The organism is Microcystis sp. M015S2, from assembly GCF_020245945.1.
Classification (GTDB): Bacteria; Cyanobacteriota; Cyanobacteriia; order Cyanobacteriales; family Microcystaceae; genus Microcystis.
The window spans coordinates 1-57,671 of record NZ_JADBTX010000099.1; the positions used below are offsets into that span (position 1 = coordinate 1).

Below are 57,671 nucleotides of genomic sequence, written 5' to 3' on the forward strand. Positions count from 1 at the left end.
AAGCGATCGTTCAAGCCTTTAGTCAGATTACATTGCGAGACATCCATCACTGGTTTACCCATTGTTGCTATTGCGATACCCCTTTTAAAGAGCCTACCTAGTCATCCATGCTGTACCTCATTCAACTGAAACCCGCTATATCAATATTTGGCAAAGTTTCTAAATTGCCATCCTCGCGATAATAAGCATTTTTTAAAAGCTCAATCCATAAACGCAAGCGACAAATCGTCACGGAATTAGGGTTAATATCCACCCCAAATAAACACCCTTCAATAATCGTCTGTTTCTCATGAAATAAGGCTTGCTGTACCCGTTGCTTTTCTTTATTATTCGGATGATAAGCAAATAAAGTCCCCTCATCATCGTAAACCAATAACTTATCGTTTCGCACCTCTACCCGATAATCTTTTAGCGACTTACCCGAAGTATCTAATAAAACCCGTAACTCACTCTTAATCGCGATTATCTCATTCAAAGCTGAAACTAAAAAATGTCCTGAACCCACCGCCGGATCGCAAATCTTCAGGCTATTAATAATAGTATTCGCCTCTCTTTTATCCTCAATTCGTTCATACAAATCATCTAAAGTTTGACAATTCCAGCCTTTTACTTCATTAAACTTCTGCACGATCGCTCTTCGTATCGTTTCCCGACACATATACATGGTAATAAAACTCGGCGTATAAAAAGAACCATCCTTATAACCATTAATCTTTTCAAAAATTAACCCCAACACCGAAGCATTAATTAACTTTTCGCTATCTTCTTGAGGATTTTCTAACTCATCTCGATCGAATTTATAAGCATCCAAAAACTCAAACAAATAAGCCAACGTATTTAACTCACCTACTCGCTTATTACCCTGATTATCTTTTAGCACCGTACCTGCAAAAATGGGTAAAGTTCGCTCCCGCAAATTGCCAATAAAAATCGTTTGCTGTTCCGTCTCCGTTGGCTCAAATAACGAACTATTTAAATAAGGTACATGAGCAAAAGTCGTTTTAACCTTAGCCTCGCGCTTATTTGTCTCCCTAGCTAACACATCAAAAAACAAACTATCGAGATCATCATAACTGGGAACTTTCGCCAAATTGAGAAAAGCAAAATCTCGATCGCCTTGATGATATTTAATTAACTGCGCTTCCAATAGTTTGAGAAACAAAACCCGATTAATCCAATTAATTGATAACCGCAACGCCACATTAAAAAGCCGTTCCTCATCCGTAGTTCCAAACTCTTCAGTTAATTTTGAAGTCTTATCTAAACTATCCAACCGACTAATCGCATTTTCAATCAGCGAACCATCACAGCGATCGCCTTCTTTCATTTGTCCGATTAACTTCTTCCCTTTTTCCTTAATTTCCGTCAAACCGATAATATACAAAAGCTCATTATAAAAAGGCTTATTTAAAGTATTGCTATCATTAACAAAAGGTAACTTAAGTAAATGTTCTGGCGAAAGAATCTTGTAAATATCAAGCAAATCTAAATTTTCCAAATCTCGCAGATCAAAATGAGTAAACTTAATTTGCTCAATAACTTTAGTGATCGCTGGTTCGGCAATTTGTTGATAGAAAAAATCCGTTTTCGTACTACTCAGTCTCCCGGCTTCAAAATCGCAGAACTGGTTAACTAGAGCCTTATTAGCAAAAAATAACTCCTCAAAAATCTTCGCATCGAAAATAAACCACTCATAAATATTTGTCACGATCAAGTGTTTAATCTCAAGATTTTTATCCGTCACCCTTTCGCGGAGAAAATATAAAACTAACTGCTGAAAAGCCTTAGTATTGAGATGATCCAGTCTTGGCATTTCTGCATTTATTGTCCGAGTAGGTTTCTTAGTCTCAAAAATGACCCCCACTGGACTTTTAACATCCTGATTATTATGAATCACCAGATCAATGCGCTCTTTTGTATTGATAAAATAGCGATCGGTATAATAGGTATTTTTTAAAAAATCTATCAGCAAATTTTTATTAAACTCTTCGGACTTTTTGCTGTCACATTGCTCCAACAAGCGCGTTAAATTAGCTTGAAAAACCTGAATTGTTTCAGCCTCAGGCTTAATTTTCAAGTACACCCGATTTAAGGCTTGCTTGAGTTCTCGCTTATTGACGATCATAAAAGTTTACCTCTAGGGAAACTACCGATTAATTTTATTATAGCATTGCCAAATGATCGGTTAAAATAGAAGGATAAAAGTTGCAATCGAGGTCAATCTGTAGAAGCAAGGAATTTCTAACAGCAATGGGGAAATAATCCCCCGTCACAGCCTAGCTTGACGGGGGGAGTATGTCACTGTTGCAATGCTTTTAAAAAGCGTCCCATAGTGGCAAATAAACCGGACTTTTTGGCTTTGTTAGCAGGATTAGAACTATCATTAGGAGTATTACTAGAAGCTTTCAGAATCAGATTTTCTAAAGCTTCGCCCATGGGTTTAGTGGATTGTTCGGAAATTAACTCGTAACCGTCTTCTTTTTCCAGCCAAACTTGCCACATGGAAGGATAGGAACGATACACGATCGCTGATTCCAAGGGACGAAAATAATAACAACTTTCTAGGATACTTAAAAATCTTTCTCGCAATTGTCGGGCTGCGTAACCGATACCCACTACCGATACATCTTCCAATTGGGGAATCAGAAGAACCACGGGGCGATCTTCGGCCAAGTTACAGAGTTTTTCTACGGAATTAATCTCGACCGAGGAGGGACAAACAACTAAAAAAGCTTCATCTTCGGGCTTAATTTTGTTTTCGATGGGAATAAAACGACTACCTAAATCTCCCAGTTGAAAAACTGTTTCTCCCCAATCCCGTCGAGCTAACATGGCGGCCCCGGTATCGGGAAAAATTACCCTTAAACCAGAACCATAACTGTCAAAAATAGATGTAAAATCAAGGGCTAAAGCTTGTGCTTGTAGAGCAATTTCTGGGATAACTAATTCCACTTGTATGCGTCTAGCTCCCGATTCTAGAGCCAGTTGAGTGGCGGCTTTCGCTTGCAGGATCGTTTCTTCTAGGGAATTGGGTAGGGTCATTTCAGTTATCAGTTATCAGTTATCAGTGAGCAGTTATCAGTGACTACCTCTGGTCGTCGGTGGCTTAAAATCAGAAAGATTTTAATTTTTATAAAAGGTAGGGTTGATTCATGAATGAACCCTACGTCCTGTAGGGGCGAAGCATTCGGGCAATAACCTATCGGTGAAACCGTAGATTTTCTATCCGAATGCTTCGCCCGTACTTTTTGCCGCAAACCCTACTTAAGTTTAGATGAAGTATGACGATATCTGGCATCATCCCCAGCATTAAGATAAATCCTATAAAATACCTTTAGTTTTTAAGAAGAAAGTCGGTAATCAGCAGAAAAGGTGAGGAGAGAAAGCTTAGGAAAGTTGATAAGAGCCGTGACGTTGGGCATAATAATCGAGAATTGCTGTCACCAGAGCGCGATCGCTTTCCTGAAAAGTCTCGGTATAGTTAATTTCTAGACTACCGATCTGACTTTGATGATAATCGAATTGTTGGAACTGCTGGGGAGTGAGATGGGTTTCCACACCTTGAACCTGTTGTAAATGGCTGGCTAACTCTCGATAGATAGCCAAGGGCATTTGGGGATAAATAATGGTTTGTTTTTGTTGAATAGCAATCGATCGCACGGGTTTTATTCTCCTGATTCGGAAACATTATAGCTGATCGAGGCTTGCGGTGCGGCGGCGGGTTCAGGGACACCATCCCCTAAGCGACGGGTAATAGTTCGACCGCTTTGTTGTAGAACAATATAGGGGTTATCGGGATCGGTGTTGATCGCTTTAACTAAAATTAAACCATTAGAGAGGGTAGAACCGGGGATAACTCGACGTTCCGTGGCTTCTCCGGGGGCTTTCACGATCGCCATAGGGGTGGTAGGCAACCGGAGAATGCCCGATACTTGCACTTCTTCCGCTTCCGTCGGTTGCGGTGGTGGTGGCGGCGTTTTCACTATCGGTTGTCCGGGGGTGGGAGGATTGCCCATTGCTGCGGGTCCGGCTGTGGTAGCCCCCGGAGTCCCACCCGGGGGTTCTTCCGCCACTGTGATTGTAATATTTGGTTGTAGGTCTAAGGGGGCAAAGGGATCCCTGCGACCGCGATTAATTTCTGCCCGTTTTTGGTCGGGATCGGTGGCGGGAATCAATCCAGGTACTTTTGGCGTAGTTGGTTCGGTAGCCGGTTGCCCAGGATTGCTAAAGGCGGGTGGTTGGGCAGCCGGGGGACTGGGGGTGGGGGTTTCTTGGCTGGGTGGTGGGGATTGATTAGCTTGGTCAGAAGCTGGACATCCCACCAACAATAAAGCGACACTCCCCACCGATAGGACTAGCGGCAATTTTTTCATGGGGAAACTAAAGACAAAATGGCCCAGTCGGACAGCCTTAGATAATAACATAACCTATGTTTCCCAGAAATCTAGGCTGATGATAGGGGGAAAGTCAGGAATTTTGCGCCGCTAGTCCAGTTTTAGTACTGACTACCGGATTTACGATGACCGATGGCGGTGACACCGTTACTATCCAAAACTTGACCCCGCTCGACGGTGGCATAGACTAGCCAGCGATCGATGCAGAGTTGTCGCTCTTTGACCGTACACTCTAGATAGGCGAGACTTTCGCTTAAAATCAGACAGCCATTTTCCCCGACTTGGGTTTCTAATCCTGTAAAGACATCGCCGCCAGATTTGATGCGATTGGAAAAATGACGGCGTAAATTGCGCCCTTCCTTGAGAATATTCAAGATAAAGGCGGTTCCTGAGTTAATTAGGCGGTCGGCGGCTTGTTCGTCAGCAACGGCGATAATTAGCCCCGGGGGGTTAAAACTGGCTTGGGATACCCAAGAGGTCAAGAAACCAGCATGATCCTCCCCCTGACGAGTGGTGAGAACAGAAAGGGAACCGACGATCCGACCAACGGCCTGGGCAGTGCGATCGATTTGTGTTTCGGTCATTCCCTGTTGGGGAACCCGCAATTTTTTGGTTTTTTTCAAGGTCTGGGCGAAGGTTTCTCCGGCTAAATAACCTGCTTGTAAACAGCTTTCTGTGGGGCTAAAACGCACGCGCAAGGATTCAAAACCGAGGCGATAATTGGCATCTTTGAGTTTAGTTTCAATTAAATCTACAGCTTCTCCACTCCAACCGTAGGAACCAAAAACCCCGGCTAATTTAGTTTTTGCTGCCGTGGAAAGAACGATTCCTAAAGCGGTTTGGATCTGGGTAGGAGCGTGACCAGCTAAGGTGGGAGAACCGATAATAAATCCGTCACAATTTTCGATCGCTTGACTAATTTCGGCAGGAGTGGCAAACTCACAATTTATTGATTCTACGGCCAGATCATTTTCTAATAATCCTCGTTCGATCGAGCGGGCGAGGGTGGCAGTATTTCCGTAGGCAGAAGCATATAATAAAGCCACTTGTAGGGGTCGAGTTTTTTGTTCTTGACACCAATAGCGATAATCGTGGGCAAGACGACTAAGACTATAACGAATTATCGGACCGTGGGCGGGTGCATAATATTGGGCGGGAAATTCTTTAATTTTGTCGAGGGCTGTTTCTACCGCTTTGGATTGCACAGCATGGAGACAATCAAAATAATAACGACGATCTGCGTCTAATTCTTTCCAATTTTTATCCCAAATATCGTCACTGCACAGATGCACACTAAAGAATTTATCGCTGTATAAAATTTGAGTTTTTTTGTCAAAAGTGCAGATAGCATCAGGCCAGCGGGGGGTAGGGACATTAATAAAACTGAGTTGATGACCTTGCCCTAAATCAAGGCTTTCATCGGTTCGTATGCCCAAAATTTGGGCATCGGGAAAGGCATTTTTCAGGGTATTGACGGCAGATTTAGAACAGAGGATGGTGATTTGATGGGTTTCGGCTAATAATGCCTTTAAAGTGACGATACGATTGGGATTAACGTGACTGAGAATCAGATAATCGAGACGATGTAAGGAGATATATTGACGAATTTCTTCTAAATAAATTTCGGTGAAGGATTCTCCAGGAGGATCGATTAAGGCGGTTTTATCGCCACAGATAAGATAGGAATTAGCGGTGGTTCCCCGTTGACGAGCATATTCTATTTCAAATTTTAATCTGTCCCAAGTACGCGAGCGAAAAACCCACGTTTGATCAGCAATTTCTGCGGTTTGAACATCGCGGGAGCGATTATTAATAGCAGGATTGGGAATTAAGGTAGTATTGGTCATAGTTGTTAATTTGGTTGTTAGTTGTACTGATAACTGATAACTGATAACTGATTAAATTTTGCTGTTTATTTCAGTTAATTCTTTAACTAAATGTTGACGATAACGTTCAGAAACTTTTTGTTCAGGATCGATACCTTCAAAGGTGGGAGGAAGCCAAACTCTTAACACCATTAATGTCCCGAGAACTATTAGAAAAGCACAGGCGGCTAATACTTGTGTCCAATGAGTTTCTAGGACTCCTCTGACAATTAATTCTCGCAAAACCGAGACGATAGAAACTTCCACGGCAACACCGATAGAAACTCGTTTTTCTTGCAAATAAATAATCAACAATCGGAACAATTCTACTAGAATTAAGAGGAATAAAATATCGGCGGTAATAATCCGAAATTGAATCGGTGGCAGCAGCGACATAAACATTTCTCTGACTTCTAACACCATGAAGCTAAATAAACCGATACAGAGAGAAATGACGATTAAATCTTGAATCATTTCTAAGACTTGCACTACTCGTACCATCATTGGGGAAGGGTTTTTAATTGGTTCGTACATTTTATTTCTCCTAAGATTGATAGAATTGGATGTTAGGGAATTATGAATTATGAATTATCAATTATGAATTGGGGAGCTTTTTTCAGTTATCAGTGAGCAGTCAACAGTAATCAGTGAACTGATAACTGATAACTGATAACTGTTAATAATGATTGCCAACTTTGCGATGATGGACAGCAGTTAAGACATCTAAACGAGCAACTCGTCCGCTATTAACAGTACAATAAACTACCCAATGATCACCGCAATCTAAACGACTGGTGACTTCACATTCTATGTAAGCTAAGGCATCGGCTAAAATTGGTGATCCATTATTGGCAGTATAGGTTTTAATTCCTTCAAAACGATTAGCACCGGGAGAGAAACGCTTGAGGAAATGTTTCATTAATTTCTGATAATTATCCTCAGCTAAAACATTTAAAACAAAGGTATCGCTAGGCTGTAAAAAGGATACCATTGCCCGATCTTTGGCCACTGCAATCGCCACACCTAAAGGATTTAAACTTGCTTGTGTCACCCAAGAGGCAATCATGGCACTGGATAAATCGGCTTTTTGGGAAGTAATTAGATACAATCCGGTACTAATACGGCCTAAAGCCTTTTCTAAGTCGTTGTTAATCGACTTAATTTGTTTAATCGTTTTTTCTCGGCTTAACCATTTACCGAGGTCGGTTCCTGCTTCATCGGCAATAAAATCGAGGGATTGATTGGTATTATCTTTAACTAAAAGAGGAGGAAAAGCTTCGATCGCCCCGATTTCCTGTAATTTATTTCTTAAGGGAAAAATTGGTTCATCTTCCCCACCTCCTGACTCAAATAATCCTACCGCTTGTTTGCCATTAATTGAAGCAATAATCGTGCTTAAAATCGTCTGGTTAATCGGGGAAGATTGGGGAGGCATTCCGATGATAACTCCCTTAGATTGATTGATCAATTCTCTGACTTCGTGGGGATCAGCATTATTCATATCGACTAATTCTGTCACCACATCATTTTTATTCAAACCCTGACTAATCATAGTAGCTAAATGTTCGCTTTGTCCGTAATCTTGGGTAAAGAATATAGCCACTAAAGTATCGGCAGAAGTTTGTTCTTGACTCCACGCTTGATAGCGTCCCACCCAATCAGAAATATGGTGTTTTAATAGCGGACCGTGACCAGTGGCAATGAGATTAATCTCGAATTTCTCGATTCTTTTAATTGCCCCTAAAACTGAACGAGCATTCGGTCGCATCAGACAGTCATAATAGGTTTGAAAATCGGCTTCTAGCAGGTCTTTTTCTTGATCGTAGGTTTGATCATCGCAAAAGTGCATTCCGAAGGCATCACAGGTAAAAAGGGTGGCAGTTTTAGCATCAAAAGTGAAGATAGTATCAGGCCAATGAAGATTAGGGGCCGCAACAAATTCTAAGACATGACCATTACCTAAATCTAAAGTATCACCACTTTTAACGATTAACTGTTTAAAGGGTTTGTGTATCATGTTTTCGAGGAATTGCATGGCAACCTTTGCCCCAACCACGGTAACTTCTGGGACTAATTCCAAAACTTCTTTGACTAAACCACTGTGGTCGGGTTCGGTGTGACTGATAATTAAATAATCAAGATGATTGATGTTGATTAGTTTAGTTAATTCATCCAGATAAAGGCGATCGAATTTGCGGTGAGATGTATCAATTAGGGCGGTTTTTTCCCCTTGAATAACAAAAGAGTTATAAGTCGTACCGTTTTCTAAACCAAACTCGATATCAAAGCGATCGCGGTCCCAATCCAAACAGCGCAAGGTAAAAGTATTTTCGGCGATTTCTTGGATTTGTGTGGTTAAACGGCTGGTTTTAGCGGGTTTTGGGGTGATTAAAGCAACCATAATTTCTATCTCCCACAGGATTTGATTCGGAACTGCATTTGCTTAATTCCTATGGTGACTTGCTTTCAGCGATTTGTAAAATACCAATTACTCAAGTAAATGATTAGTTGAAGTTATATAACCTTTTGTCTATGGTTGCGGAGATTAAACCCCGACCAGCTAGAGAACTGGAATTTTTTGGCAAGAGCAGATAGACTAAATCTAGAGACTGGGAACGAAAAAGAGACCTAAAATGCCGCAAGTGGATTGGAAACCTTGCCATCAAAGCCTGGAAACCTGAAGAGAAGAGGCACTAACAGCGGGGCATCCACGAACAAGAGAAAGATTAATGGCCTTGCAGGAAATCTCTGAGAGCCATTATTGCGATTAGAAGAAAAGCTCACTGATTACTTGCCATTTTACAGAATATCAATCTGTTTCCTATACGATCCGTCGTTCCTTTACCGGTGATTTTGATTTTTAAGTACCCTCTCCCCACTTCCCACTTCCCAATTCATCATTCATCATTCCCACGCGAGCATTTTTGGGGATTAATCCCCTTCCTCTAGCCATTTTTGCCAGAGATCTGGACGACGTTCCTGAGTGCGATCGAGTTGTTGTTGATAGCGCCAATCAGCGATATCCTGATGATTACCCGAGCGCAAAACCGGCGGCACTTGCCAACCGCGAAAGACCGGCGGCCGGGTATATTGGGGATAATCCAATAAACCTGCCTCAAAACTCTCCAATTTCAACGATTCCGCCTTACCTACTGTACCGGGTAACAACCGCGTCACCCCGTTAATAATCGCTAAAGCAGGAATTTCCCCACAAGTTAGGACAAAATCCCCTAAAGATACCTCTCTAGTCACCAAATGCTCACAAACCCGCTCATCTACTCCTTCATAATGCCCGCAGATGAGAATTAACTGCTGATAACTACCGGCCCAAGTTTTCAGTAAAGCTTGATTGAGAGGTTCCCCCTGGGGAGTCATCAGCACGATCTCCCGGGGTGGTAAAATTTCTAAAGACTCGATCGCCTCAAAAATTGGCTCTGGTTTTAATAACATTCCCACACCACCACCGTAGGGTTCATCATCGACGCGACGGTGTTTATCGTGGGCAAAATCCCGGAGATTGACCAAATTTACCCTAGCGATGTCGCGTTCGAGAGCTTTTGCCAACAACCCCGACTGCAGCGGTGAAGTAAAAAAATCGGGAAAGAGAGTGATAATGTCAAACTGCACGGGGAAAATTAAGGTCTAGACTGGGATAGTGTTTAATGTATCATTTTGTCACGGTTCGATCGGTTAAAATCTTGCTAATTTTGCGCTAGTCTATCTCGATAACATGATAGACTATGCTGTACTGTCTAGGGGTTTTGCTGGCTCTAGCTTGAGTGATCGAAGTCTAGCCTAGACTTAAAGTTAACTAACAGTCCGTCATTGCCAGTGGATCGAAGAAAATTGCTAAAATCGCCTCTACTATTGCTTGATGTCCCGAAAAATATTCCTAAACCGCATTTTTTTCCGTCAACCGTTCAGGGAAAATAACATCAAGATACCTGTACATCTTCCCGAAAAACCTTCCATCCCTAAAAATGTCTATTCGTTCAGTGACATGATCATCGAGCTAGAAACCCAACACCACCAAAATCCTACCCCCGTATCTCTCAAAACGGCGATTTTAGTCATTGGAGGTGCCGAGGATAAAGTCCACGGTAAAGAGATACTGCACACCTTTTGGAATCGCGCTGGGGGTAGCGAAGCAGTGATCGCTATTGTTCCCTCCGCTTCCAGAGAACCGGTTTTAATCGGCGATCGCTATCAGAAGATTTTTGAGGAAATGGGGGCAAAATACGTCAAAGTTATCGATATTCGCGATCGCGTGCAGGGAGAAGACCCCCAATTCCAGGCCTACATCGAAGAGTGTACAGGTGTATTTATGACCGGAGGCGACCAGCTGCGTTTATGCGGTTTGCTCTCCGATACTCCCCTGATGGAAAGAATCAGACAAAGAGTGCAACAGGGAGAACTAACCCTGGCCGGAACTAGCGCCGGGGCCGCCGTTATGGGTCATCACATGATTGCTGGGGGCAGCAGTGGGGAAGCACCTAATCGGGCCCTAGTGGATATGGCCATGGGATTAGGTCTCATTCCTGAAGTTATTGTCGATCAACACTTCCACAATCGCAACCGCATGGCTCGGTTAATGAGCGCTATCTCCGGTTATCCCGAACGTTTAGGAATTGGCATCGATGAGGATACCTGCGCTATGTTTGAACGGGATGGCACGATGACGGTAATCGGCTGCGGTACAGTAACGGTAATTGATGCCAGGGAAATGTCCCACACCAACCACCATCACGTCACCGCCAACGAACCCCTGAGTCTGCATAATCTGCGGGTACATATTCTTTCCTACGGTGATGGCTATCATCTCAAAAAACAGCAAGTGATCGCTAAATTGGGGTAAAAAAACTCCTGAAAAACTGTTCATAGTGAACAGTTTACCGATCTCGGAAAACCAGACAATAAACAACGGCTTCTTTGTGCTTCTCAACAGCAAACATCAGCTATATCATGAAAATTCTCAGAACCCAAACCCTGCGCGGTCCCAACTACTGGAGTATTCGTCGCGACAAGCTCATTGTTATGCGTCTAGATCTCGAAGATCTCGCAGAGAAGCCATCGAATGAAATCCCTGGCTTTTACGAGGGATTAATCGATGTTCTCCCCAGTTTAGTCGAACATTACTGCTCCCCCGGTTATCGCGGCGGTTTCTTTGAACGAGTCCGCACTGGCACTTATATGGGCCACATCATCGAACATATCGCCCTAGAATTGCAGGAATTGGCGGGAACTCCCGTCGGGTTTGGTCGCACTAGAGCCACCTCCACCCCCGGAGTCTATAACGTGGTATTTGAGTACGTTGACGAGCAAGCGGGACGTTATGCGGGTCGGGCTGCCGTGCGTTTGTGTCAATCGATTGTCGATACGGGAACCTATCCTCAGCAAGAATTGTCCCAAGATTTAGCCGATTTACGCGATTTATGCAATAATGCCGCCCTCGGTCCGAGTACAGAAACCATCGTCAAAGAAGCACAAGCTAGAAATATCCCCTGGTTACTCCTGAGCGCTCGTGCCATGGTGCAATTGGGCTATGGCGTTCACCAAAAGCGCATTCAAGCCACTTTAAGCAGTTTTTCGGGGATTTTAGCCGTTGAGTTGGCCTGTGACAAGGAAGGCACAAAAACTATCCTCAAGGATGGTGGCATTCCCGTCCCCCGGGGTACGGTGATTCAATACTTGGATGAGTTGTCAGCGGCAATCGAGGAAGTGGGAGGGTTTCCCATCGTGATTAAACCCCTCGATGGCAACCACGGCCGGGGCATCAGCATCGATGTTAAAACTCAACAGGAAGCAGAGGAAGCTTATGATCTAGCCAGTGCCGCCTCGAAAACCCGCAGCGTGATCGTAGAAAGGTATTATAAAGGCAGTGATCACCGAATTTTAGTCATAAATGGTAAAGTCGCCGCCGTGGCCGAACGGATTCCCGCTCACGTCGTCGGTGATGGGCGCTCAACTGTAGAAGAATTAATCGAAATTACTAATCAAGATCCCAACCGGGGTGACGGTCATGCCAACGTTTTAACTAAAATAACTATTGACAAAACCGCCCTTAATGTGCTAGAGAAACAGGGCTATGAATTAACCAGCATTTTAGCCCACGGAGAGATCGCCTATCTGCGGGCCACGGCTAATTTAAGCACCGGCGGCATCGCTGTGGATCGTACCGACGAAATTCACCCCGAAAACGTCTGGATCGCCCAAAGAGTGGCAAAATTAATCGGTTTAGACATTGCCGGGATCGATGTGGTGACAGAGGATATCCGCAAACCCCTGAAAGAAGTGGACGGGGTAATCGTAGAAGTCAACGCCGCTCCCGGTTTTCGGATGCACGTCGCCCCCAGTCGCGGTTTACCCCGCAATATCGCCGCCCCAGTTATCGATATGTTATTCCCCCCCGGGACTCCCAGTCGCGTGCCAATTCTGGCAATTACGGGAACTAACGGCAAAACCACCACTAGCCGCTTAATTTCTCATATTTGCCGACAAACGGGGAAAGTAGTCGGATTTACCACGACGGACGGCGTGTATATCGATGATTATCTGGTAGAAAAGGGCGATAACACCGGTCCCTACAGTGCCAGTATGATTTTGAAGGATCCCACGGTGGAGATTGCCGTATTAGAAACGGCCCGGGGTGGTATCCTGCGATCGGGTTTAGCTTTTAATCAGTGCGATGTGGGGGTGGTGTTGAATGTGGCCGCCGACCATTTGGGTATCGGTGATATCGACACCATCGAACAAATGGCAAAAGTAAAAAGCGTTGTGGCCGAGGTGGTTAGCTCCGAGGGTTACGCGGTTTTAAATGCCGATGACCCCTTGACCGCTAGTATGGCCGAAAAAGTCAAGGGAAGAGTCGCTTATTTTTCCATGAGTCCCGATAACCCGATTATTCACGACCATATCCGTCGCGGTGGCATGGCCGCCATCTATGAGAATGGCTATCTGTCGATTCTAGAGGGAGAATGGACGCTGAGAATCGAGGAAGCGGTCAATATTCCCGTGACTATGCAGGGAATGGCTCCTTTTATGATTGCTAACGCCTTGGCCGCCTGTTTGGCCACTTTTGTGCATGGTATCGATATCGAGTTAATTCGCCAAGGGGTGCGGACTTTTAAACCTTCCGTGGCCCAGACCCCCGGTAGGATGAACCTGTTTGACTTGGGACACCATCACGCTTTAATCGATTATGCTCATAATCCCGCCGGATACGAAGCCGTCGGCGGTTTTGTCGGCAATTGGTCCGGGGAAAAAGTCGGCGTGGTCGGCGGACCTGGCGATCGACGGGATGATGATTTAATTTTATTAGGGAAATTATCAGCCCAAATGTTCGATCGGATTATTGTTAAGGAAGATAACGATACTCGCGGTCGCCGCCGGGGGGAAGTGGCCGATTTAATTCTCCGGGGAATTAGCGAAGAAAATGCCAGTTTGCGACCGGAAGTTATTCTCGATGAAACGGAAGCTTTAGAGAAGGCTTTAAGCACGGTTTCTGAGGGTGGTTTAGTGGTAATTTTCCCGGAAAGTGTCACCCAGGCGATCGATTTGATCGAGAAACATCGACCCCTGACCGATAATCAGGGTTAGAAGTTGGGAAAAAGGTGGTGATTCGGTAGTAGTGATGGAGGCTTAATCCTTTGCTTTGCTGTGCATTGTAGTCATGGATAAAATGCCAAACAGCTTTCAATAGGATTAGTTTGACCAGTTTCTTTCCCGACTGGTCGATGACGTTTACTCGGAATTACTGTCTTATATGACTCCCAAAAGTCTGTGTAAGCAACAGCAAATTGTCGGTAAACACCAGATAAACTAACCCCAAAGTTTTTTGGCTGATTGACGATTCCTAGATTGTCGGCTCTCTCAGGTTTGGTGGGTAAAATGTATTCTAAGATACATTCTTCCCAGCGAGGGGGTGGAACGAACCACAAAGACACAAAGGACACAAAGATCGATCAATCATATAGTGAGTTAAACTTATCACACAGAACCTAAAAGAGCCGATTGTCGCCGTCTAACGCTCCCTAAATTCTGCCAAATGCAGATAGGAAAAACTCAGGCGATGACTTTAACTTCAACGTTCAATTTCTCTAGCAGTGGCGGGACTTAATTCGCTCATTTTTTTTGATACTAAGCAAGACAATTTAAGGAATTCTTTAACTATAGCGTTTCTCACACCTGTGTGGCACATTTAAACCTTTGCTGATTGAACTTTTCAACATCGATAATGTACCTCTTGCGAACAGGAAACGCTATATAGCAGTTCTAGGTGTTGGGGGTGGGGGTGGGGGTTTTGGGGTATTAGTTGAAATTTCTCCATTTCCCTATCCTTGTCAATTGTGTATCAAAGCAGCTTGACATCCATATCTTGATGAAGTTATCAAAGTTACTCTGGTTTGAGACTATCTAAAATTAATTGTATATCTAAATCAAGAGCTTGAGCAATTTGTTCGATCGTTAATCCTAATCCTATTAGTTTGGGAACAGTTTCTAGTTTTGCTTTAATAACATTGTTTTCAGTTTTATAAATATTATAATTTTCCATTTCTCGATTATTAGAAGGGTTATGACAAAAAGTAACCTGATCAATTTTTACAGATTTATTACCCAAATTATTAATACTATTGCTGACAATTAACCTTTCAATTGCTGATCGAACAGTTGATTTATTTAATTCTTCCCCTAACACTTCCGAAAGAATGCGCCAAAGTTCATAGGCTTTATCTCTGGCATGACCTTCAGAACAATTATATTTTTCTGCTATTTTTGCATATTTCTGACCATCAAAAACGTTCTTTAAAATCCCTAATTGCAATGTATCGAGATGCTTTCCCGTGTGGTCAAAAACCAGATTATCAATAAGTGAGAAGACTTCTTGGGTATCCATGGGAGTAATGTTAAGATTTGGGGACATAATACCGTCATTATCCGTTATTTTCCGATATTTGTAAACATAGTTAACAAAACCTCCGACAATATCCGTTTTTTTCCGTCTTGAAAATGTTTAAACTTATTAGTTAGGATTCTGCTTATTATGGTTGTTTTTGCAGTAACTACTCACTATGATATCGATTAAAATCCTCTGTATGTTCATTGGTGTGGGATTAATTAATTCTGCTCCCATACAAGCAAACAATATGAGTAAAGATATTTTAATTAGCCAATCTCGTCGTCAGTATCAGTGTAAAACAGGACCTATGTTTATTAATGAAAGACAAAGAGTTGAACCAAGTATATCTGGTGCTTCAGTTAATAGCAGTTATTGTTATATTCCTGTGTCAGCCGGAAAATGTATAGCGATGGCTCCTTTTTTCAATTTTGGTGGTGGGAGTGGTCCATCGGGAATGAGCAAATGTAATCCTAATAGTATTACTGTCACAGATGACGCAACTGGTATCAAATATTATCGATTTAATGGAGGAGATAGCTTTGTTCTTCAATAATTGATATTTTATCATCTCATCGAGTGCGAACGCCAATTTTGTAAGCTGCATTAACGCAGTGTAATGCAGCATTGCCTTAATATCTTAGTCCAGATTCTCGAAAAATGGCTTAAATTCATTTTAAATAGGTTGTTATAAACTTACTACTGTTGCTGTTCCTTTTGTTACTGTTGCCAAAACTTCTAAAACTTTAGGAACCAAAGGCTTTAAATCAGCCAAACGATTTGATTGTGATTGTAAAATAATAATAGCTAGATTAAACTGCGGTAAATTTTGCTCAAACGGCAAATTCTTATCCACTGTAATAAAAATATCAAATTCTTGTGAAGCTAAACCTAACAGTTGACCATTCTTGATCCCAGTCCATCCCATTTGCGGAACAGTTTTGATATTATAACCTGTAAACTCCCTCATTAATCTTCGGTCAATACATTCATCTAAAAGAAGCCTCATTTCACGCTACCCTATCAATAAGCTCTTTTTCAAATTCTTCAAGTAAGCTAATAACTCGTTCTCTTGTTACCGTTGGAAAACCCTCTAAAAAATCATCAATTGATTCTCCTGCTTTAAGATAATCAAAAAGTGTTTGTATCGGAACTCTAGTACCTGAAAAAACAGGAACACCACTCATAGTTTCAGGAGATACATTGATAAGAGGCGAATATTTAGCCATTTTGATTACCTTCTTAGCTTCTACAGAGTAGATTAACCCAGAGCAATACGTCTTGTCTTCATATTCTAGCCTAGATTCTTGAAAAATGGGTTAAACTGATGCTAAATAGGTTAGGGAAGTGACTTTCAGTTAATAATACTAAAATGAACAATAATCTAAAATTAAGCCGACAATGACTAAATGCAACCGACGGAAGCCCAACTTAGACAACTCTATCACCTAATTTCAATAAAGTCCGAAAACTATGCACGGGTAGGTTCTTTATGGGAGGGGAGGTCGGCGACGACCTTCTCGACCCCTAACTATCAGTTAACGATTTTTAAAAGCTTCGATCGCCGCCGGCAAAGTATAGTAAATCCTCTCCTCGCTGATTTTATCTAACAAGCGGGAACGTTGCAATTCTAAGTACAGATCGTGTTTAACCCTAGCGAGAGCGAAAACTATACCCTGTCTTGATAATTCTGCTGCTAATTCCTCAAGAATCTCCACGGCTGTACTATCCAATTCCCCAAGGGCCTCCGTATTCAAGACAAACCATTCTACCGGTTTTGTCTCCCGGGCAATAGCACTGAGGGCGCGACGTTTAAAGTCGGCCGCATTAGCAAAAAATAAGGGGGCATCATAACGATAGATAACCAACCCCGGTATTGTTTGCGCTTCCGGCCAATCCTGGAGTGCGTGTAAACCCATCACCCCCGGGACTGTACCCAAGACGGCATCATCGGGCCGGGTAATGCGGGCCAATAAATCGATAACCGAGAGACCGATGGCGATGGCAACCCCGCTTAAAATCCCCGTGGTTAGCACCCCCACCATGGTCAGGACAGCGAGATTAAACTCACTATTGCGAAAGCTTTTTAGTCGTTTAGCGCCGGCGATATCCAGCAGTTTACAGGCTGCATAAATCACCAGCGCACCCAAGGCAGCCTTGGGAAAGAGTGCCAGTACTGGACCGAGCAGGAAAATGACCGCCACCACCACCACTGCCACCACCAGGGAGTAAAGTTGACTTTTACTGCCCACGGAATCGCCCACTGCGGTGCGACTGGCGCTGCTGCTGATGGGAAATCCCTGACAAAAACCCGCCGCCAGATTCCCCAGTCCTAGAGCTAAAAATTCTTGATTGGCATCGATTTCTTGGTTATGGTGTCTGGCGAAGGCTCTGGCGGTCAAGACGTTATCGGAATAGCCGACCAGGGCAATGCCGACGGCCGCGGTTACTAGGGGTAGTAATTGGGAAAAATCTAGGGTTGGTAAGCCAAAATTAGGCAAAGTTTTGCTAATTTTCCCCACTACTGCCACCCCCTCTTGATCGAGATGGAGGGTGGCGACGGCGAGGGTTCCCAGTAAAACCGCCAGCAAGGGACCCGGTGCTTTGGGAAAATATTTTTGGATGACAAATAGAAATAGTAGCAGCAATAGAGCGAGGCTAAGGGTTGGCCAGTGCCATTGGTTTATTCCCCGAAAAAAAGCTAAAATTTCTTTAAAAACCGTATTTTCACTGATTGACAAACCACTAATTTTACCCAGTTGTCCCGCAATCATGATTACCGCCACTCCCGCCATATAACCGATTAGGATCGGTTTGGAGAGTAAATTAGCCAGAAATCCCAAGCGGGCGATATAACCAACTAAACAGATTAAACCGACCATTAGGGCTAAAAAAGCCGCTAAACTGCCGTAATTTTCTCCTTGAAGGCTCACCATAGGTGCGATCGCTGCAGCCGTCATCACTGCCGTGGTCGATTCTGGTCCGAGGGATAGTTGCGATGAGGAGCCGAAAAGGGCGTAAACTAGGGCGGCCGGCACGAGAGTCCACAATCCCACCACGGGATCGACCCCGGCCAGGTCGCCGTAAGCCATACACTGGGGAATAGCGTAGGCCGCCACGGTGACACCAGCGAGTATATCTCGGCCCAGCCACTGCCATTGATAGGAGCGCAGGTTTTTTAGCCCGGGTAAATCAGGAAAATCGACTCGTCGGGAGTTTTTACTCATATTTCTCTGTTAACGGCGATTTAACCTAATTTTAACGAAAGATTTAGCTAGGAAAAGCCTTTAGGCTGAGATATTTTCTGTCAGCAGGATATTTATACCATTTTAACCGCAATTTTGAGTTAAATTGGCTAAATATACTCGGAAATATCCTCTTGACAATCATCGGCTAAGTATGATAGGGCGCGGAAACGTAAACCGACTAACTGCTCGTAGAGAGGATTTAACTTGCACAGGGGCGGAATATGGACTAATTTATGGCCAAAAAGCACGATATCGCGTTCAAAAGGACATTGAGGCGGCACCATTTTGCAGATAAACCGGGCCAGACGCGGATCGTGCATTTCTACCCCATCTAACCAATCTTTGAGGGGATGCAGCAGATCTGGGTGGGGATGTTCGGCACTGATAAACTCGGATTTATTCGCTTCCGTGGTAATTTCGGGAATTTCACAGATAGTATGTTCTAAAGCTGACAGGGCCTCGATTTCTAACCCGAAAGCATCCCGATAACTACGCAGTAATTGCGCTTCTGCGGGGGAATAAATGCCATCGGCGATCGCCACCATCACCGCCGTGCGGAGGAAGTTTTCTGATATTCTGGGGTCATGACCGAAACTTGCGGCCAATTCTTCGGGACTAATCGATTGATAGAGAACGTGGTCGTCATCTAATTCTAATTCGTGAGCGAAACGGGCGATCGATTCCTGTTCGCTGGCGCTATAATCCCCATCAGACCAGGCAATTGTCAGTAATCCCCGTAACCAGTCCCTAACTTGTTCGTTAGTGTAGCGATATTGAACAGAGCTAACCATAGGTATTGCTAAAACTGATTTCTAGTTTCTCAATTCAATTCTACCCATCACCCCCGGATTCTAGTAGCCCCCGTTCATATCATGTAACCATTGCAACTATCCTTAGGGTCAGCTAGGAATTTTTTGGTTTTCAGTCGGCATAATCGGGCAATTTTCGCCTCCAGGAACAGGGGTAAGGGTTGGTGCTTTTTGCTCCTTCCCCAACCGCGTCAGTCCTGCTGAAAAGGCGGATTCCTGGGATTAACGGCCAATCCCCAGGTAACGGAAACCGGCTGCTGTCACCACCGCAGGATCGAGGAAATTGCGACCATCAATTAACACGGGTTCGCGCATGGTTTTAACCATTTTGCCGTAGTCGAGACGGAGGAATTCTTGCCATTCCGTCACCACCACCAAAGCGTCACAACCATCGGCCAATCTTTCCGGATCCGATTCGATAATCACACCGCTTAAACCGTGACTTAAACCACTTTGAGAAACGATCGGATCATAGGCTTTTACCTTAGCACCTAAACGATTTAACTGTTCGATCATGGTTAAAGCCGGAGCATCGCGCATATCATCGGTATCGGGTTTAAAAGTTAATCCCAACAAACCGACGGTTTTACCCTTGAGGATTTTTAATTCCTGTTGCAGTTTTTCGATCGCAATTGTCCGTTGACGTTTGTTAACATTGATAGCGGCGTTAAGTAATTCCGTTTCGTAACCGTAGTCTTCTGCGGTATGTACCAAAGCCGACACATCTTTGGGGAAACAGGAACCCCCCCAACCGATCCCGGCCGAGAGAAACTTGCTGCCGATACGGGAATCTAAACCGATACCTTTAGCCACTTGGGTGACATCGGCCCCGACGCGATCACAGATGTTAGCTACTTCGTTAATAAAGCTAATTTTGGTGGCTAGGAAGGCATTAGCAGCGTATTTAATCATTTCCGCCGAACTGAGATCCGTAACCACTACGGGAACGGGAGGCAAGGAGGGATGTTCAGAGAATTGACGTTCAACCAAAGGCGCGTACAATTCCTTCATCATTTCGATGGCTTTCGGGTTATTACTGCCTAAAACAATACGATCAGGGTTAAAAGTATCATAAACTGCCGAACCTTCGCGTAAAAATTCGGGATTGCTGACCACATCGAATTCCGCTTCGATGCGTTCTATTGTACTAATACCGCCACCAGCGGCCACGAGATTTTTTTGTCTCTCGGCCACGCCATCGAGGACGATCATCCGTACCCAATCCCCAGAACCGATGGGAACGGTAGATTTATTGACGATTACTTTATAACCACCGTTGAGATGGGCCCCAATACCCCGGGCCACTGCTTCCACATAACGGGTGTCACTTTCCCCCGTGGGTAGTGCTGGTGTACCAACAGCGATAAAGAGGATTTCGCCGTGTTTAACTCCCGCTTCTAGGTCCGTGGAGAATTCCAGATTGCCGGAGGCTGCCGAAGACTGCATTAATTCCGATAACCCCGGTTCATAGATGGGAGATTGTCCCGATTTCATTAATTTGACTTTTTCTTCATTGTTATCAATACAGATAACATGATGGCCGATATGTGCTAGGCACACTCCGGTGACTAAACCCACATAACCGGTTCCGATAACACAAACACGCATGATAATTACTCCAGTGACAATTAAGTTAAATTCATTGATTAGGGATTAGCTGAGACGAGAACGGAAATCCTCAATCGTCATTTTTAAACCCTGACTTAGAGGAATGGTTGGACTCCAATCCAGATAGGTTTTAGCACGAGTGATATCCGGTTGTCGTTGCTTGGGATCATCTTCCGGCAGTGGTTTATAGACCAATTCGGCCTCGGGATTAATCATGCCTTGGATCACTTGCGCTAATTCCAGAATTGTGTATTCGTCGGGATTGCCTAAATTAACCGGCCCGATAAAATCCCCATTCATCAAACGCATTAACCCTTCCACCAGGTCAGAAACATAGCAGAAACTGCGGGTTTGGGAACCTTGACCATAAACCGTCAGGGGTTCACCGCGCAAAGCTTGCACCACGAAATTACTCACCACTCGACCATCGTTTTCCAGCATTCGCGGGCCGTAGGTGTTGAAAATCCGGGCCACCCGGATATCGACCTTATGCTCCCGATAATACTCAAAAGCTAGGGTTTCCGCCACCCTTTTACCTTCGTCATAACAGGAACGGGGCCCAATGCAGTTGACATTGCCTCGATATTCTTCTGTTTGCGGATGCACATCGGGATCGCCGTAGACTTCCGAGGTAGAAGCGAGCAAAAATCGCGCTTTTACCCTTTTAGCTAACCCCAGCATATACATGGTCCCTAAAACATTGGTTTTAATCGTTTTGACGGGGTTATATTGATAGTGGATCGGGGAAGCAGGACAGGCCAGGTGATAAATCTGATCGACTTCTAAACGGATCGGCTCGGTGATATCGTGACGAATTAGCTCAAAATAAGGATTTCCTAGCCATTTAACGATATTTCGGCGGGTCCCCGTGTAGAAGTTATCCAGACAGATCACTTCATGACCCTGTTCCATCAAGCGATCGATTAGATGGGAACCAATAAAACCAGCACCGCCTGTAACTAGGATTCTCATGTAATCGCAAAGTAAACATATAAAATTATTCTTAAAATACCCTTACGCTGGTTTTTTGGCAAATATTTTTTTGAGGCGGTGATAACTGATCAGCGATCGCCGATGCCAAGCTAATGGCTGAATAATGGCTCGGTAATCCTTAAAAAATATAACAATTTTCGTAGTCATCCCTACAGAGTTCTATATCGTCCAATCTTGTAGGCGTAAATTAGGGATTTGAGAGAAATCACGATAATTGCGTGTTACTAAAATACTGTTTTCTGATAAACTAATCGCTGCAATTCTTAAATCTTGTGTTCCTATACGAATTTTTTGCTCCCGTAATTCTCTGAAATGATAATGAGCTTCTAAAGTATAGTTCAAAATTTTAAATTTGCTCAGATAATTAACTATATCTCTCAAACCTTGATAGCCTTTGATTAACTTTTCATATTGATTGCTTTGAGAGTATTTTCTGATCACGCTGAACCATCCTCTTACTTGTTCTTCTAAAGTAATAATCGTTATAGCAATATCATCAGGATCGATAGACGCTACTCTCCGAACTAAGTTCGGATGTAGTTTTTGCAGTAGGGTTATATGATCGGTATCTAATATATATTGAGTCACGGTGTTTCAACTTGTTGACTGTCTTCTTGGTCAACTTTTTGACGATAGGTTTCTATACTCTCTATGACTTCATCTAAGAGGGGATTATAGGTTAGTGTAACTGGTATATTGAGCAGTGGATGCTCTTGTTGTTGTTTTTTCTGCGCTAATTTTTCAAATAATTGGTTTTGTTCTTCTAAAGAAAGTTGATCGATAGATTCTATAATCTGGCTAAGAGAAAGATGAGGAGTCATAAATTACAAGCCTTTTTGACTAGATATTGATGCTAGTGTAGCATAATTCCCTTCGCTAACAGCTTTAAAACAGAGCCTACAGTAATCGGCATTTTTCTGATAGTTCCCTAGTGGTACAAACAGGATGCCTGTAAATGCTATTGATGCAATTGGTAGCACAGGCATCGGCCGCCTGTAAAGAGATAGAAAGATTTAAGTTTAGAACAATGCCAGCCTATGTTATACTCTAAACAGAAAACCCCCCCTTGTCAAATTTGGGCAAATTCGGGCAAAATAGGGAATGTAAATTTTATATACTATTTAGTATTATTTTGATAGGATTAAAGAGGCTAGATTATGACCAGTGCCGAGCAAAATAAGCTATTTATCCTGATCGATGGGCATTCTTTGGCTTTTCGTGCCTATTATGCCTTTGCTAAGTCTCGTTCTGGTCCTCTGCGTACTTCTAGCGGCATTCCCACCAGTGTTTGTTTTGGGTTTTTAAATTCTCTGCTGCAGTTACTAGAAACTCAAAAACCCACTTATTTAGCAGTTGCTTTTGATTTAGCAGCTCCTTCTTTTCGCCATGAAGCTGATGTTAATTATAAGGCTAATCGGCAAGAAACTCCCGAAGAATTTCGCCCCGATTTAACTAATCTGCAAAGTCTCTTGACAGTGATGAATATTCCTATTGTGACTTCCCCGGGTTACGAAGCAGATGATGTTTTAGGAACTTTGGCAAAACAAGCCGGTGATCATGGTTATACTGTTAAGATTTTAACAGGCGATCGAGATTTATTCCAATTGGTAGATGAGGAGAAAAAAACCACGGTTCTCTATCTGGATATTAATGCGGTCAAAAGTACATCGGGACAGGGTTATACAGAATTTAATTCCCAAGCTGTCACGGAAAAGTTAGGGGTGACACCAAAACAGGTAGTAGATTTTAAAGCTCTTTGCGGTGATAAGTCTGATAATATCCCCGGTGTGCGCGGAATTGGCGAAAAAACAGCGATAGATTTATTAAAAAAATACGATAACTTAGACGATATATATACCAATCTGGAATCGATCAAGGGAATGGTAAAAACTAAATTATTAGAGGGTAAAACTGCCGCCGAAAGTTCTCGCTATTTAGCCAAAATTGCCCTTGATGCCCCCGTTAGCCTCGAAGAGGAGAAATTTCGTCTCCGAGGTTTTGATCGGCGTTTAGTTAAACCTTTATTGGCAAGATTAGAGTTAAAGAAAATTCTCCAGAAACTCGATCAAATTCAACAGCATCTAGGTGGCACTCCTACCCTAGAATTAACTAGCGATGCTGATTCTAATCAATTGTCTCTGTTTGATTTACCCCCTATTTCTCCACCGGTTCTAATTGCTCCCGACATTATTGATACTATTCCTAAGTTAGATGCTTTACTGGCAAAATTAACAACTTTCACTAATCGGCAATGTCCCGTCGCTTGGGACACCGAAACCACAGATTTAAATCCTCGTGTAGCCAAATTGGTCGGCATCGGTTGCTGTTGGGGAAAAGAATTAAATTCTATGGCCTATATTCCCATCGGCCACCAGAGCGGTGATAATTTAAATCTAGAGATAGTTCTCGAAAAATTACGCCCAATTTTAGCCAGTGATGATTATCCGAAAGTCTTCCAGAATGCGAAATTTGATATTGATGTTTTTTATCATCAAGGAATTACCGTTAAAGGTCTAGTTTTTGATACTATGGTGGCTAGTTATGTCCTCCATCCCGAACTAACTCATAATCTCGAAGATTTATGCGATCGCTATTTAACTGGTATCACTTCCCTTAGTTATAAAAGTCTCGGTATTCCTACGGGAAAAACTATCGCTGATTTAGATATTGCCACTACTGCTAACTACTGCGGATTAGATGCCTATGCTACCTATTTACTTCGAGAAAAATTACAGGCAGAATTAACTAAAATTCCCTCTTTATATCAATTATTCTCTGAAATAGAATCTCCCTTAGTGATGGTGCTGTGGCGAATGGAAAATTATGGGATAAAAATTAATGTCAATTATCTAAAAAACTTTTCCCGGCAGCTAGAAAGAGACTTGGCAGACATAGAAAAAAAAGCTTATGAATCCATCGGAGAAACCTTTAATCTTAGCTCTCCTAAACAGTTAAGTGAAATCCTTTTTGATCGATTAGCACTCAACCGCAAAAAATCCAGAAAAACTAAAACAGGTTACTCCACCGATCAAAGTGTTTTAGAGAAACTACAAGGAGATCATCCCTTAGTTGATTATATCCTTGAACATCGCACCTTATCCAAATTAAAATCCACCTATGTGGATGCTTTACCGAAATTAGCCGAACCAAAAACCGCAAGAGTACATACAGATTTTAATCAAACCATTACCAGCACCGGACGCTTATCATCCTCCAATCCTAACCTACAAAATATCCCCATTCGCAGTGAATTTTCTAGGCGAATTCGTCAAGCTTTTATTCCCGAAGATGGTTACTTATTAGTATCAGCGGACTACTCACAAATCGAGTTAAGAATTCTCGCTCATCTCAGTCAAGAACCAGTTTTATTAGAAGCGTATCGTAGTAATCAAGATGTTCATAAAGTCACCGCTCAATTGCTCTTTGATAAAGGGGAAATTACCCCCGAAGAACGCAGTTTAGGAAAAACAATTAACTTCGGAGTTATTTATGGCATGGGAGCGCAAAAATTCGCCCGTGAATCGAAATTAACCGTAGAACAGGGCAGAAAATTTATTGAAAAATATCATCAACGTTATGCCCAAGTATTTGAGTATTTAGAGAATAGCAAAAAACAAGCAATTGCTCAGGGATATGTGGAAACAATTTTGGGCAGAAGACGTTATTTTAACTTCGATAATCCCCTCTTAAAAAGACTGCGGGGACTGTCCTTACATGACATCGATTTAGATAGCCTCAAACTCAACAACGAGGAAGCACAATTATTAAGATCGGCCGCTAATGCGCCCATTCAGGGTTCCAGTGCTGATATTATTAAAGTAGCGATGGTAAAATTGGCCGAGGTACTGCAAAATTATCGAGCGAGATTACTGCTGCAAGTCCATGATGAATTAGTCTTGGAAGTACCGAGGGAAGAATGGCCATCCCTAGAGTCAAAAATCAAGACTACTATGGAAGAAGCTGTCTCCTTGACGCTCCCTCTCTTGGTAGAAATTAAAGCCGGTGACAATTGGATGGAAACCAAATAAAACTATGATCGAAAACAGACAATTTTTAACCCCAGAAGAATCCGCAGATGTGGACGCTGCCCTCTTAACTTCTCCCGAAAAATTCCTGACTCGTTTAACGATTTCTTCCCTACGCTTACTAAAAATAATCGCCGAAGATACGGGAGTAACCCTAGAAGAACTAACCCATAAACAGGTCATTCAATGGCTAGAAAAAGATAGTCAACTGCGTCGGGAACAGGGGATCGAAGCGGCAGTGCTGAAATGGTAAATAAACTCTTAAAAAATCAGCTACCCCTGACAATTTATGCTAGTTTTTAGCTATGAAGTTACTGGAGTTACAACAATGACAATTACCCTAAAAGTGCCTAGTATTGCCTGTGAAGGTTGCGCTAATACCATTACTAAAGCGATTAATAATCAGCAACCGGCAGCCCAAATATCGGTGGATGTAGCCAATAAAATCGTCACGGTAGAAACCACCGCATCCCCCGCAGAAATTGCCCAATGGATCAGCGAAGTCGGCCATACTGTTGAGTCTGGGAGTGAGGGTTGACATCCTCCCCCGTTAAAAATAGACCTCTGGTAAAAATCAAAAATTGTCGTGATTATTGTTGAATGTCATCTCGAATACTGCTCGACTGAAACCTTCTACAAAGCTAAGTGCTTTATTTGCTGTGTCAATCATGAACATAACACACCTCTGCTGTTGCTAAAACACGCTCACGAATATGATGATTAAGAGATTTGATGGTAACGAGATCAATAGTACGTCCATCAAATAATTGAGATAATTCTTCTTGAATTTGATGAAGTTTGAAAAAACTAGGGGTAAAACCAAGTTCAAACTCAACGAGCATATCAATATCACTATCTGCGGTAAAATCATCTCGTAAAACTGAACCAAATAAGGAAAGTTTATGAATATGCCAATGTTGGCAAAGTTGTGAGAGTTTTTCTTGAGGAATTTTCATATTTTTGTGTTGATCAGATTAGGTTTACTCCCAAGCTTTCTAGTTGTTGGTTTATCCAAGCGGTGGCCGTTTCTTCATCGGTTTCTATCGCTTTTTCTACTCCTATTTTAGCAATTTCTAACAGTTGTTTGGATTTTTGCTTTTAAAGCACTCTTAGAGTAAAGGTGCGATCGCTTTTAAAAGTTCTGTTAATTTATTTTTCCATCAGTATAGCGCAAAATACGTCTGATAGCATTTACAATGAGGCATATATAATCTGTGCTGATTCTAAAATGTTTTTACATCTTAGCCAGTTATCACTCCGTTTGAGTGCTGCTTTCACAATTAAATCTACTTTTCGATCAAAAATTGCTTGCAGTTCATCGCGCATTTGTAGGGTTTCGGTTAAACCTCGTTTAGCAGTTGGGGAAAAGGTAATTAAAATATCAATATCGCTATCTGAACGGAAATCTTCGCGTAAAACTGAACCAAATAATGCCAACTCGGTGACTTGCCACTTTTGACAAAATCCTTTAATTTGTTCCATTGGTAGATTTATTTTTGTGTTGATCAGATTAGTTTTACTCCCAAGCTTTCTAGTCTGCCAAAATTAACACCATACTCCACCTGAATGCGACTGAGAGGATAATGTAAGCGATCGCTTAAAACCCTTAAATATAATTGTCTAATCGCTTCTTCTGGGGTAAGTTTAATCTCTTTTTTCCGTACTAAGCAAATTGTATAGGGAGCTTCCCCATTTTTCGTCTTTTTCAGCGTAATTGTCTGCTCTAATTGCTCAATTTCTGCTGGCGTAAACTGGGACAACTTATAACTTGAGTCTTTGAGAAGATCAGCTAATTTCATAGGTTAAAGATGATAGAGATAAATAAAGATTTTTATACCGAGCCTTGAAAGAAATCCCAGCCTTGACAAATTGAGTTAAGTAATCTACTGATGCGAGAATTTTCCCTGTACAAGCCGGTAGGCATGACTTGAAATCATTGTATTCTTGGCTAAGTAGCTGGTTATAATTATAATTAAAAATTGGTTTTAGGTTCGATCCCCCCTGCCCCCCTTGATAAGGGGGGTGCCGATAGGCGGGGGGATCCCCCCTGCCCCCCTTGATAAGGGGGGTGCCGATAGGCGGGGGGAGCCTCCCTTAATCCCCCCTTGATAAAGGGGATGTTTGATAATTTTTAACGCCTACCTACTTATTAACTTAAGTTAAAGGTAGATGGGGACTTAATTTTCCATTGGATCAAATTTTTTAAGATTCTTTCGATGTTCGCGGTTTCTCATCTCGGCAAAAGCGAGCAAACAGCGTTCGCCTTTGGCGCGGCTTTGCCGTTCGCATTTGGGGCAGCTTTGCCGTGGCAATTGTCCGTGACTCAATATCTGTAATAATCTAATACAGCCCTTGTAAACCTTCTTTAAGCTCTGGGTTTTCGTCTTGATCGAGATGCACAAAATCGCCCTTAGATGAGAATTAGTTTACAAAAATTTACATTTGGAGATAAGGAGCAATGAGTCAAGTTTCCGGTACAGATGTTCCCGATTTGGGTCGTCGTCAATTTATGAACCTGTTGACCTTTGGTACAATTACCGGAGTAGCAGCGGGCGCGTTGTATCCGATTGTTAAGTATTTTATTCCCCCCTCGGCCGGTGGTACGGGTGGCGGTGTCACCGCTAAAGATGCCCTAGGCAATGATGTGATTGTCAGTCAATTTCTGGGCAGCCATAACGCTGGCGATCGCACCTTAGCCCAAGGCTTAAAAGGCGACCCCACCTATTTAGTCGTCCAGGAAGACAAAACCCTGGCCAACTATGGAATTAACGCCGTCTGTACCCACTTAGGTTGTGTAGTGCCTTGGAATGCCAGTGAAGAAAAATTCATGTGTCCTTGCCACGGGTCCCAGTACAATGCCGAAGGAAAAGTAGTTCGCGGTCCAGCGCCTCTATCCTTAGCCCTCGCCCATGCCAACGTCACCGATAATGATAAAGTCGTCTTCTCCACTTGGACGGAAACCGACTTCCGCACCGGCGAAGAACCCTGGTGGTCCTAGATTATTCAATGTGACGAGATTTTGGAATTTTCAACCGATAGAGATGAGAACATTCAACTTTTTAAGCTTCCCGCAAGTCCACAGACAGGCCCTAATTAAAGCTGTCCTCGTGGCGATCGCTACCGTTTCCCTACTCCTAACCAGCGATGTCATTAACCCCCAATCTGCCCAAGCATATCCTTTTTGGGCGCAACAAACCGCCCCGGAAACCCCCAGAGAAGCAACCGGTCGGATTGTTTGCGCGAACTGCCATTTAGCCCAAAAACCCGCCGAAATTGAAATCCCCCACTCGGTATTACCCGATAGCGTCTTTGAAGCAGTAGTAAAAATCCCCTACGATCCCGCTAGTCAACAGGTGTTAGGAGACGGATCGAAGGGGGGTTTAAACGTCGGTGCAGTCTTAATGCTACCAGATGGTTTTAAAATCGCGCCCCCCGATCGCATTCCCGAAGAAATGCAGGAAAAACTCGGTGGAGTCTATTTCCAATCCTACAAAGAAGGTCAAGATAACGTGGTTATCGTCGGCCCCTTACCCGGCGATCAATACAAAGAAATCGTTTTCCCCGTCTTGGCCCCCGATCCGAGCCAAAATAAAGGTATTCACTTCGGCAAATATGCTGTGCATTTAGGGGCCAATCGCGGTCGCGGCCAAGTGTACCCCACCGGTGAACCTAGCAATAATAACGCCTTCAAAGCTTCTACCGCAGGTACAATTAGCCAGATCAGCAAAACCGAAGCCGGTGGTTATGAAGTGACCATCACTTCCGAAGCGGGCCCCGTGGTGGAAAATATCCCCGCAGGTCCTGAGTTAATCGTCTCGGAAGGTCAAGCGATCGAAGTGGGACAATTTTTAACCAGTAACCCCAATGTTGGCGGTTTTGGTCAAAAAGAGACGGAAGTTGTCCTACAAAATCCCGGCCGGATCAAAGGATTGGTTTTATTCCTCGGTGGCATTATGCTCTGCCAAATCCTCTTAGTTATTAAGAAAAAACAAGTGGAAACAGTACAAGCGGCCGAAATGAATTTCTAATCGCAATATTTCGGTTATTTTTGCTAGAAAGCGGGTTATTTGCCCGCTTTTTACTTTGGGTCGGAAAAACGCTCACCCCTCGCTGCCGTCTGATACAATCGGTTCAGCTTAACCGATAAGTGTCAATTTTTTATGAATCAGTCGCTTGTTCCAGTCATTCTCGCCGGTGGTAAAGGGGAACGTTTTTGGCCTCTCAGTCGTCTAGCGCGTCCGAAACAGTTTCTCTGTCTTGATGGTAGTGGTCGCAGTCTTTTACAAGCAACGGCCGATCGTCTATTATCTTTAGGGGCAGGTTGGGAAAATCTCTGGGTAATTACCGCTAGTGCGATCGCTGATGGGGTTCGGGAACAACTGCCCGATTTACCGGAGAGTAACCTATTAGTGGAACCGGTGGGCAAGGATACGGCCCCGGCTGTGACTTGGGCCACCTTAGAAGTGATAAAACGTTATGGTAAGGAAGTGGCGATCGGTTTTTTTCCTGCCGATCATTATATTGGTGATCAAGAGGCTTATATTAACACTTTAAAAGCGGCCGTAGAAGTGGCCGTCAGCCAAAAAGCGATCGTTACTTTAGGGATTAAACCCGATTATCCCTCCACTGGTTACGGTTATATCGAACAGGGAGAAAATCAAGGCGAATTTAATGGTTTACCCGTCTATAAAGTTAGTCGTTTTACGGAAAAACCCGATCGCACCACGGCCGAAAAATTCCTAGAAACGGGACTTTTTAGCTGGAATAGCGGAATGTTTATCTTTCAGGGACAAGTGGTTTTAGAGGAGCTAAAAACCCACGCTAATAATATTTTACAGCCTCTGATCGATCGGGGCATCGCTGCCTATGAGGATTTAGAGAAAAAAAGTATCGATTATGCTTTGATGGAAAAAACCCAACTCGCTTACGTTTTACCCGCTAATTTCGGTTGGGATGATCTGGGAGATTGGAATTCTCTGGAAAGATTACTAGAAGCAAAGGGCAAAAATATTGAACTGGCAAATCATGTCGGTTTGGATACGGAAGGCTCTATTATCTATGCTAGTGATGAGGAGGAAGTGATCGTTACTATTGGTTTAAAAGATCTGGTAATTGTTCGCGACGGGAAAGCGACTCTCGTTGTCCACAAAGATCGTACCCAAGATATTAAACAAGTTCTCAAGCAATTACAAACCGATCCCAAATTGGAGAAATTGTTATAGGATTGATATTAGTTACCAGCTTTTTCAGTAATCAGTGATCAGTAAACAGTAAACAGTAATCATTGAAAAGACAGTAGGAAACTTTTATTTAATACTGCTCACTTAAAACTCAAATCTGATCACTGGTAACTTCCCCACTGATAACTGATAACTGATCACTGATAACTGATAATACCGTGTTCTCACTCCCCCAAACCAGTCAAAGACAAAAAGAAATCCTTGAGATAGTTCTCGGCAACGGTTGGGACTATATGCGCGGGGTTTTAACCCTAGGAAAAACAGAAAATCCCCAGATCCCCACCCCAGAAGTTCTCAAAAAAATTCTCGTGGAATTGGGGCCTTTTTACGTCAAATTGGGACAGTTACTTAGTACCCGTCCCGATCTGCTACCCGCTAATTATATCGAGGCTTTAACTGCTCTACAAGCGCAAGTTCCTCCCGTTGCTTGGACAGATATAGAAATAGTCATCACCGAACAGTTAGCAAAACCGATCGAACAGGTATTTAAGTATATTAATCCCCAACCGATCGCCGCAGGCTCGATCGGGCAAATTCATCGGGCAACTTTATTATCTGGGGAGGAAGTAGCGATTAAAGTCTTGCGTCCGGGTATCGAAAAAATTGTCGCCCAAGATAGTGCCTTAATTAAGGGAATTGCTGATTTAGTTGCCCTAACAGAATTTGGTCAAAGTTATGACGTTGTTAACTTAGCAGAGGAGTTTATTAAAGCAGTTAATGCGGAATTAGATTTCACCCAAGAAGGTCATTATACTGACCAATTACGCTATAATTTAACCCAGAGTCGGTGGTCAGAACCCAAACAGTTAGTTATTCCTAAAATTTATTGGGACTTAACTAATTCCAAGCTATTAGTGTTAGAATGGTTAGAGGGAAAACAAATTTTAGAGGCCGATGTTTCTAGACCGCCAACTGAGCAAGCAATTTCCCAAAGAAAAAGTGAAATAACTAGAATTTTGTTTCGGTCATTTTTTCAACAAATTTATATTGATGGCTTCTTTCATGCCGATCCTCACCCGGGTAATATCTTCTATCTTGACGATGGTAGAGTAGCTTTAATTGACTGTGGTATGGTGGGCAGATTAGACCCACAAACTCAACAAATTTTAACAGAATTGTTATTAGCAATTGTTGACTTAGATGCGAAAAGATGCAGTCAACTAACTATTAAACTGTCCGAGTCAGTAGTCCCGATTACTTTAGTACAATTAGAGGTGGATTATGAGCGGATGTTGCGAAAATATTATAACCTCAATTTAAATCAAATTAACTTTAGTCAGGTGGTTTATGAACTTTTGCAAATTGCCCGTCGCAATAGAATTAAACTTCCGGGTAATTTAGGTTTATTCGCCAAAAGTCTCGCTAATTTAGAAGGAACTGCCCGAAAATTTAATCCTGATATTAATATCCTGGAAGAAGTCAAACCGCTATTAACTAATATTCTTGAACAACAGTTAATCGGTAGCACTCCCCTACAAACTGCCCTAAGAACAGTTTTAGACTTGAAATCTTTTTCCCTGAAATATCCCCGTCAAATTGAAGTTTTACTAGATGGTTTAACCTCGGAAACTTTAAATGTTAATCTGAAAATTCGCGACTTAGATAATCTCCGTCGCAGTTTAGATAATTCCGCCAATCGACTAGCTTTTAGTGTGATTATTGGCTCCTTAATTATCGGGGCCGCCATTGTCACAGCCAGCACCCAATCTCGGCAATTAACTATTATTAGTACCGTATTATTTGCTACAGCTAGTTTTATCGGTTTATGGTTAGTTGTCGGTATCCTGCGATCGGGGAGATTGCGCTAGAAATTATCGCCATTAAATTAAGATTTGTTGTTGTAAAAATTTCGCCCACCGACTGGCCAATTCAACTTCAGTAAAAGGAATTTTTTCAGGTGATCGCTCCTTAAAAATAAATTCTAGGAAAGGGGAACCCTGCGGGGGAAGAGCATCTAAATCCACCACTTGATTATTAACTAACAAACGGATTTCTTTGACCTCCTCTAGGGAAAAAGTTTGTAAATTAATCACTCCCTTACGAGTTGGTTTTCCCCAAGTGATAATTTTATCTTTTTGACCTAAGACAGAATATATATCATACTTAGCTCGCTCGAAGTTTTCCGCCCATTGTCGATAGATTTCCAGTTTTTGGTATTCATTCCAACCACTCCAAGCCAACCAAATAAACAGAATTAATAAAGGTGTCCACAATAACCCGCGTTCCATAAACTATCGCCCCAAAATCCTAGTCAATTAATCGTATTTTAGGCTAATTTGCCGCAAGAAATTATTAGCTAAGTAGGTAGGCGTTAAAAATTATCAGATGCCTCCCTTATTAAGGGGGATCCCCCCGCCTATCGTCACCCCCCTTATCAAGGGGGGCAGGGGGGATCGGCACCCCCTTATTAAGGGGGATCCCCCCGCCTATCGTCACCCCCCTTATCAAGGGGGGCAGGGGGGATCGAATTTAAAATCCATTTTTAATTTAATTATAACCAGCTACTTATCAGCTTTTTCCCCACTTCCCAACCCGAAACGGTCAAACCCTTTGCTAATTTTTGGCTTTTTACTTGCTATAATCGAGTGTCGAATTTGAGTAGGAGACGGGAGAAAATGGCCGATTGGCAGGAAATAGAGGGGGGGATCACGGCCCCAAAAGGATTTAAATCCGCAGGGATGGCCGCGGGCCTAAAACCGTCCGGTTTGCCCGATTTAGCCCTAATTGTCTCGGAAACAGAAGCGATCGCCGCTGGAGTCTTTACCACCAGTCAAGTGCGGGCCGCTTGCGTCGATTATTGCCGTCAACGCCTCCAAACTAAAGCCAGCGCCAGGGCGATTTTGTGTAATGCTGGCCAAGCAAACGCCGCCACGGGGGAAGCTGGATGGCAAGATGCTCTCGATAGTGCCGCCGCCTTGAGCCAAGTTTTAGGGATTCCCGCCGATGCAATTTTGCTGGCTTCTACAGGAGTGATCGGGCAACGGATTCGCATGGATGCGTTAACCGCCGCTTTACCGACCTTAGCAGGTTTATTGTCGGAAAATGGTGGCGAAAGCACGGCCCGGGCGATTATGACCACGGATCTAGTCCCCAAATCGATCGCCTTGCAAACCACTATCGATGGTCGTCCGGTCACAATTGGGGGAATTGCCAAGGGATCGGGGATGATTCACCCGAATATGGCGACGATGCTCTCCTTTATTACCTGTGATGCCGCAGTATCGACGGTTCTCTGGCAAAATATGTTAAGTCGGGCGGCTAATAAAAGTTTTAATCAGATTACGGTGGATGGGGACACCAGTACCAATGACAGTCTGATCGCCTTGGCTAACGGTCAATCGCGCACCACAGCGATCACAGAAATGGGCCGGGATGCCCAAAAGTTAGAGGCCATGTTAACGGAAGTTTGTCAATACCTGGCCAAAGCGATCGCCCGGGATGGGGAAGGGGCCACCTGTTTAATAGAAGTGCGGGTTTCGGGGGCGGCCGATGATCAGTCCGCTCGTCAGATTGCTCGCACCATTGCCGGTTCTTCCCTAGTAAAATCGGCGGTTTTCGGTCGAGATCCCAACTGGGGACGAATTGCGGCGGCGGCGGGCCGGGCCGGGGTTGTCTTCCATCAAGAAGACCTGCAAATCAAGTTAGGCGACTTCGTGATGATGGAAAATGGTCAACCTCTGGCGTTCGATCGAGCTAGTGCCAGTAATTACCTGAAAGCGGCAGCAAGCGGGGCTTATTTACGAGAAGATACCGTTTTAATGTCTATCTGTATCGGTAACGGTTCGGGAACAGGTACGGCCTGGGGTTGCGATCTTAGTTACGATTACGTCAAAATTAACGCCGAGTACACCACTTAAAGCGATCGATTCTCTAAACAGGCTCTCTTGTCCTTGCTGGATTGTATCCCAACAGCTTGATCAAAGGTTGACGTTAGGCTCTAGTCTATACTGGCAATCTCGATGATCGATCCTGTTGATCACACAGCATCGGAGAGAGCCGATTACTCGATTAACAGATAAACTTTAATGGTTGGATTTTACTCTCTTTCAACCAACCTCGAAAACAGTTTTGTCAGTCCCTCAGTCCCTTGGCAAAATCCATCTATTGGCGGGGAAAACGCTGCATGGTTCCGAAAAAATCACCACGAATTCCTTTAGAATTGCACCAGATCAAGGCTCACGAGTTTTATCAAAAACGGCTGGCATCGGGTAAAGAAGGCAATGAGATAGATGACTGGCAGCAAGCGAAAGAATATTTGAGCCAACATCCCAGAGCGATTCTTGCTTGGAATCTAAAGATGCCCTATCGCGGGGGAAAAAGGCTAATTAAAAGATTGTTGCTATCGCTCCAGTCTCTTGTCAGAGTTGCTTGGAAACTGCTAATCTTTCCCTTCTGGCTATTTCAGCAAATACCGGGGCTTTTTGCCCGTGAAGACAAAGACAGCCGCACCTTTGCCATTGAGGTGGTCAAAACGATTATTTCTGCCCTGGGATTAATTGCCACCCTTTTCGCAGGAATTGGGCTTATTGTCAATTATTTCAATTCTCAAGCGGAAATGCAACTGACTCAGCAACGTCTTATTACCGAGCGCTTCTCGAAAGCTGTCGAGCAAATCGGTAATACTAAAGAGGAGGTGGTAATTGGCGGCATTTATTCCCTAGAGCGAATTGCCAAAGATTCTCCCAAGGATCAATGGACAATTATGGAAGTGCTGATTTCTTACATTCGTAAAAATTCCCCCATTCCCTCGAATATTGAACAACTGGAGCCGGCGGCAAGACAGAAAGCCCTAGAAAAGCTTCCTTCCGTGAGTATTCCAGTTCAGGCCGCTTTAACGGTAATCGGCCGGCGTAAAGTTGAAAATGACCAGGCCGGGGATAATTTGGCTGGAACAACTGACTCTAATAAAATTAAAATTCTTGATTTAAGTGGGACAAATTTGAGGGGAGCCAACCTCGACGGAGCCAACCTCAACCGAGCCATCCTCGACGGAGCCAACCTCAAGGGAGCCTACCTCGACGGAGCCAACCTCTACGGAGCCAACCTCGACGGAGCCAACCTCTACGGAGCCAACCTCTACGGAGCCGACCTCATCGGAGCCGACCTCATCGGAGCCAACCTCAACCGAGCCAACCTCATCGGAGCCGACCTCATCGGAGCCGACCTCATCGGAGCCAACCTCAACCGAGCCAACCTCATCGGAGCCAACCTCATCGGAGCCAACCTCAACGGAGCCAACCTCAACGGAGCCAACCTCGACGGAGCCAACCTCTACGGAGCCAACCTCTACGGAGCCTACCTCAACGGAGCCAACCTCGACGGAGCCAACCTCGACGGAGCCAACCTCGACGGAGCCGTGGGTCTTAATCCAGAACAAATTAAATCGGCCTGCTTTTGGGAAAGAGCAATACACACACAGGCCAAGTGGGATTTTGATAAAGAATTATGGGTGGCTGCGGACCGGGAAGCCAATCAACGAGAAATCGACAAACTCAAAAGGGACAAAAACTCAGATCCGCCAAATCCGATCGATTGTACTACTAAATAGGGTCTGCGGCAAAAAGTACGGGCGAAGCATTCGGATAGAAAATCTCCGGTTTCACCGATAGGTTATACTAAATCCGCTGAGTATAGGCTACATATCAGGAGAGGCACTTCTGCAAGGGGAGTGACTGTTAAATTATGACAGATGTATTGGCAGCTGCGTGTAAGCATCCCACCGAAAAACTAATGCGCGGGGGGTTTGGGGGCGGCGCCACGCCCCCAACGGGGGGTTTGGGGGGTAGAACCCCCCAAAAGCTTGGATTGAGAGATAAAAAAGGAATTTAACCCTCGGTTTCCTCTCTGGTTTGGATAAACAGAATCAAGAGGAAAACGGTGGGGACTAGGACGAATAGGATACTAGCGATAAAGCCGAGATTATTTACCTGCATGAGTTAACTCCCTTAAGTGACAACGGATTTGCATTAAAGATTAACTCCTAGAATATCATCCCAGAGGGCGTTGCTGATTTGAGAGGGGAACTGGGAATTATGAATTATGAATTATGAATTATGAATTGGGAATTATGAATTATGAATTGGGAAGTGGGAGAAAGTCCCTACACCCCACACCCTACACCCTACACCCCACACCCTCTTTCAAGTCAGGTAGTCACCTTTTCACCCCCTTGGCTCGCGCGTTTTTAATTGGTACTTTTGGATCGGTGGCGATGATGTGAAGATCGATATTTTTCTGCCAGATCAGGCGAATGAGTTTTTGGGTGAAAGAACCTTTGATTAAATGCTTCCAGCGCGATTGAAGGCTCTCCCCGATCACAATCTGGGTGATTCGTTCCCGCTCGGCCACTTCTGCGATCGCTTCGGCCACCTGATAGCTTTTAATCCGTAAGAATTTGCCCTCGAATTCTCGACATAAACGTTCGCAGGTTTCGATATGTAAAGCCTCCTCTTTGGTGAGAAAGCGATCGGGTTTATCGACGAAAATCACGAAAAATTCCGCGTTCATATACCCCGCTATCCGCGCTCCCCGACGTAATAATCGTAAAGAGTTGGGATAGGTGGAAATACAGACTAATACCCGTTCGTGAACGGGACAGGATTGACCGATAAATTTTGTGGAATTACTCGCTTCTTCTTCTACTGTATCGGCCACTTCGCGCAAGGCCAGTTCCCGGAGGGCGATTAAATTGCGCCGTTGAAAGAAATTATTTAAAGATTGTTCGATCTTTTCGGGAGCGTAGATTTTTCCCGCTAATAATCTTTCTTCTAGGGTTTCGGCGGTAACATCTACCACGATCACTTCATCAGCTTCCTCCAAAATTCGATCGGGTATTCGCTCTCGCACCACCACCCCAGTGATTCGGGCAACCAGATCGTTTAAACTCTCAATATGCTGGATATTCACGGTCGAGTAAACATCGATTCCCTGAGATAAAATTATCTCCACGTCCTGAAAACGTTTCTCTCGCTCCGAACCTGGTGCATTCGTGTGGGCTAATTCATCGATCAGACACAGCTGCGGTGAGCGGGCGATAATCGCTTCTGTATCCATTTCCGAGAGAGTGACTCCCTCTTTCTCTAGGATTTTTCTCGGTACAATTTCCAATCCCTCGGCTTTTGCGGCGGTCTCTTTCCGGCCGTGGGTTTCGAGCAGTCCAATCACCACGTCGGTTCCCTGCTTTCTCAGGCTATGGCCCTCCTCCAGCATCTTATAGGTTTTCCCGACCCCCGGGGCCATCCCGATAAAAATTTTATGTCTTCCCCGTCGCACAATTGTCTCCTTTTTGGCAACTTCCCCTTACAGATTAAGATAATTCGATTTTCCTCTGTTTGGTTCATTTAATCCAGAAAATTATTGAGACCATTATTCAAAAAATTGCTGAAACTCCTCAAAATAATTAACGGTTAGTGCCAATTTCAGTAACTCGTCTAAAATCGATAATAAGGAAATTTTATCGACCGCTTGCTCAATTGACTTGGCGCGATTATGGGCAAATAAGCTCTTTTACCTAGTCATGGCGCTGACCCCTAGACGACTAGCAAGAAACTTCGCCGATATCATCTAACCCTGACATTAGCTAACTTTGTTAGATAAGAACTTTTTTAAGAATTATGGTCGGCCTATAATAGTAACTGTAGTCACCCCTATCCTTTAGGGATAATTCTTGGTGTTAGGGTTGATGTCCTTCAGCGCAAGCGAGATCGGTTATGAAAATTAGTGAACTAGAAAACTACTTGGCTCAAGTTAAGTCAGAGATTGGTGACATCGATATCGTCTATCAATGTCACAACCAGCACTATAGTTGGTTGGACAAAATTAGAAGCCATCAACTGAAAGTGTTAAAAAATACCGCAGACACTAAATTATTAATTTCTCTGTGATAGCCATTTTCTCTTGCTAGATGCCGGCAAGGTAATCCAGTCTGTCTAATCTGCTTAACAGTTTATCTTTTCTTCACTGTCGATAGGTTCTTAAACCAGCCGCGTCGCCAAAAGAAAATGATTAAACTGAAAGCAACGGTTAGCATCAATACCCAGACGAACACATAGCCCCAATACCATTCTAATTCGGGCATATTATAGGGGGATTTATCAGTATTAAAGTTCATACCATAAATACCGACAATGAAGGTGAGCGGGATAAAAATCGTCGAGATTACCGTTAAAGTTTTCATAATCTCGTTCATTTTATTACTCACGGAAGACAGGTAAAAATCCATTAAACCATTGGCAAATTCCCGGTAATTTTCGATAACATCAAGGATTTGTACTACATGGTCATAACAGTCTCTTAGATAGGGTTTAATGGTTGTATCGATGACAATATACTCATCGCGTAAAAGCGCATTGAGGGTGTCCCTTTGCGGCCAAATTGCTCGTCGCAGGGAGAGTAATTCCTGACGCAGTTGGTAAATTTTTGATAAAATTTGTTCCGTGGGACTAGCTAAAATTTCGTTTTCTAACTCCTCGATTCTTTCTCCGTAGGACTCTAAAACAGGAAAATAACCGTCAATAATGGCATCCCAAATCGAGTAGGCTAAATAACCCGATTTTTGCTGCCGGATGGAACCTTTATTTAAACGGATTCTTTCCCTAACTGCCTCTAAAGAATCGTATTGTCCTTCTTCCTGCACGGTTAAAACATAATTCTTCCCGACTATTAAACTGATTTGTTCTAGCAAAAAACCCTGATGATCGATCAGGATGGCCATTGGCACTATAATTAAAAGATAATTCTCGCATTCTTCCACTTTTGGTCTTTGGGGAATACTGACTATATCCTCAAGGGTTAAGGGATGTAAATGAAAAATTTCCCCCAACTCTTGCAGTTTATCCTCATTACCCAAACCGACGATATCAACCCAAGAGATGGAATCATCAGATAAATATTTAAGACAGTCTTGAGGTAAAAGATTATTAACTATAGTGGCTTGTTGAGAATTATAATTAATTAAAAATATCTCGGTAGCAACGGCATTTTCATCGATGGTGATTAACCCCGGCATCGTCCCGGGTTGATTATAGTGATAATCATAAAGGTGGGGTTTTGTCTGGGAGGATTTTCGCCCTTTTTTATACCTAGTTAATCTTTTGTTATTGCTCATAGTTGAGATCGATCGCTGTTTGCCTTTTTCTTAGCATTGATCGCTCAAACATTCCTCAATTTTTAGCTAACTTTAAGATTGTCCGAGACTCTTAAAAAACGAATATTAAACGTAAATGCCAATTATTAGCCGTTTCCCTCTCGATTTCGATGCGACGGATAAACTCGCGAAAATAAAAACGGCGCTCGATTTCCGATAAATCTCGCCAAAATTGCGGAAAAGCAACGGCACGAGCGATAATAGTCAGGTTATCGGGGGGTAATTGGTCTAAACGTCCTTGAATCTGCGCGATCTCGTTTTTCAGTTTATAGGCCCGTAGATTAGCCGTTTCTTGATCTAAAATTCCCGCCGCTTCTAGGGAGGGCAATTGGGACAAAATATCGTTTTTTTGCCCTATTTCCTCGCTCATTCCCCGTTTGATCCCCTCTAAATCCGGTAAAGATATCTGAGCGATCGTCGGTGGTAGGTCTTGACAAATGCGCTCGATTGTGCTATGAAGAATTTTTTCATAAGCGATCGCCGAACATTTTTTTGTCCGGGGACATTGCAAAGGTCGCAAATAGAGGTATTCTAGACCCTTTCCTCGCGCTGTGACTTTGGTAATCGTCATCCCCGATTGACATTGACTACAGACGACTAAACCCGCTAAGGAACGCGGGGCGCTGGCACTGCGGGGGGGTAATTTGCGATTATTTCTCAGGATGCGATCGATCTGGGCCGCTTCTTCCCGGGAGATAATCGGGGTGTGGGTATCGGGGATAATATCTTGACCGAGATAGCACAAATCGCCGCGATAAACGGGATTAGTCAGCCATTTATGGGCAGTAGCTACCGATATCTTTTTACCGTAGCGTTTTTCTAGATAGCGCACCGTGGAACGCAGGGAAGCGGAAATCAAAAAGCGATCAAAAAAGTCTTTGACTACTGGTGCGGTACTGCGATCGAGTATATAACGCTCCTTGCCACGACGATAACCGTAGGGTGCTTTTCCGGGGGGAGGCAAAGCTTGCAGACGATTGTGAGCGTGACCTGCTTTTAAACGATTACTTAGTTCGTTTTTTGATATTTCTTGCAGAATCTTGGCAAAATTCAGCTTATAATCTGGGTCTTCTAGGGCAATTATATCTATGTCGAGGGCTTCTAAGGATTGTAAAATTTTGCTAACTTCCGTGCCATTGTCTCCCAATTCTGCTAGACGACGCAGGATCAGCAGTCGGGGGGGAGTCTCTTGACAATCGCGGAGCAGTTGCTGCCGTTGTGAGCGATCGCCAAAATCCTGATACACTTGTTCGGGAGAATAGGTCCAAATCGAGGCATCGGGGGGACTATCGAGCAGGGGATTGGTATAGGTGTAGGCGATAATTTTCATGTTTTGCCGAAATCCTGGTATAGATAAGCTGTACTGCCTTGAAACCGCGTCTTGAAAAGTTTAGTACAAATGCTCGAACTACCTCTCCCCGCTCCCAACTCCGGCGCTCATAGACAGTCTTAACCAGTAATTTAGATAGTCAACAGCTTACCTGCGGGCGAATGGAAAAGGAATTTCTGCCCATCTCCCTAACCCCCGCCAGCTGGCGATCGTTCCGCTACACTTGGCAATTTCTAGGCCGGGCGCGATTCGTCTAGGGAGAGGGTAAAGAACGAAGGAAAACCGTGAGTATGGCGGTAATAATCGCGACGGTTACGGGGATAATCAGCGATTTCGCCCCTTTTAAATCGGATATATCCTTAACTAGCCCCGATTGTTCGTTTTCTAGCCTTTCTAACCGCTTATCCATTCCCTCGACTTTCTCGATTAATTTTGCCTGTCCTACCTCTAGTTTTGTCTGGCGATCATCGATTTGATCGATCTTTCCCTCGATCCGCGTCAGGATGGCTTCTAGGGAATAGGTGACGGTTTCTCCCGATTGACTCATAAGCTAAATTCCTTGTTGCGGGGGATACTTCGCATTCTATCACTCCCGAAAGATGGCAGAATTACCAATCCAGAGGCAACGGCAACGATTATCAGCCTACAATATTACTAGGCGATCGAATAATCTCCGAAATTCAGATGAGTCAATTAAGATCTATTTCTGGGAAAAAGTTCGCCAAAATTTGAGAACGTCATTGAGAATTCAAGGTAGCCATCACATTTACTGTATTACTCGTTCAGACTGTCTATGAACCATCGTCAACAATTAATTCAAGAACTCGAACAAGCACCTGATGATCTAATAGAAACCGTGTTAGATTTTTTACATCGAGTTCAGGCAACAGGCAACAGTCATCCTCTGGCCAATTTTTCAGGCATTTTAAGCGATTCAGAGGCACAAGAACTACAACAAGCCATTAAAACAGAATGTCGTCAGTTGGTAAGGATTGCATCACCTACAAAAACAGCCTACAATATTTAGACTAAATCCAGTTATTGAAGACTGATTATTTATACAACCCCGTAGAAATGTTAGATTTTAGGGGTGGTGATAATTTATCTATCTATCCCTCCCATTGATCGATCTAGGAGATAAGCAATGAAAATGAAAGTTATCGTTCACGAGGCGGAGGAAGGTGGCTTCTGGGGGGAAGTCCCGGCGCTCCCCGGCTGTGCCACCCAAGCAGAAACTTTCGAGGAACTACTAGAGAATTTACACGAGGCGATCGAAGGCTGTCTATCCCTAGATGTGGAATCCTTGCCAACTGATCCGAAAACTCGGATTCTAGAGATAGCGATATGAAATCAATTTCCGGGAAAAAGTTCGCCAAAATTTGAGAGCGTCACGGATGGGAATTATTGAGAATTCAAGGTAGCCATCACATTTACTGTCAGCCGGATAATCCCACCCGTATCTCTGTGCCGATTCACGGAAATCAGGATTTAAAAATCGGATTACTCAAGCATTTTTTGAAACAAGCGGGACTTTCTGAAGAAGATATTTGATCAATGCGATCGTTGTAATTCCGTCACTCCCGAAAGATCGCAGAATTACCAATAACGATTATCAGCCTACAATATTACTAGGCGATCGAATATTCCCGGAAATTCAGATGAGTCAATCCCCCGTCACCGATTCCCTAGAAATTATCCTGACAAATATCACGGAAAAATTAGACTCTTTACAGAAAGATTTCACCGATCTAAAAGTAGATATGGCCGAGGTGAAAACCGAACTCAAAAGTATTGATAGGCGATGGGAAAAAGTAGAGGGAACACAGGACGCTTTAATTCAGGATGTATCGGACCTTAAGGGAGCAAAATCGTTGATTATTCCCGTGGTGGTGGCAGTATTAACCAGTATTCTGACTCTGCTGCTGCGATCGATTCCGAATCCTTAAAAGCTCCCCCCCCTTGCTACCCCGACATCGCCCCCCCAACCCCCCCGACATCGGGGGGGGGTTGGGGTAGCTTGATTCATGAATCAAGCTACTATGAGGGTTGATTGATGAATCAAGCTATTGTTACCCCTCGTTCCGACGACCTTTAACCCCCAGTAATCCCAATCCGAACAGGGACAACGCCGCGATCGCAGTAGGTTCGGGAGTACTGGCCACCGGACCGGTTATCTCAGTCGCGTTGATCTGGAAACTGTTAAAAACGTTACTGTTCTCGAAAGAACCGCCGACTAAAGCCCGGTTTCCCGATGACGTCGCGATTCCCGTCGGGGTTGTGCTAGGATTAGAGGCACTCCAGACAAAATTTCCACTGCTAGATTGAACGGATAACCAGTATTTAGTACCGGCGGTAAACGTGAAGGGAGCAGTGGGAGTGAAGGTGTAGTTAAAGATTCCCGATCCTTGAGCGGTGGGATTGGTGAAACTGGCGAGGACGGTACTGCCCGGATTGCTGCCCCCCACATCATTGCGGATCTGGACGAGGGGAACATCTCCACTCTCGTAGTCCCCGAGTCGCAGGATGGCGTTGTCGAGGCTGTAATTGTTACCTGCGGGCAGGGTAAAGGCTAACGCTTTTACAATGGAACCAGAAATCCCACTAAAACTATTATCATTCGTTTGTGGGAGATTCCCAATCAGAACCGCCGCACGGACAGGGTTTACCCCCCCCCGTTAGTACAAGAAAACTACTAACGCCCGCTAATACCAAAGATACAGGTAAGGTTTTCATGATCTCTAAAAAAGTTAAGAAATTATGTAGATGAGGCTATCGCAGCCGTCTCTTCTTTTCAACCATTGATCAGTTATCGTTATCATTTACCCGATATAACTATTAATTCTTTCTATAGGATATTGACAAAGTAGCTAGAAAGTGGCATGGAACATCAGGCGGTTTCAGAGCGAGAAAACGGGTTTCTCCGAGAAACCCGTTTTCTATTATTTCTCAAAAAAACTCGATCGCATTTAAGCGATCGAGTTGAGAAAAAATAGACTAATTATTAATAGTCGAAATCTCCACCGCCGGCGGGAGCAGCGGGTTTTTCTTTTTCGGGTTTATCCACAACAATACACTCGGTAGTTAAAACCATACCGGCGATCGAAGCGGCATTTTGTAGGGCAGAACGAGTCACTTTAGCGGGGTCAACGATACCCGCCTCAAACATATCGGAGAACTCACCGGTAGCGGCATTATAACCGACATTAAAGGGCTTTTCTTTCACCCGTTCGGCAATAACTGCACCGTTTTGGCCTGCATTTTCAGCAATCCGTTTTAAGGGGGCAGCAATGGCGCGAGAAACGATTAAAGCACCGGTTAATTCTTCATGGTGTAGGGTTTCTTTTGCCCAAGTTTCCAATTGAGGAGCGAGGTGAGCCAAAGTAGTACCACCCCCGGGGACGATACCTTCTTCTACGGCTGCTTTAGTGGCGTTAATCGCGTCTTCTAAGCGCAATTTGCGGTCTTTCATTTCCGTTTCCGTAGCAGCACCGACTTTAATCACTGCCACACCGCCGGCTAATTTAGCCAGACGTTCTTGCAGTTTTTCCTTATCGTAGGAAGAATCGGTTTCCTCGATTTGACGGCGAATTTGCTCACAACGGGTTTTCACTGCCACGTCGTTTCCTTCGGCGACGATGGTGGTAGTATCTTTGTTCATAGTGATACGGCGGGCCGTACCTAAGCTGTCAATTTTGGTGGTTTCCAGTTTTAAACCCGCATCTTCGCTAATGACTTGACCACCGGTTAAGACGGCGATATCTTCTAACATCGCTTTTCTGCGATCGCCAAAGCCTGGAGCTTTCACCGCAGTGACGTTAAGAACACCGCGCAGACGGTTAACCACTAGGGTTGCCAAAGCTTCTTTTTCGATGTCTTCGGCGATAATTACTAGGGGTTTACCTTGACGGGCCACTTGTTCGAGAATGGGAACCAAATCCTGTACTAAACCGATTTTTTTGTCGGTAATCAGAATAGCGGGATCCTCAAAAACGCATTCCATGCGTTCGGTGTCGGTGACAAAGTAGGGAGAGATATAACCTTTGTCAAAACGCATCCCTTCGGTGATTTCTAGTTCGGTGGTCATCGATTTCCCTTCTTCTAGGGAAATTACGCCTTCTTTGCCGACTTTATCCATGGCCGAGGCGATCATTTGACCGACTTCATCATCGTTACCGGCAGAGATAGCGCCCACTTGTGCGATCGCTTTGGAATCTTCTACGGGTTTCGCGTGTTTGGCGATTTGACTGACGAGGAAATCGGCAGCTTTATCGATCCCTTTTTTCAGAGAAATCGGGTTAGCACCGGCGGCGACGTTGCGTAAACCTTCTTTAACAATAGCGTGAGCGAGAACGGTGGCGGTAGTTGTACCATCACCCGCTACATCGTTGGTTTTTGAGGCGGCTTGGCGAATTAAAGCCACACCGGTGTTCTCGATATGGTCTTCCAGTTCGATTTCTTTAGCGATGGTGATGCCATCATTGACGATTTGGGGTGCGCCAAATTTCTTTTCGAGGACGACGTTACGACCTTTGGGGCCAAGGGTGACGGCCACCGCTTCGGCCAGCAGATCCATGCCTTTTTCTAAGGCGCGACGGGCATCTTCGTTGTAGATAATAGATTTAGCCATAATGTATCGTTATTCGGGCAAAATAGGGGTTTTCAAGGGTAGATGATTAGGAAACGGCGGCGAGAATGTCTTTTTCGGAGAGGAGAACGAATTCTTCGCCACCAAGTTTGATATCGGTTCCGGCATATTTGGAGTAGAGAACTTTGTCACCCACACCCACTTCTACGGGGGTACGGCTACCGTCATCGTTGCGTTTGCCGGGGCCGACGGCCACGACTTCCCCGATTTGGGGTTTTTCTTTAGCGGCGTCGGGAAGGAAAATACCACCGGCGGTTTTTTCTTCGCTGGGACTAACTTTGACGAAAACTCGATCGCCTAGGGGTTTAACAGTAGTTACGTTGATGCTGACTGCAGCCATGGAATATCCTCCGTTTGTCTTGTATTTGGGTAAGTGCTTTTTTCAGATTAGCACTCTTACCTTCCGAGTGCTAATTTACCGAAATAGAAGGCCCCCTGACAACGGCTCGATCGGTACGGGTTCCCGAACTATGGTGTTAAGCTAGGGTTTGCTGAAAAAGTTTGTTGGTGGGGTTAGGAGTCGGTATTCTCCGAGTCGGGAGTCAGTATTCAGTATTCAGGAGTCAGTATTCAGTATTCAGGAGAATTAAGAATGAGCATTAATCAATTTAATGCTCTATTTAGGAATTTTAGGCAATTTTATGCCTATTTTTCTCATTTTTGCCCTCTCAAAAATTAATTAGGGTTTGCTGAATAAATGTGAAATGTAGGCAAGGTAGCGGTTTTGTGGCTTTTCTCGCGAAACAGGTGCAAGATTTTGAGAGAATCGTGCTTCAAAACCTTGCGTCTTCATCGGCCCGCGTCCTGTAGGGGCGAAGCATTCGGGCAATAACCTATCGGTGAAACCGGAGATTTTCTATCCGAATGCTTCGCCCGTACTTTTTGCCGCAAACCCTACTTATGCAAGAACTCTAGTGTAAGCTGTTGTGCAAAAACAAAGGAGTTGAGCGGAAACACTCAACTCCTTTGTTTTTTATGCTTGATTCTATAAAGTGTTATTGTGACTGCCAAAAACTTGCGCTTTTAGTGCATCAATTTCGGCTAATAACTCGCGACGATTTTCATCCTTGAGCAGATAGCGCCAGACAAACCAACCAGTATAAACGATCCCAACTAATTGTAGGATAGGAGCAAGGAGGGGAATATCATCGATCGCATCTAAAACCGCTAGGGTAACTTTCACGGTGACAAAACTCGCTAAAATTGCCCCCAGAACGATTAAAGGTTTTTTGTATCCAGAGAAGAAACTACCGATATAATCGGGGACATTAGCCAGATAGGACATCACCGAATCCCAAACTGGTTCTACATATTCAGACCAAATCTGTTCGGTGCTGCTGCTGCTGGGTTTGCTCAGAGACCCGGGTGAATCCGTTCTAATCGGATTTTTGGTCTCGGTGGGTTGCATTGATTCCATATTAACTGATCCTCATCATAAAGGTTAGACAGTGCGCGAATACGACCAACGGGGGTCAATTTTAACAGACTTAATAGACTAACTCGCTGTTGCCCATATTATCGGATAATTGCGATAGTAGGCGGAAAGTTTCTCAACAACTATTAAGAATCAAGGATTTAGCTTCTCAATTTTATCGTCAGTCTGACCGCAATTCTCTATTCTAACAGCAGGTAGCGATCGGAGTTGAGGAATCAGGGGGTGTCAGTTATCAGTGAACAGTAATCAGTTATCAGTGGGGAGATAGGGAGTAAAAAGCCGGTGGGTTACGGCGAATACTCAATTTTTAGTCAGAGTATAACTTATTTTCGCCTCACCCACCCTACAGATGATTACCTATTCGTGGATAAGTTGCATGGGTGCGGTGCGAGGATCGATGATTTTCTGACCTAAACCCGAAAATTTGACCGCTAGATTCATTTTTTTGCCCGTACCGAGAATATGGGTCACTTCTCCTTCTCCAAAAGTAGAGTGTAACACTCGATCGCCTACCTGCCATTTTCTTTGATCGGAGACAGCTTTTTCCATAGGAACCACTTTTGGGGTCTTTTTCGGTTTCAGGTTGCTTGTGAGCAATTCTGGGGGCAATTCCTGCAAAAATTGGGAAGCTACCTTCATCTCTTTATTCCCCCAGACATATCTTTCTTTTGCGTAGGTTAAAAATAATTGTTCCTTGGCCCGAGTCACTCCCACATAACACAAACGGCGTTCTTCCTCAAGGGCAATGGGATCGTTTAAACTACGATTATGGGGAAAAATGCCCTGTTCTAAACCGACTAAAAAGACGATAGGAAACTCTAAACCTTTGGCGGAATGAAGGGTCATTAACGAGACTTTTTCTTGACCTTCCTGAAGATTATCTAAATCCGAGGCTAAACTAGCATTAGCGAGAAATTCCTGGAGATTGGTTTCTTCGTTTTCTTCTTGGAATTGTACGACGGCGCTATACAATTCTTGAATATTCTCGATGCGGGTATCAGCTTCCTCGGTTCCCTGCTGTTTTAATTCATCGATATATCCCGAATCTTCCATGATTTTATCTAGGATTTCACTAGCGGATAAATCGGTGATTTTTTCTTGCAGGTTTTGGATAATTTTAGCTAACTTATTGATGCTTTTAGTCGCACGACCGGCGAGAGTATTAACGGAAGTTTCATCGCTGATAATTTCCCATAAAGGTACTCCTAATTCTTGGGCAGCTTTGAGCAAATTATCGATTGTGGTTTTACCAATACCGCGCCGGGGAGTGTTAATAATTCTCAGTAAACTAACGGTATCGGCAGGATTGGCAATCACTCGTAAATAAGCGATCGCATCTTTAATCTCCTGTCGATCATAAAATTTAAATCCCCCGACAATATTATAGGGGATATTATTGCGAATTAAGCCATCTTCAAAGGGGCGAGATTGGGCATTAATTCGGTAGAGAATGGCAAAACTACCCCAATTTAATTCGGGGTTTTCTTGGGTAAATTCTCGAATTTTATCGATAACAAAAGCTGCTTCTTCCTGTTCATCTCTGGCTTTAAAAACATAGATACTATCGCCCCCTTCTCTGGTGGGAACAAGGACTTTATCGATTCTTTGACTATTCTTTTCAATTAATTTATTGGCCGCTTGCAGAATATTTTCCCGTGAACGATAGTTTTCCTGTAGTTTCACCATCGTGCGAGTATCATCATCGGGTAAACCATCGCCAAAGTCCGCTTGAAAATTGAGCAGAATAGTGAAATCTGCCATCCGAAAACTATAGATAGATTGGTCGGCATCACCTACCACAAAAATCGATCGATCCGTCCAATTCCACTCACTTTTTTTCGTTTCACCATTGGTGGACAAAAGCCGAATTAACTCGTACTGAATCCGGTTAGTGTCTTGGTATTCATCGACTAAAATATGCTTAAATTGCGTGTGCCAATAACCGAGAATAGATTCATTTTGCTGAAAAAGACGGACTGGAACCAGTATCAAATCATCAAAATCTAGGGCATTATTTTGTGCCAATTGCATCTGATAAGCCTGATAAACCTCAGAAATAACCTTTCCCCGAAAATGAGGGTTTTCTCTGGCGTAATCCCTGGGAGTTAACCCTAAGTTTTTGGCATTACTAATCGCATAACGTAGATTGCGAGCATCAAATTTTTTATCATCTAAATTCATCTGTTTAGTGACGATATTTTTTACTAAACTCTGGGCATCAGACTCGTCCATAATCGAAAAATTCCTTTGCCAACTATGACCATATTCATCCTGATATTTATTAATGTCATAGCGCAAAATTCGACCGCAAAGACTGTGAAAAGTCCCGATCCAGAGTTTTTTAGTATAATTACGATAAACTTGAGAAAAGAGTTTTTTCTGTTCGTATTCTTCTAAAAGTTCTAATCTTTGACCGTATTTTTCCTGTGCTTTCTGTTGAGCAAAAGTTTTTTCAATTCTAGTTTTCATTTCCCGGGCCGCCTTATTGGTAAAAGTGACCGCGAGAATATTTTCCGGATCGACCCCGTGATGACGGATCAAATGGGCGATACGATAGGTTAAAGCGCTAGTTTTTCCCGATCCTGCTCCAGCAACCACCAACAAGGGGCCGCAAAAATGCTCGACAGCAAGGCGCTGAGAAGGATTGAGTTGTTCTAAATAATCGGCTGTGACTGTCATAATCTTTCCATATAGCTCTGCGACCTCTATTAATCAGGCTACATCATCGAGACGGGGATCGGGCATTAGTCAACCCCTTCAAGAAATAAAAATTTTTTGGGCTAGTTTGTTTCAAATCGCTCAAGATTCTAAGTTGTCCTCTACAATGGAATTAGCGGAGACGAAAGTTTCCGTTCACTCCTCACACCACACTCCGTCCGGACAATGTTCGGGCGGTTTCTTATTGAAAATACTCGATCTCTACAAATTCCCTGTTACACTGTATGATCAAAGATTTCCGAGAATCTTTTCATGTTCAAATGTACTACTATGTGAGGGACATCACTTGTCTAAACGTTATTTGTTCACCTCGGAATCGGTTACAGAGGGACATCCCGATAAAATTTGTGACCAGATTTCTGATACCATTCTCGATGCTCTGTTATCCCAAGATGACCACAGTCGTGTAGCGGCTGAAGTGGTTGTCAATACAGGTTTAGTCTTGATTACTGGTGAAATCACCTCGAAAGCACAGGTTCATTTCGTCGATTTAGTTCGCAAGAAAATCGCTGAAATCGGCTATATCAACGCAGATAACGGCTTTTCCTCGAATAGTTGCACCGTTTTAGTCGCTTTAGACGAACAATCTCCCGATATTTCCCAGGGTGTCACGGCTGCTCAGGAAAATCGCGAACTTCTCAGCAATGATGAACTCGATAAAATTGGTGCAGGAGACCAGGGTATTGTCTTCGGTTTCGCTTGCAATGAAACCCCCGAATTTATGCCCTTACCGATTAGTTTAGCCCACCGCATCGCTCGCCGTTTAGCGGCAGTCAGAAAAACGGGTGAACTGTCCTATCTGCGTCCCGACGGTAAAACGCAAGTATCGGTCATTTATGAAGATGGTCGTCCCGTGGGTATCGATACTATCCTTGTTTCTACCCAACACGATGCTACTATCGGCGATATCACCGATAATGATCTCGTCCAACAAAAGATTAAAAGTGATCTCTGGGAAGCGGTAGTACAACCGGTCTTCAGCGATTTAGAGATTAAACCCGATGCCAATACCCGTTATCTGGTTAATCCCACCGGAAAATTCGTCATTGGTGGACCCCAAGGCGACGCGGGATTAACGGGACGGAAAATTATCGTCGATACCTACGGTGGCTATTCTCGTCACGGTGGCGGCGCTTTCTCCGGTAAGGATCCTACCAAAGTCGATCGCTCCGCGGCCTATGCTTGCCGTTATGTGGCCAAAAATATCGTCGCTGCTGGTTTGGCCGATAAGTGCGAGATTCAAGTGGGTTATGCGATTGGGGTAGCTCGTCCGGTGAGTCTCTTCGTGGAAACCTTTGGCACTGGCAAAGTCGCCGATGATGTGATTCTGGACTTAATCAATAAATACTTTGAACTCCGTCCGGCCGGTATTATCCAAACGTTTAACCTGCGCGGTTTACCCTCGGAAAGAGGCGATCGTTTTTACCAAGATGTGGCCGCTTATGGTCATTTTGGTCGCAATGATCTCGATTTACCCTGGGAAAAAACCGATAAAGCCGCTATCCTCAAAGAAGCTTTGACTTCTGCGCTGGTATAGGGTTAAAAATTAACTGAAAATTTTGATTGAGGAGTAGAGTTTCAGGCTCTATTCCTTTTTTATACTAAATTCGTTGAGTATAGGCTACTTATGAGAAGAGGCAAAAGCGGGAATAAATAATCAGATTTTCTAACCTGAAGATTAATCTTCAGTATGCTAGGCTAAAATCTGAAAGAATAACCAATTTTTAGCTTTAATTGACTTTGATCATGGCTATTAGTGGCAATATCTCCCTCGATACCGAAATCGATCACACCTTGACGATTAATTTGCTGACGAATTCCCATTCCAGTGCGAATTAAAACCCCACCATTACTATTATCGCTGGTAATTACGCCCAATTCTGCTAAAAAAGTTTGATCGAAGCGTTTCGGATAACCAATCGGTCGCGAATAACCGAGAATTGCAGCGGGTAAAAAAGATCGATCGCCGTTATCGGGGTCAGTTTTTATGTTTAAATCGAGATTAAGATGTAAGCGATCGAATTGACCAACAGTTTTACTGGCAATTCCCCGCAGACGAAAATCTAATCCCCCGGCGTTATTTCCTGTCGGTAATCCTAAATCAGCACGAATAGCAAAAGCGGGAACATTATCGTATTCACGATTGAAATTATAGAAAAAACCTACAGATAAATTTCCCACATCAAAACTTGTATCATCACTATTAACTCGTCCTCCCACTTGCGGATCGATGCCGATAATAATATGACCATTGCGAATAATACCGTTGAGGTATTCAATATCAAACTCACCACCGACATTGCTGTTTTCAGGAAAGACTAGACTTCCTCCAAATTCTATCGATTGTTCCCCAAAACCCATACTTTCAGCATCATCAAAAGAAAGGGGACGACCGGAATCAAGATTGTTATGATCGTTGGCAAAAACTGGATTAGTTAAACTGGCGACCAAACCCACAGCAATTAATAAAAATCTTATCATTTTGTCGGTTCCTCTTGATCATTGCTGTGGTCAGGTTTTTTCTCCGTATTAGGAGGGTTTTCTGGAGAGTAATTTTCGTGGTTATGGTGTTGGTGATCTCCCCCCTCATGTCCCTGAGAATTATCAGGTTTTTTCTCAGAATTATCAGGATTTTCGTGATTATGACCTTCGTGAGAAATATCTGTTGGCATTAATCCCATCCCCGGAATTCCTGACTGAAAACGATGATCATGTAGTCCTTCACCACCATAATTTTTTCCTGCTTCCATTTCCCGATGATTAGCAGCCATTACTAACCAAATAGCGCGGGTAATTTGTTCGTCTTTTTGTTGGGGAGTTAGCCAATCTGATGCCAGAATATCATTAACCATATCGTGCAACATATGCAGGTTATCAAAGGTGTTAGATATTGCGGGAAAACGTCGGGCAAACTTGGGACTAAGTCCAGCAAACATCGGCATAAAAGCTCGATCGGTGCGATATAATTCCTTAGTATGGTATTGTTTTCCCACCTGTTTATAAGCCTGTTTTTGTTCCTCTAAAGTTTTCTCATAAAGCAAGTCATACATGGTTCCTTGTAACCAATGGTAGCCCCAAAATAAGCCATTAACTTTCGGATATTTCTGCCGAAAAGCTTTAGAATAGGGCTGGGAATCCAGATAACCCATATTCATCGGTAATCCCGTGATAGCATAGGGAACTTTTGTCAAGTAAAATTGATATAATTTTTCAATTTCTGCTTCTTTTTCCTCGTTGGTTAATTTGCTGCTGGCTAAAACATCAACGGTTTGAGCATGGAAAATATGCGCCCACTCGAAAACCTGTTCTAAAACACCGTATTTTCTGCCAAAAGTTGGAGAAATATTACCCTCGTCGGGCATAAATTTAGGCGGATTTTTTAAAACCCAATTAATTTTTTGGTATGTCTTAGTTTCTAAATCTTTCGCTTTTCCTGTTACGATATCTTCGTAAGCAAAGGCATGACCAACAGCGATCGCATTCAAGTCTAAAGCTAAATCTCTGACATTATAAATTGCATTGTTATAAACCCCTCTTTGGGGATAAATATGATTACGTTGCTTGTTATACATCCAAGCTGGTATATTGTCAGGAATTGCTTGTAAAGTCTGAGGTTGAGGTGACTGAGGATGTAGATGTTGAGCAATGACAGGAGTAGAAATCATTGCTAAAGTTGCCAATAAAATTAACTTTTTCATGATAGTTAAACCTTGAGATTAGGGCAAATAAATTGATCGTCTTTTACAGGTGTATCCGTCCATCCTTGCAGGGTTTCGGTTAATTGTTGACGCAATAAAAGCAATTGTTCCACTTGTTGATCGATCTCAGCAATATGTTTAATTAATTTTTCTTGAATATCTCCACAGGGTAATTCTCCATGGTCATGAATTACTAAACATTCGCGGATCTCTTGCAGACTTAAACCCAAAGATTGTAATCTCTTGACAAATAGCAAGCGATGGACAGTATCGGGGGTAAATAGGCGAAATTTTCCCTCTGTCCTTTCAGGGGACTGAATTAGTCCTAATTCCTCGTAATAACGAATCGTTTTAATTGAAACGCCACTTTCTAGGGAAAGTTTACCGATTTTGAGCATTATTTTTGCTCCTTAATCCTATCGTTACTCGATGATAAAATCTCCCCTTGACTGGAGAATCAAGGGGGGAGAAGAAATATTTTTTTAACTGACTTTACACTCAACTCCAAAACCGACCAAGAGAACTTTTTCTAAGGGTTCTCCCTCCTGGGGACGTTGATAGTTAATAATTTTGCGAATTCGCAGGTCTGGATTGATTAAAGTAATTGAATCCACGGAAACACTGCGAGTATAATTAGTGGTCATTAATAACTCTCTGGTGGTGGAATCAAAGCGAAAAGCGGAGATAATTGGTCTTGCTTCTTCGTAGGCGCGATCACGAAGATAATCCCCTTCTAAATAACCATTATTTTCTGCTTTAACCACAAATAAAAGATTAAGATTTTGTCGTACTTCTTCCCCTTTTTCCGAGATGGTATAGAAACCTAAATTAAACCCGGGGATACTTTCTAAATCGGCAATATCAGGATAGTTATTATCTGTCAGAACTTTCTGTTTAATCTCCCTGGTGAGGGGTTGGATGAGAAATTCAGTGCGGGAACGTTCCACTTCTTGAGCAGCTAGATAATGATAGGTTCTTTCCGTTTGCCAACTACCGACACAATAGGCAAAAAATTGCTGAAAAACTTCGGTATTCATAGATGTAATTATCCTCTTGTCAGTCTCTTAATTTTGAGTTATTTTATCAGTAACTTGTTCCCGATTTTCAAAACCATAACAATCTCGAACCAGATAAAGTGGCCTACCCTTTACTTCTTCATAAACCCTGCCAATATATTCGCCAATAATACCAAGAGTGAGTAGTTGAATTCCTCCTAAAAATAAGACAGCAACCATCAGAGAAGCGTATCCGGGTACATCGATTCCTAAAATAATAGTCCTGAGAATTAAAAAACTAGCATAAACAAGACTAACAAGTGCAATGATAAATCCTACATAAGTCCAGACTTTCAGAGGTAAAAAACTAAAAGAGGTAATACCATCAATGGCAAAATTCCATAATTTCCAGTAATTCCATTTAGTTTGTCCTTGATACCGGGGTTCTCGATCGAATAAAATTGATGTCTGTTTATATCCCACCCAAGCAAATATTCCTTTCATAAATCTTTGACGTTCGGGCATCTTTTTAATTGATTCTACCACTCGGCGATCAATCAAGCGAAAATCTCCCGTATTAGGGGGAATAGGAACCCGACTTAATTTATTAATGACTTGATAGAAACCTTCTGCGGTGAAACGTTTCAACCAACTTTCGCCAATTCTAACCCGACGGGACGCATAAACCACATCATAACCCTGCTGCCATTTTTCGATCATTTCGGCAATTAATTCGGGGGGATCTTGTAAATCAGCATCAATAGGAATGACTGCCATTCCTTGACTGTAATCAATTCCTGCTGACATGGCAATATCTTTACCAAAATTACGGGATAAATTAACCACTTTAATTTGTGGGTAACGTTGATGATATTCCACGAGATTTTTGAGAGTACTGTCACGACTACCATCATTAACGCAAACAATCTCATAACTGGTATTTAGTGTCTCTAAAACCGCTAAAAGTCGCCCAAAGAGAGCATCGATATTTTCTTCTTCGTTATACAGAGGAACAACAACAGATATTTTCACCGGTATTTGATTTGATAGCATATTAATTTACAAAAAATTAGAGAAATTGTCTAACAAATATCAGCAACTAAAACTTGTTCGTACTTAGCAGCTGCTTGCTGCCAAGTATAATGATCTTCGATTAATTTGCGAGCATTTCTAGATAATTTTTCTCGCAACTCTGCCGATTCAAAAAGACTACTAATCGCCGTACAATATTCCTCAATACTATTAGCTCTTAAGGCTGCTAAAGGAACATTATTTCCTGCCACTGTTAACCCTTCTAAACCTCGATCGCTGGCCACCACTGGCACTCCCGCAGCCATTGATTCTAGGGTTTTATTTTTAATCCCAAAACCCGAACGCATTGCCACAACACAAATAGTAGCATGATGAAGATACTCGGCCATAGATGGAACTCGACCTGTGACAGTGATTTTAGAATTTTTTGTTAATTCTATGACCGATGGAGCAGGATTGGAACCAACAAGTATCAGAGTAACCTCAGGATATTTTTGTTGTAAAATAGGGAAAACTTCTAAACTGAAAAAGCGTACTGCATCTATATTAGAACTGTAATCTAGGCCTCCCGTCATAATAATTTGATAACCACTGGGATCGGTTTCTCGATAGGGGAATAGTTCCAAGTCAACGCCGTTGGGAATTACAATAACAGGGCGATTAATGTTCAACTCTTTCATCTGCTCCTTGTCTTCGGAAGTGGTGACAACTATAGAGTTAAATTTCTGACAAAATCTCCGTTCGTAACGTTCGAGAAGTGGTAAATACAATGTATCTCGAATAGGATTAGGACTGACTCCTATTTCTAATTGATTTTTGCAGGTTCTATAGGCTGAACTATGTATATTTACTATAGTTTTAAGCTTTTTTTGCCAATGGGGACGGACAAAGATCTCATTGACGCTATGCTCACAAGTAATAACATCAAATTTTTGACTATCAATGGCATGATCAAGCCAAACTTGAATATCAGCACTATATACTTGTCGAACGTTGGGAGGAGTACCCTGCATGATAAAATCATAAAAACGATTTATTTTGCCTAAAATACTAGGGTTGGGAGAATTGGAATAGGGAAATATCTTTACCTCCTTAACAAATCTTTCCAAAGCTTCAATCTCAGTCCTACTAACATCCGAACTTGGTCGAGTCAGGATCGTCACTTCATGATTCTTACCTAGGTGTTTTAAAAGATTGAAGGTTCTAACTTGAGTTCCCCCTCTGGTGGGTGGATAGGGAAAAGTAGAACTAATCATTAAGATATTCATAGCTATTTTTCTAAACGATTTTCTACCATCATGCGGACAATATCGGTCATTTTGTATCGTGCTTGCCAACCTAATTTTTCCTTAGCTTTGCGGGGATTGCCGCGACTAATGGCTAAATCTGTTGGTCTTAATAAACTTCGATCAGAAATTACATGATCTTGCCAATTTAAGCCAACAGTAGCAAAAGCTGTGGCGACAAAATCCTCCAGTTTTGAACTTTCTCCCGTGGCAATGACGTAATCATCGGGTTGCTCCTGTTGCAGCATTAAATACATCGCTTCAACGTACTCCGGCGCCCAACCCCAATCCCTTTGAATATCCATATTTCCT

General features: G+C 43.3%; 54 protein-coding genes and 3 pseudogenes (1 of these 57 running past the window's edge). 18 read left to right on the top strand and 39 right to left on the bottom strand.

Annotation, left to right across the window (positions count from 1 at the left end; all coding sequences use genetic code 11):
- Positions 1–136: 136 nt before the first annotated feature.
- From IM473_RS17180 to trmD, 8 genes and pseudogenes are all read right to left on the bottom strand, one after another.
- Positions 137–2,125: pseudogene (locus tag IM473_RS17180) on the bottom strand (DUF7149 domain-containing protein); the annotation flags it as partial.
- 173 nt (positions 2,126–2,298) lie between these two features.
- Entirely contained in the window at positions 2,299–3,042 is a 744-nt protein-coding gene (locus IM473_RS17185; RefSeq protein ID WP_287657984.1) for a DUF1995 family protein, read from the bottom strand.
- 345 nt (positions 3,043–3,387) lie between these two features.
- Positions 3,388–3,660: a hypothetical protein gene (locus IM473_RS17190; RefSeq protein WP_002804170.1), complete on the bottom strand. Its 273-nt coding sequence runs from the start codon at positions 3,658–3,660 to the stop codon at positions 3,388–3,390.
- 5 nt (positions 3,661–3,665) lie between these two features.
- A complete protein-coding gene (locus tag IM473_RS17195; RefSeq protein WP_287658039.1) occupies positions 3,666–4,373 on the bottom strand; it encodes a hypothetical protein in 708 nt (235 codons plus the stop codon).
- Between the two features lie 122 nt (positions 4,374–4,495).
- The gene (locus tag IM473_RS17200; protein WP_287657986.1) at positions 4,496–6,241 is read right to left on the bottom strand and encodes a diflavin flavoprotein; all 1,746 of its coding nucleotides are present in this window, start codon (positions 6,239–6,241) and stop codon (positions 4,496–4,498) included.
- Between the two features lie 51 nt (positions 6,242–6,292).
- Positions 6,293–6,793 (bottom strand): phosphate-starvation-inducible PsiE family protein, encoded by a 501-nt coding sequence (locus tag IM473_RS17205; protein WP_287657987.1) that lies wholly within the window; start codon positions 6,791–6,793, stop codon positions 6,293–6,295.
- Positions 6,794–6,935: 142 nt separating this feature from the next.
- The gene (locus tag IM473_RS17210; protein ID WP_287657988.1) at positions 6,936–8,660 is read right to left on the bottom strand and encodes a diflavin flavoprotein; all 1,725 of its coding nucleotides are present in this window, start codon (positions 8,658–8,660) and stop codon (positions 6,936–6,938) included.
- 530 nt (positions 8,661–9,190) lie between these two features.
- Complete coding sequence (trmD, locus tag IM473_RS17215; protein ID WP_287657989.1) at positions 9,191–9,886, bottom strand: tRNA (guanosine(37)-N1)-methyltransferase TrmD; 696 nt, start codon at positions 9,884–9,886, stop codon at positions 9,191–9,193.
- 373 nt (positions 9,887–10,259) lie between these two features.
- On the opposite strand from trmD, the gene IM473_RS17220 reads away from it, so the two are divergent.
- Together IM473_RS17220 and cphA are read left to right on the top strand one after the other, a co-directional pair.
- Positions 10,260–11,114 carry a cyanophycinase gene (locus IM473_RS17220; protein ID WP_287658041.1) on the top strand — a complete coding sequence of 285 codons (855 nt, stop codon included), beginning with the start codon at positions 10,260–10,262 and terminating at the stop codon, positions 11,112–11,114.
- Positions 11,115–11,221: 107 nt separating this feature from the next.
- Positions 11,222–13,855, top strand: coding sequence for a cyanophycin synthetase (gene cphA, locus IM473_RS17225; protein WP_287657990.1), 2,634 nt, complete (start codon positions 11,222–11,224; stop codon positions 13,853–13,855).
- Between the two features lie 105 nt (positions 13,856–13,960).
- Here the strand turns inward: cphA and IM473_RS17230 are convergent.
- Positions 13,961–14,113: pseudogene (locus IM473_RS17230) on the bottom strand (ISNCY family transposase); the annotation flags it as partial.
- Between the two features lie 538 nt (positions 14,114–14,651).
- Positions 14,652–15,152 (bottom strand): helix-turn-helix domain-containing protein, encoded by a 501-nt coding sequence (locus tag IM473_RS17235; RefSeq protein WP_149107418.1) that lies wholly within the window; start codon positions 15,150–15,152, stop codon positions 14,652–14,654.
- 199 nt (positions 15,153–15,351) lie between these two features.
- Here IM473_RS17235 and IM473_RS17240 point away from each other — a divergent pair, with 199 nt between their 5' ends.
- Positions 15,352–15,708 (top strand): hypothetical protein, encoded by a 357-nt coding sequence (locus IM473_RS17240; RefSeq protein ID WP_287690540.1) that lies wholly within the window; start codon positions 15,352–15,354, stop codon positions 15,706–15,708.
- A gap of 132 nt (positions 15,709–15,840) precedes the next feature.
- Here the strand turns inward: IM473_RS17240 and IM473_RS17245 are convergent, their stop codons facing one another.
- The 8 genes from IM473_RS17245 to IM473_RS17280 form a co-directional block, all read right to left on the bottom strand.
- Positions 15,841–16,161, bottom strand: coding sequence for a DUF5615 family PIN-like protein (locus IM473_RS17245; RefSeq protein WP_002781446.1), 321 nt, complete (start codon positions 16,159–16,161; stop codon positions 15,841–15,843).
- Between the two features lies 1 nt (position 16,162).
- Entirely contained in the window at positions 16,163–16,381 is a 219-nt protein-coding gene (locus tag IM473_RS17250; protein ID WP_149107416.1) for a DUF433 domain-containing protein, read from the bottom strand.
- Between the two features lie 309 nt (positions 16,382–16,690).
- On the bottom strand, positions 16,691–18,379 hold the full coding sequence (locus IM473_RS17255; RefSeq protein WP_287657991.1) for a SulP family inorganic anion transporter: 1,689 nt from the start codon (positions 18,377–18,379) through the stop codon (positions 16,691–16,693).
- Positions 18,380–18,507: 128 nt separating this feature from the next.
- Positions 18,508–19,191 (bottom strand): Mo-dependent nitrogenase C-terminal domain-containing protein, encoded by a 684-nt coding sequence (locus IM473_RS17260; protein ID WP_287657992.1) that lies wholly within the window; start codon positions 19,189–19,191, stop codon positions 18,508–18,510.
- Between the two features lie 240 nt (positions 19,192–19,431).
- Positions 19,432–20,817 (bottom strand): UDP-glucose dehydrogenase family protein, encoded by a 1,386-nt coding sequence (locus tag IM473_RS17265; protein WP_287657993.1) that lies wholly within the window; start codon positions 20,815–20,817, stop codon positions 19,432–19,434.
- A 45-nt stretch (positions 20,818–20,862) separates the two neighbouring features.
- Positions 20,863–21,789, bottom strand: a complete 927-nt coding sequence (locus tag IM473_RS17270) for a UDP-glucuronic acid decarboxylase family protein (protein WP_002804188.1) — start codon at positions 21,787–21,789, stop codon at positions 20,863–20,865.
- 180 nt (positions 21,790–21,969) lie between these two features.
- Positions 21,970–22,398 (bottom strand): type II toxin-antitoxin system VapC family toxin, encoded by a 429-nt coding sequence (locus IM473_RS17275; protein WP_287657995.1) that lies wholly within the window; start codon positions 22,396–22,398, stop codon positions 21,970–21,972.
- Positions 22,395–22,631: a hypothetical protein gene (locus tag IM473_RS17280; RefSeq protein ID WP_002746188.1), complete on the bottom strand. Its 237-nt coding sequence runs from the start codon at positions 22,629–22,631 to the stop codon at positions 22,395–22,397. Before IM473_RS17280 ends, IM473_RS17275 begins: the two co-directional genes overlap by 4 nt.
- Positions 22,632–22,967: 336 nt before the next feature.
- Between IM473_RS17280 and polA the strand changes: the two genes are divergently transcribed.
- The 3 genes from polA to IM473_RS17295 are packed head-to-tail and all read left to right on the top strand — an operon-like array spanning position 22,968 to position 26,373.
- Positions 22,968–25,838, top strand: coding sequence for a DNA polymerase I (gene polA, locus IM473_RS17285; protein WP_287657996.1), 2,871 nt, complete (start codon positions 22,968–22,970; stop codon positions 25,836–25,838).
- A gap of 4 nt (positions 25,839–25,842) precedes the next feature.
- Complete coding sequence (locus tag IM473_RS17290; protein WP_002746191.1) at positions 25,843–26,088, top strand: NDH complex assembly factor CRR9; 246 nt, start codon at positions 25,843–25,845, stop codon at positions 26,086–26,088.
- 36 nt (positions 26,089–26,124) lie between these two features.
- Entirely contained in the window at positions 26,125–26,373 is a 249-nt protein-coding gene (locus IM473_RS17295) for a heavy-metal-associated domain-containing protein (RefSeq protein WP_287657997.1), read from the top strand.
- Between the two features lie 124 nt (positions 26,374–26,497).
- On the opposite strand, the gene IM473_RS17300 is transcribed toward IM473_RS17295, so the two are convergent.
- The 3 genes from IM473_RS17300 to IM473_RS17310 form a co-directional block, all read right to left on the bottom strand.
- Positions 26,498–26,791, bottom strand: coding sequence for a nucleotidyltransferase family protein (locus tag IM473_RS17300; protein WP_287657998.1), 294 nt, complete (start codon positions 26,789–26,791; stop codon positions 26,498–26,500).
- A gap of 235 nt (positions 26,792–27,026) precedes the next feature.
- Positions 27,027–27,317 (bottom strand): nucleotidyltransferase family protein, encoded by a 291-nt coding sequence (locus IM473_RS17305; RefSeq protein ID WP_016517134.1) that lies wholly within the window; start codon positions 27,315–27,317, stop codon positions 27,027–27,029.
- Positions 27,318–27,340: 23 nt separating this feature from the next.
- Positions 27,341–27,634 (bottom strand): type I restriction enzyme HsdR N-terminal domain-containing protein, encoded by a 294-nt coding sequence (locus tag IM473_RS17310; protein ID WP_287657999.1) that lies wholly within the window; start codon positions 27,632–27,634, stop codon positions 27,341–27,343.
- Positions 27,635–28,293: 659 nt separating this feature from the next.
- Between IM473_RS17310 and petC the strand changes: the two genes are divergently transcribed.
- The 4 genes from petC to IM473_RS17330 all read left to right on the top strand — a co-directional run bounded on the left by petC (position 28,294) and on the right by IM473_RS17330 (position 32,883).
- Positions 28,294–28,833, top strand: coding sequence for a cytochrome b6-f complex iron-sulfur subunit (gene petC, locus IM473_RS17315; protein WP_002789527.1), 540 nt, complete (start codon positions 28,294–28,296; stop codon positions 28,831–28,833).
- 43 nt (positions 28,834–28,876) lie between these two features.
- A complete protein-coding gene (gene petA, locus IM473_RS17320) occupies positions 28,877–29,863 on the top strand; it encodes a cytochrome f (protein WP_287658000.1) in 987 nt (328 codons plus the stop codon).
- Positions 29,864–29,995: 132 nt separating this feature from the next.
- On the top strand, positions 29,996–31,057 hold the full coding sequence (locus IM473_RS17325; RefSeq protein ID WP_002781460.1) for a mannose-1-phosphate guanylyltransferase: 1,062 nt from the start codon (positions 29,996–29,998) through the stop codon (positions 31,055–31,057).
- A 176-nt stretch (positions 31,058–31,233) separates the two neighbouring features.
- A complete protein-coding gene (locus IM473_RS17330; protein WP_287658001.1) occupies positions 31,234–32,883 on the top strand; it encodes an ABC1 kinase family protein in 1,650 nt (549 codons plus the stop codon).
- A gap of 12 nt (positions 32,884–32,895) precedes the next feature.
- On the opposite strand, the gene IM473_RS17335 is transcribed toward IM473_RS17330, so the two are convergent.
- A complete protein-coding gene (locus IM473_RS17335) occupies positions 32,896–33,303 on the bottom strand; it encodes a hypothetical protein (RefSeq protein ID WP_016515072.1) in 408 nt (135 codons plus the stop codon).
- Positions 33,304–33,690: 387 nt separating this feature from the next.
- On the opposite strand from IM473_RS17335, the gene argJ reads away from it, so the two are divergent.
- Together argJ and IM473_RS17345 are read left to right on the top strand one after the other, a co-directional pair.
- Complete coding sequence (argJ, locus tag IM473_RS17340) at positions 33,691–34,932, top strand: bifunctional ornithine acetyltransferase/N-acetylglutamate synthase (RefSeq protein WP_002759624.1); 1,242 nt, start codon at positions 33,691–33,693, stop codon at positions 34,930–34,932.
- A gap of 266 nt (positions 34,933–35,198) precedes the next feature.
- The gene (locus tag IM473_RS17345) at positions 35,199–36,623 is read left to right on the top strand and encodes a pentapeptide repeat-containing protein (protein ID WP_287658003.1); all 1,425 of its coding nucleotides are present in this window, start codon (positions 35,199–35,201) and stop codon (positions 36,621–36,623) included.
- A gap of 277 nt (positions 36,624–36,900) precedes the next feature.
- Here IM473_RS17345 and psbM read toward each other — a convergent pair whose 3' ends face one another.
- Entirely contained in the window at positions 36,901–37,008 is a 108-nt protein-coding gene (gene psbM / locus IM473_RS17350; protein ID WP_002745897.1) for a photosystem II reaction center protein PsbM, read from the bottom strand.
- A gap of 220 nt (positions 37,009–37,228) precedes the next feature.
- Positions 37,229–38,347: a universal stress protein gene (locus IM473_RS17355; RefSeq protein ID WP_287658005.1), complete on the bottom strand. Its 1,119-nt coding sequence runs from the start codon at positions 38,345–38,347 to the stop codon at positions 37,229–37,231.
- Positions 38,348–38,784: 437 nt separating this feature from the next.
- Here IM473_RS17355 and IM473_RS17360 point away from each other — a divergent pair, with 437 nt between their 5' ends.
- On the top strand, positions 38,785–38,958 hold the full coding sequence (locus IM473_RS17360; RefSeq protein ID WP_287658007.1) for a hypothetical protein: 174 nt from the start codon (positions 38,785–38,787) through the stop codon (positions 38,956–38,958).
- Positions 38,959–39,020: 62 nt separating this feature from the next.
- Here the strand turns inward: IM473_RS17360 and corA are convergent, their stop codons facing one another.
- From corA to IM473_RS17375, 3 genes are all read right to left on the bottom strand, one after another.
- The gene (gene corA / locus IM473_RS17365; RefSeq protein ID WP_287658009.1) at positions 39,021–40,181 is read right to left on the bottom strand and encodes a magnesium/cobalt transporter CorA; all 1,161 of its coding nucleotides are present in this window, start codon (positions 40,179–40,181) and stop codon (positions 39,021–39,023) included.
- A gap of 91 nt (positions 40,182–40,272) precedes the next feature.
- Positions 40,273–41,550 (bottom strand): recombinase family protein, encoded by a 1,278-nt coding sequence (locus IM473_RS17370; RefSeq protein WP_287658010.1) that lies wholly within the window; start codon positions 41,548–41,550, stop codon positions 40,273–40,275.
- A gap of 253 nt (positions 41,551–41,803) precedes the next feature.
- Positions 41,804–42,097, bottom strand: coding sequence for a hypothetical protein (locus IM473_RS17375; RefSeq protein ID WP_193961568.1), 294 nt, complete (start codon positions 42,095–42,097; stop codon positions 41,804–41,806).
- A 246-nt stretch (positions 42,098–42,343) separates the two neighbouring features.
- Here IM473_RS17375 and IM473_RS17380 point away from each other — a divergent pair, with 246 nt between their 5' ends.
- From IM473_RS17380 to IM473_RS17395, 4 genes and pseudogenes are all read left to right on the top strand, one after another.
- Positions 42,344–42,577, top strand: a complete 234-nt coding sequence (locus tag IM473_RS17380; protein ID WP_004162600.1) for a hypothetical protein — start codon at positions 42,344–42,346, stop codon at positions 42,575–42,577.
- A 117-nt stretch (positions 42,578–42,694) separates the two neighbouring features.
- Complete coding sequence (locus tag IM473_RS17385) at positions 42,695–42,898, top strand: type II toxin-antitoxin system HicB family antitoxin (protein WP_287658011.1); 204 nt, start codon at positions 42,695–42,697, stop codon at positions 42,896–42,898.
- 47 nt (positions 42,899–42,945) lie between these two features.
- Positions 42,946–43,101: pseudogene (locus IM473_RS17390) on the top strand (type II toxin-antitoxin system HicA family toxin); the annotation flags it as partial.
- A gap of 107 nt (positions 43,102–43,208) precedes the next feature.
- Positions 43,209–43,496, top strand: coding sequence for a shikimate dehydrogenase (locus IM473_RS17395; RefSeq protein ID WP_287658012.1), 288 nt, complete (start codon positions 43,209–43,211; stop codon positions 43,494–43,496).
- Positions 43,497–43,619: 123 nt separating this feature from the next.
- Here the strand turns inward: IM473_RS17395 and IM473_RS17400 are convergent, their stop codons facing one another.
- From IM473_RS17400 to pcrA, 5 genes are all read right to left on the bottom strand, one after another.
- Complete coding sequence (locus IM473_RS17400) at positions 43,620–44,192, bottom strand: choice-of-anchor R domain-containing protein (protein ID WP_353738139.1); 573 nt, start codon at positions 44,190–44,192, stop codon at positions 43,620–43,622.
- A gap of 359 nt (positions 44,193–44,551) precedes the next feature.
- Positions 44,552–46,177 carry a chaperonin GroEL gene (gene groL / locus IM473_RS17405; RefSeq protein ID WP_151694414.1) on the bottom strand — a complete coding sequence of 542 codons (1,626 nt, stop codon included), beginning with the start codon at positions 46,175–46,177 and terminating at the stop codon, positions 44,552–44,554.
- Between the two features lie 46 nt (positions 46,178–46,223).
- A complete protein-coding gene (gene groES, locus IM473_RS17410; protein WP_002737272.1) occupies positions 46,224–46,535 on the bottom strand; it encodes a co-chaperone GroES in 312 nt (103 codons plus the stop codon).
- Positions 46,536–47,180: 645 nt separating this feature from the next.
- Positions 47,181–47,612, bottom strand: a complete 432-nt coding sequence (locus IM473_RS17415; RefSeq protein WP_110578193.1) for a CAAD domain-containing protein — start codon at positions 47,610–47,612, stop codon at positions 47,181–47,183.
- A 375-nt stretch (positions 47,613–47,987) separates the two neighbouring features.
- On the bottom strand, positions 47,988–50,309 hold the full coding sequence (gene pcrA / locus IM473_RS17420) for a DNA helicase PcrA (protein ID WP_287658013.1): 2,322 nt from the start codon (positions 50,307–50,309) through the stop codon (positions 47,988–47,990).
- Positions 50,310–50,634: 325 nt separating this feature from the next.
- Here pcrA and metK point away from each other — a divergent pair, with 325 nt between their 5' ends.
- Positions 50,635–51,885, top strand: a complete 1,251-nt coding sequence (gene metK / locus IM473_RS17425) for a methionine adenosyltransferase (protein ID WP_287658014.1) — start codon at positions 50,635–50,637, stop codon at positions 51,883–51,885.
- A gap of 161 nt (positions 51,886–52,046) precedes the next feature.
- Here metK and IM473_RS17430 read toward each other — a convergent pair whose 3' ends face one another.
- The 7 genes from IM473_RS17430 to IM473_RS17460 all read right to left on the bottom strand — a co-directional run.
- Entirely contained in the window at positions 52,047–52,829 is a 783-nt protein-coding gene (locus IM473_RS17430; protein ID WP_287658015.1) for a hypothetical protein, read from the bottom strand.
- Positions 52,826–54,046 carry a hypothetical protein gene (locus tag IM473_RS17435; RefSeq protein ID WP_287658016.1) on the bottom strand — a complete coding sequence of 407 codons (1,221 nt, stop codon included), beginning with the start codon at positions 54,044–54,046 and terminating at the stop codon, positions 52,826–52,828. Before IM473_RS17435 ends, IM473_RS17430 begins: the two co-directional genes overlap by 4 nt.
- 5 nt (positions 54,047–54,051) lie before the next feature.
- Complete coding sequence (locus IM473_RS17440) at positions 54,052–54,444, bottom strand: MerR family DNA-binding protein (protein WP_287658017.1); 393 nt, start codon at positions 54,442–54,444, stop codon at positions 54,052–54,054.
- An 84-nt stretch (positions 54,445–54,528) separates the two neighbouring features.
- The gene (locus IM473_RS17445) at positions 54,529–55,083 is read right to left on the bottom strand and encodes a phycobiliprotein lyase (RefSeq protein ID WP_004160041.1); all 555 of its coding nucleotides are present in this window, start codon (positions 55,081–55,083) and stop codon (positions 54,529–54,531) included.
- A 27-nt stretch (positions 55,084–55,110) separates the two neighbouring features.
- A complete protein-coding gene (locus IM473_RS17450) occupies positions 55,111–56,094 on the bottom strand; it encodes a glycosyltransferase family 2 protein (RefSeq protein WP_287658018.1) in 984 nt (327 codons plus the stop codon).
- Between the two features lie 29 nt (positions 56,095–56,123).
- A complete protein-coding gene (locus IM473_RS17455) occupies positions 56,124–57,341 on the bottom strand; it encodes a glycosyltransferase family 4 protein (protein WP_287658019.1) in 1,218 nt (405 codons plus the stop codon).
- A gap of 2 nt (positions 57,342–57,343) precedes the next feature.
- Positions 57,344–57,671 carry the end of a GDP-mannose 4,6-dehydratase gene (locus IM473_RS17460; protein WP_287658020.1) on the bottom strand. Its footprint extends 632 nt past the window's final position, so the window shows 328 of its 960 coding nt (coding positions 633–960); its start codon lies off the right edge, out of view — the gene reads right to left on this strand; the stop codon is at positions 57,344–57,346.

Coding starts and splice junctions, on each gene's coding strand:
- cphA (WP_287657990.1), top strand. CDS start 11,222: ATGAAAATTCTCAGAACCCAAACCCTGCGCGGTCCCAACTACTGGAGT.
- IM473_RS17440 (WP_287658017.1), bottom strand. CDS start 54,444: ATGCTCAAAATCGGTAAACTTTCCCTAGAAAGTGGCGTTTCAATTAAA.
- IM473_RS17220 (WP_287658041.1), top strand. CDS start 10,260: ATGATCATCGAGCTAGAAACCCAACACCACCAAAATCCTACCCCCGTA.
- IM473_RS17185 (WP_287657984.1), bottom strand. CDS start 3,042: ATGACCCTACCCAATTCCCTAGAAGAAACGATCCTGCAAGCGAAAGCC.
- IM473_RS17270 (WP_002804188.1), bottom strand. CDS start 21,789: ATGAGAATCCTAGTTACAGGCGGTGCTGGTTTTATTGGTTCCCATCTA.
- groES (WP_002737272.1), bottom strand. CDS start 46,535: ATGGCTGCAGTCAGCATCAACGTAACTACTGTTAAACCCCTAGGCGAT.
- groL (WP_151694414.1), bottom strand. CDS start 46,177: ATGGCTAAATCTATTATCTACAACGAAGATGCCCGTCGCGCCTTAGAA.
- petC (WP_002789527.1), top strand. CDS start 28,294: ATGAGTCAAGTTTCCGGTACAGATGTTCCCGATTTGGGTCGTCGTCAA.
- IM473_RS17310 (WP_287657999.1), bottom strand. CDS start 27,634: ATGAAATTAGCTGATCTTCTCAAAGACTCAAGTTATAAGTTGTCCCAG.
- IM473_RS17395 (WP_287658012.1), top strand. CDS start 43,209: ATGAGTCAATCCCCCGTCACCGATTCCCTAGAAATTATCCTGACAAAT.
- IM473_RS17200 (WP_287657986.1), bottom strand. CDS start 6,241: ATGACCAATACTACCTTAATTCCCAATCCTGCTATTAATAATCGCTCC.
- IM473_RS17435 (WP_287658016.1), bottom strand. CDS start 54,046: ATGAAAAAGTTAATTTTATTGGCAACTTTAGCAATGATTTCTACTCCT.
- IM473_RS17375 (WP_193961568.1), bottom strand. CDS start 42,097: ATGAGTCAATCGGGAGAAACCGTCACCTATTCCCTAGAAGCCATCCTG.
- IM473_RS17345 (WP_287658003.1), top strand. CDS start 35,199: ATGGTTCCGAAAAAATCACCACGAATTCCTTTAGAATTGCACCAGATC.
- corA (WP_287658009.1), bottom strand. CDS start 40,181: ATGAGCAATAACAAAAGATTAACTAGGTATAAAAAAGGGCGAAAATCC.
- IM473_RS17450 (WP_287658018.1), bottom strand. CDS start 56,094: ATGCTATCAAATCAAATACCGGTGAAAATATCTGTTGTTGTTCCTCTG.
- IM473_RS17360 (WP_287658007.1), top strand. CDS start 38,785: ATGAAAATTAGTGAACTAGAAAACTACTTGGCTCAAGTTAAGTCAGAG.
- IM473_RS17265 (WP_287657993.1), bottom strand. CDS start 20,817: ATGCGTGTTTGTGTTATCGGAACCGGTTATGTGGGTTTAGTCACCGGA.
- polA (WP_287657996.1), top strand. CDS start 22,968: ATGACCAGTGCCGAGCAAAATAAGCTATTTATCCTGATCGATGGGCAT.
- IM473_RS17195 (WP_287658039.1), bottom strand. CDS start 4,373: ATGAAAAAATTGCCGCTAGTCCTATCGGTGGGGAGTGTCGCTTTATTG.
- IM473_RS17335 (WP_016515072.1), bottom strand. CDS start 33,303: ATGGAACGCGGGTTATTGTGGACACCTTTATTAATTCTGTTTATTTGG.
- IM473_RS17210 (WP_287657988.1), bottom strand. CDS start 8,660: ATGGTTGCTTTAATCACCCCAAAACCCGCTAAAACCAGCCGTTTAACC.
- petA (WP_287658000.1), top strand. CDS start 28,877: ATGAGAACATTCAACTTTTTAAGCTTCCCGCAAGTCCACAGACAGGCC.
- IM473_RS17370 (WP_287658010.1), bottom strand. CDS start 41,550: ATGAAAATTATCGCCTACACCTATACCAATCCCCTGCTCGATAGTCCC.
- IM473_RS17300 (WP_287657998.1), bottom strand. CDS start 26,791: ATGAAAATTCCTCAAGAAAAACTCTCACAACTTTGCCAACATTGGCAT.
- IM473_RS17325 (WP_002781460.1), top strand. CDS start 29,996: ATGAATCAGTCGCTTGTTCCAGTCATTCTCGCCGGTGGTAAAGGGGAA.
- IM473_RS17380 (WP_004162600.1), top strand. CDS start 42,344: ATGAACCATCGTCAACAATTAATTCAAGAACTCGAACAAGCACCTGAT.
- IM473_RS17445 (WP_004160041.1), bottom strand. CDS start 55,083: ATGAATACCGAAGTTTTTCAGCAATTTTTTGCCTATTGTGTCGGTAGT.
- IM473_RS17305 (WP_016517134.1), bottom strand. CDS start 27,317: ATGGAACAAATTAAAGGATTTTGTCAAAAGTGGCAAGTCACCGAGTTG.
- IM473_RS17250 (WP_149107416.1), bottom strand. CDS start 16,381: ATGGCTAAATATTCGCCTCTTATCAATGTATCTCCTGAAACTATGAGT.
- IM473_RS17235 (WP_149107418.1), bottom strand. CDS start 15,152: ATGGATACCCAAGAAGTCTTCTCACTTATTGATAATCTGGTTTTTGAC.
- IM473_RS17415 (WP_110578193.1), bottom strand. CDS start 47,612: ATGGAATCAATGCAACCCACCGAGACCAAAAATCCGATTAGAACGGAT.
- argJ (WP_002759624.1), top strand. CDS start 33,691: ATGGCCGATTGGCAGGAAATAGAGGGGGGGATCACGGCCCCAAAAGGA.
- IM473_RS17280 (WP_002746188.1), bottom strand. CDS start 22,631: ATGACTCCTCATCTTTCTCTTAGCCAGATTATAGAATCTATCGATCAA.
- IM473_RS17295 (WP_287657997.1), top strand. CDS start 26,125: ATGCTAGTTTTTAGCTATGAAGTTACTGGAGTTACAACAATGACAATT.
- IM473_RS17245 (WP_002781446.1), bottom strand. CDS start 16,161: ATGAGGCTTCTTTTAGATGAATGTATTGACCGAAGATTAATGAGGGAG.
- IM473_RS17255 (WP_287657991.1), bottom strand. CDS start 18,379: ATGAGTAAAAACTCCCGACGAGTCGATTTTCCTGATTTACCCGGGCTA.
- IM473_RS17455 (WP_287658019.1), bottom strand. CDS start 57,341: ATGAATATCTTAATGATTAGTTCTACTTTTCCCTATCCACCCACCAGA.
- pcrA (WP_287658013.1), bottom strand. CDS start 50,309: ATGACAGTCACAGCCGATTATTTAGAACAACTCAATCCTTCTCAGCGC.
- IM473_RS17385 (WP_287658011.1), top strand. CDS start 42,695: ATGAAAATGAAAGTTATCGTTCACGAGGCGGAGGAAGGTGGCTTCTGG.
- psbM (WP_002745897.1), bottom strand. CDS start 37,008: ATGCAGGTAAATAATCTCGGCTTTATCGCTAGTATCCTATTCGTCCTA.
- IM473_RS17260 (WP_287657992.1), bottom strand. CDS start 19,191: ATGGTTAGCTCTGTTCAATATCGCTACACTAACGAACAAGTTAGGGAC.
- IM473_RS17290 (WP_002746191.1), top strand. CDS start 25,843: ATGATCGAAAACAGACAATTTTTAACCCCAGAAGAATCCGCAGATGTG.
- IM473_RS17430 (WP_287658015.1), bottom strand. CDS start 52,829: ATGATAAGATTTTTATTAATTGCTGTGGGTTTGGTCGCCAGTTTAACT.
- IM473_RS17205 (WP_287657987.1), bottom strand. CDS start 6,793: ATGTACGAACCAATTAAAAACCCTTCCCCAATGATGGTACGAGTAGTG.
- IM473_RS17240 (WP_287690540.1), top strand. CDS start 15,352: ATGTTCATTGGTGTGGGATTAATTAATTCTGCTCCCATACAAGCAAAC.